We start from the raw sequence: 52,641 nt of genomic DNA, 5'->3' as shown, positions 1-52,641 counted from the left end.
GACCGGCCGCTCCCCGTGCCCGCCCGCCACCCCGGCAGGACCGCCGCGGCGATCGCCTGCGTCGTCCTCGGCCTCGGACTGATCGGCGGCGCCGTCACCGGCAGCTGGCTGACCGGCGACTCGTCCGCCGACGCCGCGTCGGGCGGCGGCTACGCACCGCTGCGGACGCTCTGGCACAGCACCCCCGTCGACACCTTCTTCCCGCGCACGCTCAAGGGCGACGGCGCGGGCCCCGGCGGTGCCGACCGCACCTGGACCAGGGTCGCCGTGTCACCGGACACCGGCTGCGCGGACGCCCTCGACCCGCTCCTCCTGAAGACGCTGCGCCCGGTCGGCTGCGAACGGGTCCTGCGCGCGACCTACGCCGACGTCACGAGCAGCACCGTCACCACCGTCGGCCTGGTCTTCACCGAAGGCGAACCGTCGGCCATGGAGGAGCTGGGCACCCGCTTCACCGACGAGAAGCTCGCCGAACGCTCCGATCTGATGCCCCGCACCTACCCGGTGAAGGGCACCGTGGCGGCCGGCTTCGGCGACAGCCAGCGCGCGAGCTGGACGGTGAACGTCCTCACCGAGGCCCCCGTCGTCGTGTACGCCGTCTCCGGCTTCGCCGACGGCCGCCGGATCCCCTACCCGCAGCCCGTCGCCAAGGCCACCGCCGACGGCGCGAAGACCGCCGCCGCCCAGTCCGGGCTCGGCCACGACGCCAAGGGCATCGCCGACCGGGTGGAGCGCGGTCTGCGTACGACAGTCAGCACGGCAACGGAGAAACCCCGATGACGACGCCCCCGGCAGCGGGACCGGCTCCGGCAGCACGGACGACGCGGCTCTTCCGGTGCTGTCGCCACCCCCTCGCGGCCACGCTCGCCGCCGCCTCCTTCCTGCTCGCCGTCCCGGCCACACCCGCGCACGCGGACGTCATCCGCGCCCAGCAGTGGGCCCTGGAAGCCATGCACACCGACGACGCCTGGCGCACCACCAAGGGCGAGGGCATCACCGTCGCCGTCCTGGACACCGGCGTCGACCCCACCCACCCCGACCTCGCCGGACAGGTCCTGTCCGGCAAGGACCTCATCGGCTTCGGCGCCAAGAGCGGCGACCGCGCCTGGGCCCGCCACGGCACCGCCATGGCGGGCATCATCGCGGGCCGGGGACACGGCCCCGGCCGGGAGGACGGTGTCCTCGGCATCGCCCCCGAGGCGAAGATCCTGCCGGTCCGCGTCATCCTCGAAGGCACCGACCCGGACCGGGCCAAGGCCCGCAAGTCACGCGGCGGTTCACTCGCCGACGGCATCCGCTGGGCCGCCGACAACGGCGCCGACGTCATCAACCTCTCCCTCGGCGACGACAGCGAGTCCGCCCACCCGGAGCCCGGCGAGGACGCCGCCGTCCAGTACGCCCTGGCCAAGGGCGCCGCTGTCGTCGCGTCGGCCGGCAACGGCGGCGAGAAGGGCGACCGCATCTCGTATCCGGCCGCGTACCCCGGAGTGATCGCCGTGACGGCCGTCGACCGCTACGGCACGCACGCCGCCTTCTCCACCCGGCGCTGGTACGCCACCGTCAGCGCGCCCGGTGTCGACGTCGTGATAGCGGATCCCGACCGCCGCTACTACGAAGGCTGGGGCACCAGCGCCGCCTCCGCGTTCGTCTCCGGCGCCGTCGCCCTCGTACGCGCGGCCCACCCCGACCTCCGCCCGGCGCAGATAAAGAAGCTGCTCGCCGACACCGCGCGCGACGCCCCCGACGACGGGCGCGACGACGCCACCGGGTACGGCATCGTCGATCCGGCCGCCGCGATCGAGGCGGGCGGAAAGCTGAACACCGCCAAGGCCGGTACGAAGGGCGCGGCGACCGGCTACACGAAGCAGTACTTCGGCCGCGGCCCCGACAACACCCGGGGCGCGTCGGAACCGGCCGGCTGGCTCGCCCCGGTCGCGGGCGGCCTCGGCGCGCTGCTGCTGGCCGGTGCGGTGGTGCTCTGGCGCGGCGGACCGGTCACCGGCCGCCGGCCGCGCTGACGGCCGCCCGGGCCACCCTCTCGACCAGGGCGACGCCCGCGTCCTTCGCAGGATGACCGCCCGAGAGGACGGCCACCAGGACCGCGCGGCCCCCGGCCGAGACGCGGCCGACCGAGTTGACCACCCAGAGCCCCGTGGCGCTCAACGGCATCCACCCGTTCTTGAGCGCCGGCGCGCTCCCCGCCGCCGAGACGCCCCACGCCTGGTCCGCCACCACATGTGTCATCAGGTCCACCGCGAAGGCACGCGAGCGCTCGCCCAGAGGTGTCGCCCCGTCGCCGAACACGGCTTCCAGCAGGGTCAGTTGGTCCGTCGCGGTGGTGCGCGAGAGACCCCACTCCCGCGCCGCGGCCGACTCGCACAGACCGAGCCGCCGATGGGCCGCGTCCAGCCCGTCGGCGCCGCCGATCACGTGCCACAGCGCGGTCGCGGCGTCGTTGTCGCTGCGCTCGATCATCGCGGCGGCCGACCGGCGCTCCTGGGCGGTCGGCTCGCGGCCGGTGTCCTGGCAGCGCAGCAGCAGCGCGAGGAGAATGCCGAGCTTGACGACGCTGGCGGAGGGGTGGGCGGGCGTCGGACCGCGGTGGTGGGCCGTGATGCGGCCGGTGGCGGTGTCGCGCACGGCGACGCTGTACGTGACGTGCTCGCCGGTGCCGGTGCCGGTGCCGGTGCCGGTGCCCGTGTCGCTGTCGAGCGGTTCCCTGCGAGAGTCCATGGTGTCCGTCCCCCTCGGTTCGCGGCTGATTCTGCCCGTACGGGATCACGGGAGCCGCCCGGCGGGCGGGGCCGGCCCGCCCACTAGGCTCGCCCCGTGGCTCTCAAGAACATTCCCGATTCCGGCTTCTCCGACGACAACGGCACCGCCGACCCCGTCCTCGTGGACGCCCTCGCCGCCTGGTCCGCCGACCGGTCCGCCGAGCCGCGCGTCCTCGCCGCGCTCAAGGGTGCCCGGCTGCTCGTCCCCGTCGTCGCCGTGCTCGGTGAGACCGAGGAGGACGAGCGCGGGCTGCGGCGTGAGAAGAACAGCGACATGGCCGTGCCCACCCTCCAGGCCGGCGGCCGGCGCGCGCTGCCCGCCTTCACCTCGACCGCCTCGCTGGCCCGCTGGGACCCCGCCGCGCGCCCCGTCGCCGTACCGCTGCACCAGGCACTGAGCGCGGCGGCGCACGAGAAGGCCGACACGGTCGTCATCGACCTGGCGGGGCCGGTGCCGTACGAACTCGCCGGACCGGCCCTGTTCGCGCTCGCCGAGGGCCGCACCAGCACGGACCCGCTCGACGACCCGGCCGTCGTCGCGGCGGTGAAAGAGGTGGCCGCCGCCGAGCCCTCCGTACTGAGGGCCCATCTCGGTCCCGGCGAGGCCGACGGCATCCTCGCGCTCGTCCTGCTGCCGGACGCGGCTCCACCGGACGCCGTGCGCCGGATCGCGGGCGCGCTGGCGGCGCACGACGTGCTGAGGGCCCGCCTGGTGCGCGGCCTCGACCTGGCACTGCTGCCGGCCGGCGCCTCACCTCCGGGCGAGCCCCTGTTCGTACGCGATCAGCCGTAGACCGGCCGTGGACCGGCGCGGGGGCCGGCCGGGACCGGCCGCCGGTCAGCCGTAGACCGGTCCCGTGTACTTCTCGCCGGGGCCCTGGCCCGGCCCGTCCGGGACCAGCGACGCCTCGCGGAAGGCCAGCTGGAGCGACTTCAGCCCGTCGCGCAGGGGAGCCGCGTGGAAGGAGCTGATCTCCGTCGCGCTCGCGTCCATCAGCCCGGCCAGCGCGTGCACCAGCTTGCGGGCCTCGTCCAGGTCCTTGTGCGCGTCGCCGTCCTCCGTGAGACCGAGCTTCACCGCGGCGGCGCTCATCAGATTGACGGCGACCGTGACGATCACCTCGACGGCCGGCACCTCGGCGATGTCGCGGGTCATGGCGTCGAAGTCGGCTGGTTCCTGGGGGGAGGTCGTGTCGCTCATTCCGCACACGATATGCCCAGCCGAGGGGGAGAGGAGACACGAAGTTAGCTCACCCGGGCCGGAGCTGCTAACCTTGTGTAACGACCGGTCGGACACGTGTGTGTCCGGCCCACAAGTGGAGGCTCCGTTCTCCCACCTGGCCGCCCCTCGGGGTGGCGGGTCACCGGTCAGGTGGTCCCCATCGTTCCGTACGGACGATGGAGCCGCCCGATTCGCCCCGCGGTTCGACGCGGCGGTGTTCCGGTATTCATGGAGCTCCCGCCTGTGTCCCGTCCGGGGCATTTTTCGATTCTCCGCGCGGTTGGTCTGACGAAACAGACGTTACGCGGCTGCCTGCCAGACAGTCGTGTGGTGCTACCGAGGAGGATCCATCAGCGCTGAGCCCCGCATTAACGACCGGATTCGTGTTCCCGAGGTCCGCCTTGTCGGCCCCAGCGGCGAGCAGGTGGGCATCGTGCCGCTTGCGAAGGCCCTGGAGCTCGCGCAGGAGTACGACCTGGACCTGGTCGAGGTCGCGGCGACCGCCCGTCCGCCCGTGTGCAAGCTCATGGATTACGGGAAGTTCAAGTACGAGTCGGCCATGAAGGCCCGTGAGGCGCGCAAGAACCAGGCGCACACGGTCATCAAGGAGATGAAACTCCGGCCGAAGATCGACCCGCATGACTACGACACCAAAAAGGGTCACGTCGTCCGGTTCCTCAAGCAGGGTGACAAGGTCAAGATCACGATCATGTTCCGTGGTCGTGAGCAGTCCCGCCCCGAACTGGGCTTCAGGCTGCTCCAGCGTCTGGCTTCGGACGTCGAGGAGCTCGGCTTCATCGAGTCGAACCCGAAGCAGGACGGCCGGAACATGATCATGGTGCTCGGCCCGCACAAGAAGAAGACCGAAGCCATGGCAGAGGCCCGCGAGGCCCAGGCGGCCCGCAAGGCGGAGCGTCAGGGTCACGCGACCGACGGCAGCGCGAACACGTCCACGGACGCCGCGAACCGTAACGACGCCGACGCCGAGGCTCCGGCCGAATCGCCCTCCGAGGCGTGATCCTCGGGCCGCCGGCCAGGCGCCCCCGGAATCCCGCCCGGATTTCATACATAGCAATCTGACGCTCCCATGAGCCGGTTCCGGCCGGCCGGGGAGTGCCACTGATGAGGAGAACGGCGTTATGCCGAAGAACAAGACGCACAGCGGTGCGAAGAAGCGCTTTCGCGTGACCGGCTCCGGCAAGATCCTTCGCCAGCGTGCGGGCCGTCGCCACTACCTGGAGCACAAGCCGTCCACCCTGACGCGCCGCCTCGCCGGCACGGTGGAGCTGGCTCCCGGTGACGCCGCGAAGGCCAAGAAGCTTCTCGGCCTGTAGGCGCGAGCCCCGCGGGGCGGGGCCCAGCCGCCATACCGACCACGCCGTTCTCGGGTCACGTCAACGCCCGTGACCCAGCTACAAGGAGTTAACAAGTGGCACGCGTCAAGCGGGCAGTCAATGCCCACAAGAAGCGCCGGGCGATCCTCGAGCAGGCCAAGGGATACCGCGGCCAGCGTTCGCGCCTGTACCGCAAGGCCAAGGAGCAGGTAACCCACTCCCTGGTCTACAACTACAACGACCGCAAGAAGCGCAAGGGCGACTTCCGCCGGCTGTGGATCCAGCGGATCAACGCCGCCGCCCGCCAGAACGGCATGACGTACAACCGCCTCATCCAGGGTCTCAACGCCGCCAACGTCGAGGTGGACCGCAAGATCCTGGCCGAGCTCGCGGTCAACGACGCCAACGCGTTCGCCGCGCTCGTCGAGGTCGCCCAGAAGGCGCTCCCGAGCGACGTCAACGCCCCGAAGGCCGCCGCCTGATCCCCAGCCGGATCACGGATCGCGACACTTCCCGCCGGACCCGCAGGCACACCGCCTGCGGGTCCGGCGCGTTCCACCCCGTACACGCACGTACGTCACCGCGCGCGGCACCCACCCCACGCGCCCACGTCCGCACGAGAAGCGAGCCGCCGCCCATGGGCACCCCCGAGCTGATCTCTCCGCGTTCCCCGCGAGTCGTCGCCGCCCGGCGGCTCGCCAGACGGGCCTTCCGCGGCAAGGAACGCCGGTTCATCGCCGAGGGACCGCAGGCCGTGCGCGAGGCGGTCGAGCACCGGGGCGAGGACGGTGCCCCCACGCTGGTCGAACTGTTCACCACCGTCGAGGCAGCCGAGCGGTACGCCGACATCGTGGCGGCCGCCCGCGCGGCCGGGGTACGGGTGCACTACGCCGACGCCGAGGTCGTCGCCGACGTCTCGCAGACCGTCACCCCGCAGGGCCTGCTCGGCGTCTGCCGCTTCCTGGACTCGCCCTTCGAGTCCATCCTGCGGGCGCGCCCCCGGCTCGTCGCCGTCCTGGCGCACGTACGCGACCCCGGCAACGCGGGCACCGTGCTGCGCTGCGCCGACGCAGCGGGCGCCGACGCCGTCGTCCTCACCGACGCGTCCGTCGACCTCTACAACCCCAAATCCGTCCGCGCTTCGGTCGGTTCGCTCTTCCATCTGCCGGTCGCCGTCGGTGTCCCCGTCGAAGAGGCCGTGGCGGGCCTGCGGGGAGCGGGGGTCCGGGTGCTGGCCGCCGACGGGGCGGGCGAGGACGACCTCGACGACGAACTCGACGCGGGCACCATGGGCGGTCCGACCGCCTGGATCTTCGGCAACGAGGCATGGGGGCTGCCGGCCGGGACACGGGCGCTGGCGGACGCCGTCGTGCGCGTGCCGATCCACGGCAGGGCCGAGAGTCTGAACCTCGCGACCGCCGCGGCCGTATGTCTCTACGCCTCCGCTCGGGCGCAGCGTGTCCGCACCGCGAGCTGAGGGGGTCCGCGCAGTCACCTTGAGCGATGAGAGCGAGTAGGGTGACCGGAAACTCGGGGGCCCACTGTGCTCTTCGGAAGAGGTGGGATGCGGGCATGACGGTCGGGGCGAGCGGGTCGGCCACCACACGGGGACCCGTCAGGCCCGATCCCGGCGAATCCGTCCCCCACGGCCCCGAAGGCCCCGCGCGTAACCCCGGACAGGACCTCGGAGAGGACTTCGGGATCCATCCCGACGATCTCCCCGACGGTCTCGTCGTCGCCGACGAGACGGGCCGCGTCATCTGCTTCAACGCCGCCGCCGCCCGGATCACGGCCGTCGCCGCCACCGAGGCCGTCGGCAGCCCGCTGGAGCGCGCGCTGCCCCTGGAAGACCTCGAAGGCCGCCGCTGGTGGGCCCTCACCGACCCGTACGGGGGGCTGCGCACCCGCTTCGGCCAGCCCGAGCGCAACCTGCTGCTGCCCGGCGGCCGTGAGGTCCTCGTCTCCGCCCGCTATGTGCGCGCGTTCCCCCAGGGGCCCGTACGCAGGCTCGTCATCAGCATCCGCGGCACCGAGGCCCGTCGCCGTACCGAACGCAGCCACGCCGAGCTGATCGCGACGGTCGCGCACGAGCTGCGCTCCCCGCTCACCTCGGTGAAGGGATTCACCGCGACGCTGCTCGCCAAGTGGGAACGCTTCACCGACGACCAGAAGCGGCTCATGCTGGAGACCGTCGACGCCGACGCCAACCGCGTGACCCGGCTGATCGCCGAACTGCTCGACATCTCCCGGATCGACTCCGGACGTCTCGAAGTACGCCGCCAGCCGGTCGACATCCCCGTCGCCGTCGGACGGCACATCCAGTCCTTCACCGCCTCCGGGCAGTCGCCCGACCGTTTCCTCGTACGGATCCAGCAGCCGCTGCCCGCGCTCTGGGCCGACCCCGACAAGATCGACCAGATACTCGGCAACCTGCTGGAAAACGCGGTGCGCCACGGCGAGGGAACCGTCACCATCGAAGTGGCACCCGCCCGGGTCAAACATGGCGACCTCGGGCACGCGGAGCACGCCAACGCGGAGCACACCCACGCCGACGGCGGCGCGACAGGAACGGCGGTCACCGTGAGCGACGAAGGCCCCGGCATCCCCGAGGAGTCGATGGGCCGTGTCTTCACCCGCTTCTGGCGGGGGAGCAAGCGCGGCGGGACCGGCCTCGGGCTGTACATCGTCAAGGGCATCGTCGAGGCGCACGGCGGGACCATCACCGTCGGCCGCGGACCCGGCGGCGGGGCCCAGTTCCGATTTATCCTGCCCGTCGGCGCCCCGGCCTACCTGGCCTGACCGCCCACGGGCTTCTTCGCTCCGTACGGCCTTTAGACTCGACCCTTGGCGCCTTTGCGTCCTCGGCCATCGAGCGGGGTCGTTTTCGCCCGGACAGGACCCAGCCAACCGGAAGTACGGGAACAGATGTCGGCACCCAACAAGTCGTACGACCCAGTCGAGGTCGAGGCGCTGAAACCGGAAGAGATCGAGCGCATGCGGGACGAGGCGCTCGCCGCCTTCGCCGCCGCCGGCGACCTCGACGCGCTCGCTCACGCGAAGACGGCGCACGCCGGCGGCACCTCGCCCCTGTCGCTCGCCAACCGCGAGATCGGCGCGCTGCCGCCGCAGGCCAAGGCCGAGGCGGGCAAGCGTGTGGGCCAGGCCCGCGGCGCCGTGAACAAGGCGCTCGCCGCCCGGCAGACCGAGCTGGAGGCCGAGCGGGACACCCGCGTGCTGGTCGAGGAGGCGGTGGACGTCACACTGCCCTACGACCGCACCCCCGCCGGCGCCCGGCACCCGCTCACCACGCTCTCGGAGCGCATCGAGGACATCTTCGTGGCCATGGGCTACGAGGTGGCCGAGGGCCCCGAGATCGAGACCGAGTGGTTCAACTTCGACGCGCTCAACATGGGCCCGGACCACCCGGCCCGCGGCGAGCACGACACCTTCTTCGTCCGGACCGGCGACGGCGCCGACGGCGCGGACGACGGCTCCGGCCTCGTCCTGCGTACGCACACCTCGCCGGTGCAGGCCCGCGCCCTGCTCGGCCGTGAGCTGCCCGTCTACGTGATCTGCCCCGGCCGGGTCTACCGCACGGACGAGCTGGACGCCACGCACACCCCCGTCTTCCACCAGGTCGAGCTGCTCGCCGTCGACGAGGGCCTCACCATGGCCGACCTCAAGGGCACCCTGGACCACATGGTCCAGGCGCTGTTCGGCGGCGAGGGTATGAAGACCCGGCTGCGGCCGAACTTCTTCCCCTTCACCGAGCCGTCCGCCGAGATGGACATGGTCTGCTACGTGTGCCGCGGTGAGTCCGTCGGCAACCCCGACCGGCCCTGCCGCACCTGTGGCAGCGAGGGCTGGATCGAGCTGGGCGGCTGCGGCATGGTCAACCCGAAGGTGCTCGTCGCCTGCGGTGTGGACCCGGAGAAGTACAGCGGATTCGCCTTCGGCTTCGGTATCGAGCGGATGCTGATGTTCCGGCACAACGTCGAGGACATGCGAGACATGGTCGAGGGTGACGTCCGGTTCACCCGGCCGTTCGGGATGGAGATCTGATGCGCGCCCCGCTTTCCTGGCTGCGCGAGTACGTCGAGCTGCCGGCCACCGAGACCGGTCGCGACGTCCAGGCCAGACTCATCTCGGCCGGTCTGGAGGTCGAGACCGTCGAACAGGTCGGGGCGGGCCTCAAGGGCCCCCTCGTCGTCGGCAAGGTCCTCACCATCGAGGAGCTGACCGAGTTCAAGAAGCCCATCCGCTTCTGCACACTCGACGTCGGCGACGCCAACGGGACCGGCGAGCCGCAGGAGGTCATCTGCGGTGCCCGGAACTTCTCCGTCGGCGACAAGGTCGTCGTGGTCCTCCCCGGCGCGGTGCTGGCCGGCGGGTTCGAGATCTCCGCGCGCAAGACGTACGGCAGGACCTCGCACGGCATGATCTGCTCCAGCGCCGAGCTGGGCATGGGCGACGACGGCAGCGGCGGCATCGTCGTGCTGCCACCCGAGTACGAGGTCGGCACCGACGCCGTGGAGCTGCTCCAGCTCGTCGACGAGGTCCTCGACATCGCCGTCACGCCGGACCGCGGGTACTGCCTCTCCATGCGCGGCATCGCGCGCGAGACGGCCATCTCGTACGGGCTCCCGCTCCGCGACCCGGCGCTGCTCGACGTCCCGGCGCCGAACTCCTACGGCCACCGCGTGGAGGTGGCGGACCCGGTCGGCTGCGACCACTTCACCATGCGCACCGTCACCGGGCTCGACCCCGAGGCGCGCTCCCCGATCTGGCTGAAGCGCAGGCTCCAGAAGGCCGGGATGCGCCCCATCTCGCTGGCCGTCGACATCACCAACTACGTGATGCTGGAGATCGGCCAGCCGCTGCACGCGTACGACCGCAAGCTCGTCGACGGCGCCATCGGCGTGCGGCGTGCCGAGCAGGGCGAGGAGCTGACCACCCTCGACGGCGTCAAGCGCGTCCTGGACGCGGCCGACCTCGTCATCACCGACGAGCGCGGGCCGATCGGTCTCGCCGGTGTCATGGGCGGCGCCGACACCGAGATCGCCGACGGCGAGATCGTGGCGAGCCCGCTGGCCCCGTCCGCCGCCGAACGCGCGGCGCGCGGCACCACCGAGGTCGTCGTCGAGGCGGCGCACTTCGACCCGGTCAGCGTGGCGCGCACGGCACGCAGGCACAAGCTGTCGTCCGAGGCGTCCCGGCGCTTCGAGCGCGGCGTCGACCCGCACGCGGCCGCCGCCGCCGCGCAGCGCACCGTCGACCTGCTGGTGCTGCTCGCGGGCGGATCCGCGGAGGCCGGAGTCACCGAGGTCGTCGCGCCGTCCGGACCGCACACCATCACCATGGCCGCCGACCACCCCGACAGGGTGGCCGGGGTCGGATACGGCAGGGAGACCGTCGTACGCCGGCTCCAGGAGATCGGCTGCGACGTCTCCGGACAGGACGAGCTGATCGTCACCGTCCCGAGCTGGCGTCCCGACCTGCGCGAGATCAACGATCTCGCCGAAGAGGTCATCCGGCTCGAAGGCTACGAGAACCTGCCGTCCACGCTGCCCCGGCCGTCGTCGGGTCGTGGGCTCACCGGACGGCAGCGGCTGCACCGCAGGGCCGGCCGCGCGCTGGCCGGCGCGGGCTATGTCGAGGCGCCGAACTACCCGTTCATCGGCGTGGCGCAGCTCGACCAGCTCGGGCTGCCCGCCGACGACGAACGGCGCCGTACGGTCACGCTCGTCAACCCGCTCGCGGACACCGAGCCCGCGATGCGCACGACGCTGCTGCCGGGCCTCTTCGGCGCGCTGCGCCGTAACGACGGCCGGGGATCGCACGATCTGGCGCTGTTCGAGACGGGGCTGGTCTTCCGGCCCACGGGCGAGGAGAGCGCACCGGTCAGGCTGCCCGTCGACCGCCGGCCCACCGACGAGGAGATCGCCACGCTCGACGCGGCGCTGCCCCGGCAGCCGCGCCGTGCCGCCGTCGTTCTCGCCGGTGCGCGCGAGCAGGCCGGCTGGTGGGGCAAGGGCCGTCCGGCCGACTGGGCGGACGCCGTCGAGGCGGCCCGTACGGTCGCCGCCGAGGCGGGCGTCGAGCTGACGGTCGAGGCCGATCAGCACGCGCCGTGGCACCCGGGCCGCTGTGCGGCGCTGTACGCCGCGGTGGAGGGCGAACGGACGCTCGTCGGCCACGCGGGTGAGCTGCACCCGCGCGTCATCAAGGCGTACGGCCTGCCGGAGCGCACCTGCGCCATGGAGATCGACCTGGATCTCGTGGAGCGGGCGGGCACCGGCGCGCTGACGGCGCCGCGGATCTCGACCTTCCCCGTCGCCACACAGGACGTGGCGCTGGTCGTCGGTCAGGACGTCCCGGCCGCCGACGTGGAGCGGGCGCTGCACGAGGGCGCGGGTGAACTGCTGGAATCCATCCGGCTGTTCGACGTCTTCACCGGGGAGCAGCTCGGCGAGGGCAGGAAGTCGCTGGCGTACGCCCTGCGGTTCCGCGCCACGGACCGGACGCTGACCGTCGAGGAGGCGTCCGCCGCGCGCGACGCCGCGGTGTCGCTGGCCGCCGAGCGCACCGGGGCGGTGCTGCGCGGGGCGTGAACCCCGCGGGGCCCGCCGAACGGCCGGGACGCTGAACGACGGAGAAGCTGAACGACGGAGAAGCTGACAGGCCGAAGAGCTGAGAGACCGAGGGGCGCGTCCGGATTCAGGTCCGGACGCGCCCCTCGGCCGTGCCCGTACGCCGGTGCTCGTCGGCTCGCGTCGAGTCGCGTAGGGGGAAAACGCGGATACGGCGCAGGCCGGGGGGCGAACACTGCGCCGTATATCCGCCTCGCAACCTCCTGTTCGCCGCTTCCGGCATCGGGTCGTGCGGCCGAGTCGTCCGTCCCGCCCGCGGAGTGTCTGGCAGGTGGGCGGGACGGACGACGGGGTGTGGGCCGCCGTACCGCACGAGGGGGAGTGCGACGGCCCGGCCGCTCCTTGCGAGATGACCAAGTCAACCGGCGGGGCGCCCGGCGCGGCAGGGCGCACAACGGACCGATCCGGGCATTACGTTCACACCCCGTGCGATGCCCCACTACCCTGAGGCTGCCTAACCCCGGAGGGGCACATGCAGCCCAATACCCTGCTGGATTCACTGATCGACGAGGCGGGCATGTCCCACGCCGGATTCGCCGCCCGGGTCAACAGGGCCGGACAGGCGCGCGGACTCGGCCTGCGGTACGAACACACCTCCGTGCTGCGGTGGTTGAGGGGCCAGCGGCCGCGCGGCCCGGTGCCCGAGCTGATCTGCCAGGTGCTCGGCGACCGGCTGGGGCGCACGCTCACGCTGGACGACATCGGCCTCGGCGCGGCCCCCGGGGCGCCGAGCCGTGACGCCACCCTGGCGGTCTTCGTGGAGCGTGCCACCGCGCTCTGGCGCTCCGACCAGCAGCAGCGGGGCCATGTCGTGGCGGCGCCCGCCGTGACCGGTACGCACGCCGTGATGCCGGTCTGGGAGTGGGAGAACCCGCCGCAGGACGCGGACGTCTCGCGCGCCGGCCACAGCCGCGTCGGCCCGGCCGACATCGAACTGCTGCGGACGGCCAGGACGCACTACGAGCTGATGTACCGCCGGGCGGGCGGTCTCGCCACCCACGCCAGGGTCGTCGGCTTCCTGAACGCCGAGACCGCGCCCATGCTGCGCGGCGGCTACAGCGACGCGACGGGCCGCCGGCTGCACCGCGCCACGGGTGGACTGGTCGCGGTGGCCGGTATCTGCGCGTACGACTCCGACGCGCAGGGTCTCGCCCAGCGCTACTTCCACCAGGCGCTGCGGCTGGCGAAGGCCAGCGGGGACACGGGGCTGGGCGCGTACGCCATCGCGCTGCTCGTCAACCAGTCACTGTTCATGGGGGAGTACCGGCAGGCGGTGGCCTTCGCCGAGGCGGCGCTGCGTACGGCGGGGCGGGCGATCACCCCGGCGCTGGCCGCGGATCTGTACGCGATGCAGGCCAAGTCGTACGCGCTGCTCGGCGACGGGGGCGCGGCGCGGGTGTGCATCGGACGGGCGGAGGCCGAGGCGGGCCGGATCAGACCGGGCCAGGAGCCCGAGGAGACCGGCTATGTGGAGCCGGGTCTGGTCAATGTGCAGGTGGCGGAGGCGCTGCTCTGTCTGGGTGATCTGGCGGCCGCGCGGACGCACGCCGCCGAGGCGGTGGGCGCCCCGGCGCACGAGCGGGGGCGGGTGCACCGGCTCGCGATGCTGACCCAGATCGAGCTGCGGCAGGGTGAGCCGGACCGGGCGGCGGGTACGGCCCGGGAGATGGCCGAGCGGGCCCGGGGGATGGAGTCGCTGCGGCTCAGGGACCGGATGGGCGCGGTGCGGCTGGGGCTGCTGGAGAGCGGCAGCGCGGAGGCGACGGAAGCGGCGGGATACGTCGCACGGTCCCTGCGCGTTCCCCTGTGAGGAGGCGCCTGCTGCCATATTGCCAACTCCCAACCGGAAGGTGGCAAAACCGTGCAGTGGGCGAACTTAAGCGAACAGACTGTGTATGAGAATCGCTGGTTCCAGGTGAATCTGGCGGACGTCGAACTCCCCGACGGCAGGCATCTGGACCACTTCCTCATCCGGCTCCGTCCGGTGGCCGTGGCGACCGCGGTCAACGAGGCCAACGAGGTGCTGATGCTGTGGAGGCACCGCTTCATCACCGACAGCTGGGGCTGGGAACTGGCCGCGGGTGTCGTCGAGGACGGTGAGTCCGTCGAGAGCGCGGCGGCGCGGGAGATGGAGGAGGAGACCGGCTGGCGCCCCGGACCCCTCCGGCATCTGCTCACCGTCGAGCCGTCCAACGGTCTGACCGACTCCCGCCACCATCTCTACTGGTCGGACGCCGCCACCTACACCGGCCATCCCGAGGACGACTTCGAGTCCTCACGCCGGGAGTGGGTACCGCTGGAGCGCGTCCCCGAGATGATCGCGCGCGGCCAGGTGCCGGCCGCCAACATGGCGGCCGGACTGCTGATGCTCCATCACCTGAGGCTGGGCGGCGGCGCGCGGCGCCGGTAGGAGCCCGGCCTTGAAGGCTCAGCCGTACGGGTAGAAGCCCGAGCCCGACTTACGGCCGAGGCGCCCCGCGTCCACCATGCGCTGGAGCAACGGGGGAGCGGCGTACAGGGGCTCCTTGTATTCGGCGTACATCGAATCGGCGACCGAGGCCACGGTGTCCAGACCGATCAGATCGGCGAGCTTGAGCGGGCCCATCGGGTGGGCGCAGCCCATCTCCATGCCGTTGTCGATGTCCTCACGGCTGGCGATGCCGGACTCGAACATCCGGATCGCCGAGAGCAGATAGGGGATGAGCAGGGCGTTCACCACGAAACCGGACCGGTCCTGGGCGCGGATCGCGTGCTTGCCCAGCACGTCCCGGACGACGGCCTCGGCGCGCTTGACCGTGTCGTCCGACGTGGTCAGCGCCGGGATCAGTTCGACGAGCTGCTGGACCGGTGCCGGGTTGAAGAAGTGGATGCCGATGACCTGGTCGGGACGGGACGTCGCGACGGCCAGCTTCACCAGCGGAATGGAGGAGGTGTTGGAGGACAGGATCGCGTCGGTGCGCGTCACGACCTGGTCGAGGACCTGGAAGATCTCCGTCTTGACCTGCTCGTTCTCCACGACTGCCTCGATCACCAGATCGCGGTCGGCGAACTCCCCGAGGTCGGTGGTGAAACTGAGCCTGCCGAGCGTCGCGTCGCGGTCCTCCTCGGTGATCTTGCCGCGTTCGGCGGCCTTCGAGAGGGAGTTGTAGAGGCGGGTACGCCCTATCTCCAGTGCCTCGCCGGTGGTCTCCGCGACCATCACTTCGAGGCCGCTTCGGGCGCACACCTCCGCGATGCCTGCGCCCATCTGGCCGCAGCCCACCACTCCGACGCGTTCGATGTCGGTCACATCGTGCCTTTCGCTGGTCCCGGTTCTGCGGGGCGCCGTGTGATTCCGGTGCCCGCTTCGGCCCTCGACGTTACTCCGCGCACGTGTGTGCACCGTGGGCCGGGGCGGGCATGCTCTGCGGCAGGTTCAGTCCGAGTTCACCTATGAGGGGTCGGTAAATGCGGCAAATCGGTAGAAGATCGTTCGTGGCGGTCACGACGGGCGCACTCACGTCACTGGCGATGGCGGGCGACGCCGTCGCGGCGACGGGAGCGGCGCGGGCGACCGCCACGACCGGCGGGACCGGAGCGGCGGCGGGTGCGGGGGCCGCCGGGGGCTCCGGAGGCCGGCACAGCACGCGCACCGAGCATCGCGGCATGTGGCTCGCCACGGTCGTCAACCGCGACTGGCCGTCCAGGCCCGGACTGCCCGTCGCCGAACAGCGGGCCGAGCTGCTGAAGTTCCTGGACACCGCGGTCGACCGGAAGCTGAACACCGTCGTCTTCCAGGTGCGGCCGACCGCCGACGCCCTGTGGCCCTCGCCGTTCGAGCCGTGGGCCGAGTGCCTGACCGGCGTACAGGGCAAGGACCCGGGCTGGGACCCGCTGGGTACGGCCGTGAAGGAGGCCCACAAGCGCGGTCTCGAACTGCACGCCTGGTTCAACCCGTACCGCGTGGCCAACCACACGGACCCCTCCAGGCTGATCCCGAGCCACCCGGCCCGCAAGCACCCGGAGTGGATCCTCCCGTACGGCGGGAAGCTGTACTACAACCCGGGCATCCCGGAGGTCAGGAAGTTCGTCCAGGACGCGATGCTGGACGCCGTGCGCCGCTACGACATCGACGCCGTGCACTGGGACGACTACTTCTACCCGTACCCGGTCGCCGGCCAGGTCTTCGACGACGACGCGCAGTACGAGCGGTACGGGGCCGGCTTCCCGGACAAGGCGGCCTGGCGGCGCGACAACACCGACCGGCTGGTGCGCGAGACGTCGGAGCGGATCAAGAAGATCAAGAAGCATGTCGCCTTCGGCATCAGCCCGTTCGGGGTGTGGCGCAACATCGCCACCGACCCGACAGGCTCCGACACCAAGGCCGGTGTGCAGACCTACGACGACCTGTACGCCGACACCAGGAAGTGGGTCAAGGAGGGCTGGATCGACTACATCACCCCGCAGGTCTACTGGAACATCGGCTTCGCCGCCGCCGACTACGCGAAGCTCGTGCCCTGGTGGAGCGAGGTGGTGAAGGGCACCGGCGTCGACCTCTACATCGGCGAGGCCCTCTACAAGGCGGGCGACCCCGCCCAGCCCGCGCCGTGGCAGGACGTGGCGGAGGTCTCCCGGCACCTGACCTTCGCGAAGCAGTACCCGGAGGTACGGGGGCACTGCTACTTCTCCGCGCTGGAGTGCGTGAACGACAAGAACGGCGCCTTCGCGAGGGCGGTGGCCGACCACTACAAGTCCCGGGTACGCCCGCCACGCCAGGGCTGAAGCCCGCTCCGCGACGGTCGCCCGGTCCACGAGTCGGCCCGCCTCGCGGCGGTCCCGGCCCGGGCCCACGGCATGCGTGCCGGGCGTCGTGAGCCGGACGGGACTTCCACCACACGCCCTACGCGCGGGCGCGCTGGGTGACCGCGATGCACAGCAGTACGGCGACGGCCGCCAGCGGCGCGGCCGTCGCCAGGTGCTCCCCGAGCAGCAGCACCGACCAGACCAGCGTCAGCAGCGGCTGGGCGAGCTGGAGCTGGCTGGCCCGCTCGACGCCGATCGACGCCATGCCCCGGTACCAGACGTAGAGCCCGAAGAACGTCGACCCCGCCGCCACCCACACCAGGCCGGTCACCCCCTGGGCCGTCAGCCGTACCGGCTCGACGGACAGGGCTACCGCCGACACGGCCAGGTTGAGCGGCAGGCACGCGACCAGCGCCCAGCCGATCACCTGCCAGCCCGGCATCAGCCGCGCCAGCCTGCCGCCCTCCGTGTAGCCGGCCGCGCAGACCAGCAGCGCGCCGAACAGATACAGATCACCGGTCGAGACGGCCCCGCCGCTCTGCTGGAGCGTGAAGACGATCACCACGGCCGCGCCCGCGACGGCGGCGCACCAGAACGTGCGCGACGGTCGCCTGCCGGTACGCAGCGCCGAGAACGCGGCCGTGCTCAGCGGCAGCAGACCCACCACGACGGCGGCGTGCGCCGTGGTCGACGTCTCCAGGGCCAGCGTCGTGAGCATCGGGAAGCCGAGCACCACACCGGCCGCCACCACCGCGACGGCGCCCCAGTGCCGGCGCTCGGGGAGCGGTACGCGCACGGCCAGCAGGAAGCCGCCCGCGATCAGCGCGGCGAGCACGCTGCGCACCGCGACCAGGGACCAGGGGCCGAAACTCTCCAGCCCCCAGACCGTCGCCGGGAAGGTGAGGGAGAAGGCGAGGACACCCGCCGACGCGAGGAGGGTGCCACCGGTGACCGCTACCGGTGCCGGGCGGGTAGCGCTATCCTGTGCTGTCATGCAAGAGCGTAGCAGCGTGGCCGAGTTGGCGAAATCTCTGCGAGCGGAGCTGAACCGCTACTCACCCGGTGGAAAGCTGCCGTCCAGCAGGGAGCTGGTCGAGCGCCACCGGGTCTCCCCGGTGACCGTCTCCCGGGCGCTGGCCCAGCTCTCCGCCGAGGGCCTGGTCGTCACCCGCCCCGGCGCCGGAGCCTTCCGCGCACCGGCCCGGCCCGGCACCCCGCGAGCCGGCGACACCTCCTGGCAGGAGGTCGCGCTCAGCGCCGACGCCGCCACCGAACTCGTCCCGCGCAGTGTCGACTCGTCCGCCGTACTGACTACCCTCGCCGCGCCCGCCCCCGGGGTGATCGAGTTCAACGGCGGCTACCTCCACTCCTCCCTCCAGCCCGAACGGGCCATGGCCGCCGCCCTCGCCCGCGCCGGCCGACGGCCCGGCGCCTGGAGCCGCCCGCCCACCGACGGGCTGCCCGAACTCCGCGAGTGGTTCGCCCGCGGCATCGGCGACACCTGGACGGCCGCCGACGTGCTCGTCACCTCCGGCGGCCAGAGCGCCCTGACCACCGCGCTGCGCGCCCTCGCACCGCCCGGCGCACCCGTCCTCGTCGAATCACCCACCTACCCCGGCATGCTCGCCATCGCACGGGCCTCCGGACTGCGGCCCGTCCCCGTCCCCGTCGACCCCGACGGCGTACGACCCGAACTCCTCGCCTCCGCCTTCCGCGCCACCGGAGCACGGGTGTTCGTCTGCCAGCCCCTCATCCAGAACCCCACCGGAGCCATCCTTTCCGCCGCCCGTCGGCCCGAGGTGCTGCGGATCGCCCGCGAGGCGGGGGCCTTCGTCGTCGAGGACGACTTCGTGCGCCGCCTCGTCCACGAGGACGCCGGTCCGCTGCCGGGACCCCTCGCCGCCGACGACGCCGACGGAGTCGTCGTCCATGTCTGCTCCCTCACCAAGGCCACCTCACCCAGCCTCCGGGTGGGGGTGCTGGCCGCCCGGGGCCCCGTGCTCGAACGGCTCCGCGCCATCCATGTCGTGGACTGCTTCTTCGTCGCCCGGCCCCTCCAGGAAGCCGCGCTCGAACTGGTCGGATCGTCCGCCTGGAACCGCCATCTGCGGTCCCTCTCAAGGGAGCTGAAGAACCGCAGGGACGTCATGGCGGCCGCCGTCCGCCGGGACATCCCCGAACTGGCCCTCCCCTACATCCCGCCCGGCGGCTATCACCTGTGGCTGCGCCTGCCCGACGGCACGGACGAACAGATGCTCGCCTCCGCCGCGCTGCGCGCGGGCGTCGCCGTCACCCCCGGCCGCCCCTATTTCTGCGCCGAACCCTCCGCCGGCCATCTGCGGCTGGGCTACGCGGCCGTCGCGGGACCGCAGGAGATCGCCGACGGCGTGCGGCGGCTGCGTACCGCCTGCGACGAAGTGCTGGGCTGACCACATGAATCGATCGTGGCATCCACCACTGACAACCGGCCCCCCGGCTGGCAGCCTTCCGCCATGACCGAGACGACGACCTCCGCCGCGTACGAGATCTCCACCGACCCCGCGCGCCTCGACGCGGAGCGGATCCACCGCTGGCTGTCGACGGACGCGTACTGGGCGCTCGGCCGGGGCCGCGACGTCCAGGACAGGGCCATCGCCGGGTCGCTCAACTTCGGCGTCTACGACAGCGCGTCGGGCGAACAGGTCGCCTACGCCCGCGTCGTCACCGACCACGCCACCTTCGCCTGGCTCTGCGACGTGTACGTCGCCCCCGCCGCCCGTGGCGAGGGACTCGGCACCGAGCTGGTCACCGCCGCGCGCGACCACCTCGCCCCGCTGGGGCTGCGACGCATGATGCTGGCCACGGAGGACGCCCACGGCGTCTACGAGAAGGTGGGGTTCACGCCGCTCGAACACCCCGCGATGTGGATGACCCTGGACCTTCAGCCCCCCTCTTGACCTGTGGGGCTTTCGGGCTCACGATCCCGGCATGAGTGTTCGGGTCACGTTGGTCGCCGCCGCGCGCAGCTCAGCCCCACTTGCCGAACGTTTCGACGACGACCGTCCCCTCGACCAGGCCGGCTGGCACGAGGTGCAACTCCTCGCGCACGCGCTCGTGCCGCTGGCCGCCGCCGATCTGCGCTACTGCTCGCCCACCGCGCGCAGCCGCGCCACCGGCGAGGCCCTCGGCTACGCGCCCCTCGTCCAGCCCGCACTCCGGGACTGCGACATGGGCCGCTGGCGCGGCTGCACCTTCGCGGACGTCGCCGCGCGTGAACCGGCCGCCGTGGACGCCTGGCTCGCCGACCCGCGCTCGGCCCCGCACGGCGGCGAACCGCTGCTGGCGTTCATCTCCCGTATAGGCGGCTGGCTGGACACCCGCCCGGCCGACGACATCGCCGCCATCGTCGCCGTCGCCGAACCGGCGGTCATCCGGGCCGCGCTCGTCTACGCCCTGCACGCCCCCGCCCCGAGCTTCTGGAGCGTGGACGTCCGCCCCCTGTCCACCGTCACCCTCATGGGCGGCCCCGGCCGCTGGAGCCTGCGCCTCGACGCCCGGGCGTCGTGACCCGTGACCGCGGTGCGAGATTGCCGGGCCGCTGGAGCGGCGGGAGCCGGGCCGGGCGGATTCGCCGCCCCGCTGATGCTTCACCTGACGGACCGACCTGTCGTGATCGCCGATAGGCTTCCCGGGCAGGGAGAAGCGCGTCGGCACGCACCTCGCTTCACGAGACCGTGCGGGCGACGCTGCCGGAGATCCGGCCGATGGCGCGGATGACCGGCCCGGGGGTGGGGAGCGTCAACGGGCCCTACGCGGGCGAGGAGTACAGCGCACGATCACGGGAGACGCTCGTGGTTCTGGAGGGCAGGTGACCGTGGTTCCGGCGATCGCGGCAGACGGTGCGACGGTCACGCTCGGCGACACCACACTGCTCGCGCCCACGACGTTCACGGTGATGCCGGGCGAGTTCTGGTGCGTCACCGGCGGCAACGGCTCGGGCAAGACCACGCTGCTCCGTGCCTTCCTGGGCAGCCGGCGCCTGACGGCCGGTTCGTGCTCAGTGAGAGGCGAACCCGCCGACGTCGCGAAGCCCTCGCACCGACGGCTCGTGGCGTCGCTGGTCGACCCGATCCCGTTCGCCCGCGACATGACGCTGCGCGAGCAGGTGACACTGGTCGCCGCTTCCTGGTACGGCAACACCCCGGAGACCGCCGAACGCGCGGAAGAGATCGTCGAGCGTCTGGGACTCTCCCCGCTGGGGCATCGTTTTCCCCATCAGGTCTCCTCCGGGCAGCTGCAACTCCTCAGCCTCGCACTGGCGTTGGTCCGGCCCGCCGAAGTCGTGCTGCTCGACGAGCCCGAGCGGCACCTCGACAGCGACCGTGTCGACCTGGTGGCCGCGCTGATCACCGAGCGGGCGCAGGAGGGCACGGCGTTCCTGGTCGCCACCCACGAGGCGGCTCTGGTGGCAGCGCGCGACGGCCGCGTGGAGTTGGGATGACGACGGACACCGTCGTGGAGAACGAACCCGACGCCGGGTCCCGCGTCCACGCCGTACGCCAGCGGTACGCCCGGCGCGGCGACCGCACCACGGTGCGTGGCCGCGCGTACACCGCCTATCTCGTCGCCCTGTTCGGCGTCTTCTACCTGGTGCCGGTCGTGCACGCCCGCAGCACCTCGCCGGCGCCCGTCCCGGTGGGACCGCTCGCCGACGCGACGCCCCTGGTCTGCCTGTTCGCGGCGGCGGCGTGCTGGGGGGCCCAACTCGCCGGCCGGTTCTGGGGACCGCTCGTGATCCAGCCCTTCCTGCTGCACGTGTTCATGTCCACGGACATCACCCCCACCCGCTACCTCGGCACGATCGCCCGGCGCCGGACGGTGTACGCGAGCACGATCACCCTGCTGTCGGCCTGCGCGACGGCGTACCTCGCGACCGACCTGTTCGACCACCTCGACACCGCGCTCCAGGGTCTCGCTGTCGGGGCGGGGCTCGCCGCCGTCGCCGCGGTGGCCTGGCTGTGGGGCCAGGTCCGCACCGTGCGCGACAACCTCGTGCTCGCCGCGGGCGCGGTCGCCCTCGTCGCGGCCGCGGTGAGCGGCGCGGCCCGGGACACCGGGGCAGGTCTGTGGCTCGTCGCCGCTGTACTGGCGGCCACCGCCCCGGCCCTCGGACGGGCCGCCTTCCGGTCGATCCGCACGGTCGACCTCGCCCGGCTCGCACGCGAGGCGGCACGCGCCTCCCAGGCCCAGGCGTACGCGTGGACGGGCACGCTCCACCACGCGCTGGACCTCTACCGCCCGGAGCCGCGCGGGTTCACCTCGGCCCTGATCCGGCCGGACGGACGCCTCCGCGGTCATCTCGCCCAGGGCGCGGTCCGGGCACTTCGCACACCCGGCCGCGCGAGCGCGGCCCTGACGCTCCTCCCGATCGGCGGCGCCCTGCTGACGCACGGGGCGGCCGGCCCGCGGGGCGGCCCGGCACTGCTGTGGTGGGTGACGGGATCGATATGTCTCTACCTGGGCTCCGGCTGGGTGAGCGAGACATGGCGCGGCCTGCGCGACGAGTTGACGCTGGCGCCGCTGTTCGGCGAGTGGTGGGGCGGCATGCCCGCCCGCACGCTGGCATGGCCCGTCGTCGCCGTGACAGCGGGAACGTGCCTGGGAGGCGGCCTCGCGATCGCGACCGGGTGGTCACCGCACAGCGGACGCCTCGGCGACACGATTCCGCTCGTCGCGGGGTCGGTGGTGCTGGTGCTCGGTGCCCGGTTCCTGCGTGAGATGAAACTGCACCTGCCGCTCGAACTGCTGCTGCCGATCATCACACCGCTCGGAGATCTCTCCGGACTGCGCGTCGTGGCCTGGCAGTTCGACGGACTCGTCGCCGTGGTGATCGGCGTTCTCGTGATGGACGCCGTCCCGTCCGCCCCCCTCGCGACGACACTCGCCATCACCGGCGCCGCGTGCTGCGTCTGGACGGGCCTGCGCCGCACGGGATGGGCGCACCGCGGCTTTTTCTCCCGCCTCCGCCGGGCGTGACCGGGGGAGGCGACGGTACGCCGACCTCCCACCGGCCGTACGAACGGCCACCGCCCGGATCGCCCGGTGAAAGGTATTCCCCCTCCCGACTCCCGGTCCCGCGCGACGCCCGCCCACCGTCTACGGCCGGTGCTCCACCGTCGCCGGCACACCGGCCCGGTCCAGGAGCGCCACCATCTCCGCCACCGGCAGCGCCGGATGGGTGGCAGCGGCCGAACCCGCCTCCGGATCCTCCAGCAGCTCCACCACCCTGCGCACCGGCAGCCGCGGATCCCGGGCGGCAGCCTCCCGTACCCCCGTGTCCGGGTCCCGGCTCAGCCGTTCCACGAGTTCGGGCGTCGCCTCCGGATCGCGTACCGCCAGCGCGCGGGCACGCGGGTCCGGCGCCCCGGCGAAACGGGCGGCGAGGCCGGCCGCCGGGAACCGCTCCTTGACGATCAGCATGGCGACGGCCCGGTGCGAGCCGTGCAGATACAGATCGAGCAGCAGCTCCGGCGGTGCCTGCGGGTGGAACTCGGCGAGCAGCAGCCGCACGGCGAAGTCCCCGTCGCCCGCGAGCAGTCGCACGCAGTCCTCCGGAAGTTCCGGACATACGGCGGCGCTGCGCCGCAGCCAGGTGTGCGCGGACGTCGCGCACCGGCGCAGGACCTCGGTGTCCGTACGCGCGTCCCACACCCAGCGCAGGGTGCCCAGACGGTCCTCGGGGCCGACCTCCCAGTCGATCGCGGCGCGTTCCTCCTCCGACAGCTCCGGGCGCGCGGAGACCGCGAGGCGTACCGCCGGATCGTCGTGACCGGCGAGCCGGGACGCGAGATCGGCGGGAAAGGCCGGGTTGCGTGCGAGCGGCGCGAGCGCCTTCCCCTCGGCGAGCAGCCGCTCTGCCACGGCGCGTCCGAGCCGGCCGCGCTCCACGACCTCCTGGAACTGCCGGCTGTCCGCGAGCGCTTCGAGCAGTTCGGTGGTGCGCCCCTCGTCGTCCGCCATCACATGCAGCGCCGCCGCCCTGCGCACCGCGGGGTCCTCGTCGCCGAGCAGTGCGGCCCGCACGTCGTCGGTGAGCGCGTGCCAGACACGGCGACAGGCTATTTCCCGGAACGGCGGGTGCGTATGACCGGCGAACGGAACCAGCACGTGCTCCGGCACGCTCGGTGAGTGGAGGGTCTCGTAGCGGACGGTGGAGCGCTCGTGGTTCAGCAGCCGCTCGTAGGCCCAGTCGGGCAGCGGCGGCACCACCGTCCGGTACGGCTGCGGGCCGTGGGCGACCACGAGGGCGTCGGACGCCGGGCCGTCGAGGAGCCGTGCGCGTAGCTCGGGGTCGGCGTTCGCGCTCTCGGCGAGCCTCTGGCGCACCCGGCGGTCGGGATGCGTGAGCATGGCCTCGGCCACCTCGTCGGGCAGGCTCGCGCGCCACGAGAGCCGGTACGCGATCCATTCGTCGTTCAGCGCCAGCAGCCGCAGCAGTACGCCGGCGGGCGCCGCCGGATTGCTCGCCAGCCCGTGCACCGCGTGGTGCGTCGTCACAGTCCCGTCCCCGTTCCATCCGTCCCCGTCCCCTCGCCGATCCGCGCCGCCCGGCCCTTCAGGTGCTTCGGCTCGGTGTGGTGCGGCCCCCGGCCGCGTTCACCGATGAGCGGCCAGCACGGCCGCGAGGCCCTCTCGCAGATCCTCGACGAAGTACCCGGGAACCTCCAGCGACGGGAAGTGCCCGCCGTTCTCGGGCGCGTTCCACCGGACGATGCGCCGGTACCGCTCCTGTGCCCAGGGGCGCGGACACTTCTCGATGTCGCGGGGGTACATGCTGATCGCCGCCGGGACGTCGACCCGGAGCTCCGGGTCGAGCGAGTTGTGGCTCTCGTAGTAGATGCGGGCCGCCGACGCGCCGGTCCGCGTCAGCCAGTACAGGGTGACGTCGTCGAGAACGCGGTCCAGGGACATCGTCTCGAACGGGCTGTCCCCGGTGTCCGACCACTCGGCGAACTTGTCGAGGATCCAGGCGAGAAGCCCGACCGGTGAGTCGACGAGCGAGTAGCCGATGGTCTGCGGCCGGGTCGCCTGCTGCTTCGCGTACGCCGCGCGGTGGCGCCAGAAATGGCGGGTCTCCTCGGCCCACTCGCGCTCGGCCGCCGTCAGCCCGTCCGTCGTCGACCCGGGCAGGGCCTGCGCGAACGTGGTGTGGATGCCGAGAACGTGCGCCGGGAACCTGCCGCCGAGGACCGTGGTGATGTTGCCTCCCCAGTCGCCGCCGTGGGCCGCGAACTCGCTGTACCCGAGCCTGCCCATCAGTTCCACCCACGCGGCCGCGATCCTCTCGGTTCCCCACCCGGTGGTGGCCGGCTTGTCGCTGTAACCGAAGCCCGGCAGCGACGGGACCACGACGTGGAACGCCGGCGCGTCCGGGTCCTGCGGATCCGCCAGCTCGTCGACCACGTCGATGAACTCGGCGATGCTGCCCGGCCAGCCGTGCGTCAGGACCAGGGGAGTGGCGTCCGCGCGCGCGGACCGGCGGTGCAGGAAGTGGATTGCCAGACCGTCGATGGTCGTGCGGAACTGACCGGTCCGGTCGAGGCGCGCCTCGAAGGACCGCCAGTCGTATCCGGTGCGCCAGTAGTCCACGACATCGACGAGGTCGGCGAGGGGAACGCCCTGCTCCCACCGGCCGGGACCGGGTGCGGCGCGGTGGACCGTCTCGGCCTCCGGCAGTCGCGCCGCGGCCAGCCGCGCGCGCAGGTCGTCGAGGTCGGCGTCTGCCGCGCGGGCTTCGAACGCTCGCACGTCGCTGGTCGGACGGGGCATGGGACCTCCTGGCCATCGCGGAACCGGCCACGGCCAATGTGAACCGGCTAAGACGGTTCTAACAGTTCTTCGAGCCGCGCCGCAACCGGCTAAGGTGGTTCCATGTCTGCCGCGTTCCCTGACTTCCGCCTCGGCAATGTGCTGGCGACCAGCTTCACGGGGACCCTGTCGGAGCGTCACGGCAACGCCGTCGAGCGCATTCCCGTCCCGCACCGACTCGTCGACTGGCTGACGGTGAGCGGCCTCGCCGTGGATTCCTGCACGGCCGCCCAGCTCGACCTCGCCCGGGAGTTGCGGGAGGCGATCCACGCCGCCGCGACGGCTGCCGCGATCCAGGACGCTCTCCCCGCGTCCGCCGTCCAGGTCATCAACGACCGCAGCGCCCAGGGCCGGGCCGCGGCGATCCTGACGCCCGACGGTGAGCGGCGGTGGCGGCTCGGCCCGGCTTCCCCCGTCGAGGACGCCCTCGGTGTGATCGCCGCCGACGCGATCGGCGTCATAGCGGGCGAACGGGACGGAAAGCTGGCCCTGTGCGCGTCGCCGACCTGCCGGGCCGCCTTCTTCGACACCAGCCGGAGCCGCACGCGCCGATGGTGTGACATGAACACGTGCGGGAATCGCCAGAAGAAGGCGCGCTTCAACGCCGGCCGGCGCAGAGGCCCCGGACCGGCGGAGTGATCCCGCGTTGCCTCACGGAGGCGCCCCCAGATATCGCCATTGCATAAAGCTGCGAAGCTACGTATAGTCATGCCATCGACGAGGAGGGCTTCGATGGCAGTACGCGCAGCGGTGGCGGGAGCCAGTGGATACGCCGGCGGGGAGTTGCTCCGGCTGCTCCTGGGGCACCCCGGAGTCGGGATCGGCGCCCTGACCGGCAACTCCAACGCCGGCCAGCGCCTCGGCGCCCTCCAGCCGCACCTCGGGCCGCTGGCCGATCGTGTGCTGGAGCCCACCACCACCGAGGTGCTCGCCGGGCACGACGTGGTCTTCCTCGCGTTGCCGCACGGGCAGTCCGCCGCTGTCGCCGAGCGGCTCGGCGACGATGTGCTCGTCGTCGACATGGGCGCGGACTTCCGGCTGAGCGACGCCGCCGACTGGGAGGCGTTCTACGGCTCCGCCCATGCCGGCACCTGGCCCTACGGCCTTCCCGAACTGCCGGGCGCCCGCGCCGCGCTGGAGGGGTCCGGGCGCGTCGCGGTGCCCGGCTGCTACCCGACGGCCGTCTCGCTCGCGCTCTTCCCCGCGTACGGCGCGGGGCTCGTCGAGCCCGAGGCCGTCGTCACCGCCGCCACCGGTACCTCCGGCGCGGGCAAGGCGGTCAAGCCGCATCTGCTCGGCTCCGAGGTCATGGGCTCGATGACCCCGTACGGCGTCGGCGGCGGACACCGGCACACCCCCGAGATGATCCAGAACCTCAGCGCGGTGGCGGGGGAGCGCGTCGGTGTCTCGTTCACGCCCACCCTCGCCCCCATGTCACGCGGCATCCTCGCCACCTGCTCCGCCAAGGCGAGGCCGGACGTCACCGCGGCGGACGTACGCGGCGCGTACGAGAAAGCCTTCGCCGACGAACCCTTCGTCCGGCTCCTGCCCGAGGGGCAGTGGCCGGCGACCGCGTCCGTGTACGGCTCCAACGCCGTTCACGTCCAGGTCGTCCTCGACGAGAGCGCCCGCCGCGTCATCGCCATCAGCGCCATCGACAATCTCACCAAGGGCACCGCGGGCGGCGCCGTCCAGAGCATGAACATCGCGCTCGGGCTGCCCGAGGAGACCGGGCTCCCGGCCACCGGCGTCGCGCCGTGAACCGGGCCCACCACCGACCAGTCACGACCAAGGAGATGCAGTGAGCGTCACCGCAGCAGGCGGATTCACGGCGGCGGGCATCACCGCCGGGATCAAGGACAGCGGCACCCCGGACCTGGCCCTCGTGGTCAACACCGGCCCGCGCCGCGCCGCCGCCGGCGTCTTCACCTCCAACCGGGTCAAGGCCGCCCCCGTCCTCTGGTCGGAGCAGGTCGTCAAGGGCGGCCGGATCTCCGCCGTCGTCCTCAACTCCGGTGGAGCCAACGCCTGTACGGGCCCCAAGGGCTTCCAGGACACCCACGCCACCGCCGAGAAGGTCGCCGAGGTCCTGAACCAGGCCGACCCCGACAGCCACAGCCCCGGCGAGATCGCCGTCGCCTCCACCGGGCTCATCGGCATCAACCTCCCGATGGACAAGCTCCTGCCCGGTGTCGAGAAGGCGGCTGCCGAACTCTCCGCGCACGGCGGCGAGAAGGCCGCCATCGCCATCAAGACCACCGACAGCGTGCACAAGACGGCCGTCGTGAGCGGCGACGGCTGGACCGTCGGCGGCATGGCCAAGGGCGCGGGCATGCTCGCGCCCGGCCTCGCCACGATGCTCGTCGTGCTCACCACCGACGCCGACGTCGACAGCCCCGCGCTCGACGCGGCCCTGCGCGCCGCCACCCGGACCACCTTCGACCGGGTCGACTCCGACGGCTGCATGTCCACCAACGACACCGTCCTGCTGCTCGCCTCCGGCGCCTCTCATGTGACGCCCGGCCAGGAGGAGTTCGCGGAAGCGGTCCGCGCGGTCTGCGACGACCTGGGCCGCCAGCTCATCGGCGACGCCGAGGGCGCCAGCAAGGACATCCGGATCGAGGTGATCAACGCGGCGACCGAGGACGACGCCGTCGAGGTGGGCCGCTCCGTCGCCCGCAACAACCTCCTCAAGTGCGCGCTGCACGGCGAGGACCCCAACTGGGGCCGGGTGCTGTCCGCGATCGGTACGACCTCCGCCGCCTTCGACCCCGACGACCTCAACGTCGCCATCAACGACGTCTGGGTCTGCAGGAAGGGCTCCGTGGGCGACGACCGTGACCTCGTCGACATGCGCTTCCGGGAGGTGCGGATCACCGCCGACCTCGCGGCCGGCACGGAGTCGGCGGTCGTCTGGACCAACGACCTCACCGCCGACTACGTCCACGAGAACAGCGCGTACAGCTCATGACCGCCCGCAAGCACACCGCGCTGCCCAAGGCGCAGATCCTCATCGAGGCGCTGCCCTGGCTCACCCGCCACAACGGCAAGGTCGTCGTCATCAAGTTCGGCGGCAACGCCATGGTGGACGAGGACCTCAAGGCCGCCTTCGCCCAGGACGTCGTCTTCCTGCGGCAGGCCGGCCTCAAGCCGGTCGTCGTGCACGGCGGCGGCCCCCAGATCAGCGCGCAGCTCGACCGGCACGGGCTGGTCAGCGAGTTCAAGGCCGGACTGCGGGTCACCACGCCCGAGGCGATGGACGTCGTACGGATGGTGCTCGCCGGCCAGGTCCAGCGTGAACTCGTCGGACTGCTCAACCAGCACGGCCCGCTCGCCGTCGGTATGACCGGCGAGGACGCGCACACCATCTCGGCGACCCGGCACCGGCCCCGCATCGACGGCGAGCTCGTCGACATCGGCCGAGTCGGGGAGATCACCGCCATCGACCCCGGCGCCATCGAGGCACTGCTCGCCGACGGCCGTATCCCCGTCATCTCCTCCATCGCGCGCAGCGCCGACGACGGACACGTCTACAACGTCAACGCCGACACGGCCGCCGCCGCGCTCGCGGCGGCGCTCGGCGCCGAGACGCTGATGGTCCTCACCGACGTCGAGGGTCTGTACGAGGACTGGCCGAACAACGACGACGTCATCAGCAGGCTCACGGCGACCGAGCTGGAGAAGCTGCTGCCCGAGCTGTCCAGCGGCATGGTGCCCAAGATGGAGGGCTGTCTGTTCGCCGTACGCAACGGCGTCAACACCGCCCGCGTGCTCGACGGCCGGGTACCGCACTCGATCCTGCTGGAGATCTTCACCGACGAAGGCATCGGCACGATGGTCGTCCCCGACGGCCAGGAGCGGACCGGACCGACAGTGACCGCGGCGCGCACAGAAGGGGGAGCGTCATGACCGACGACAGCAACCAGGAGCTCGCACGGCGCTGGCGGCACGTCATGGCCGACAACTACGGCACCCCGCCGCTCTCCCTCGTACGGGGCGAGGGGGCCACCGTCTGGGACGCCGACGGCACCGCGTACACCGACTTCGTCGCCGGTATCGCCGTGAACGCCCTCGGACACGCGCACCCCGCGGTCGTCGACGCGGTCTCCCGGCAGATCGCCTCCCTCGGGCACGTGTCGAACCTGTACGTCGCCGCGCCGCCCGTCGCCCTCGCCGAACGGCTCATCGACCTCGCCGACCGCCCCGGCCGCGTCTTCTTCTGCAACTCCGGCGCCGAGGCGAACGAAGCCGCGTTCAAGATCGGCCGGCTCACCGGCCGCCGCCACATGGTCGCCACCGACGGTGGCTTCCACGGCCGCACGATGGGCGCGCTCGCGCTCACCGGACAGCCGGGCAAGCGGGAGCCGTTCCTGCCCCTGCCCGGTGAGGTCACGCACGTTCCGTACGGGGACGCCGACGCGCTCAGGGCCGCCGTCACCGAGGAGACCGCGCTGCTGATCGTCGAGCCCGTCCAGGGGGAGAACGGCGTCGTCGTCCCGCCCAAGGGCTACCTCGAAGCGGCGCGGGAGATCACCCGTGCCACCGGCACCCTGCTGGTGCTCGACGAGGTCCAGACGGGAATCGGGCGGACCGGGCACTGGTTCGAGTACCAGGCCCACCAGAGCGTGGAGCCCGATGTCGTCACGCTCGCCAAGGGACTCGGCGGCGGCCTGCCGCTCGGCGCGACCCTGGCGTTCGGCCCGGCGGCCGACCTGCTCAAGCCCGGCCAGCACGGGACGACCTTCGGCGGCAACCCCGTCGCGTGCGCCGCCGGACTCGCGGTGCTGGACACGCTCGGCGCCGACGGCGCGCTCGACCAGGTGAAGCGTCTCGGCGAGCGGCTGCGGGACGGGATCGAGGGGCTCGGACACCCGCTGGTCTCGCATGTCCGTGGCTCGGGGCTGCTGCTGGGTATCGTGCTCACCGGGTCCCTCGCGCCGCGGGTGCAGCAGGCGGCTCAGGATGCCGGTCTCCTGGTGAACGCGCCAGCTCCCGATGTCGTACGGCTCATGCCACCGCTGATCATCGGCGACGACGAGGTGGACACGTTCCTCCGGGCCCTGCCGGGCATCCTCGACACCGCCCAGGGGACCGACGGGGACGGACGATTCGGGGAATGAGACGACGATGACCGAGGCGCAGGCGCCCGAGCACAACGGGATCGACACGAACGGCACCAACGGCAACGGAAACGGCACGCACGGCGGGAACGGCGCCGACGGCGGGAACGGCGCGGCCGAGCACATCGGCCCGTCCGTCCCGCAGACCCGCACGGCGCGCCACCGCCGGATCGTGGACATCCTCAACCGGCAGCCGGTCCGCAGCCAGAGCCAGCTCGCCAAGCTCCTCGCCGACGACGGTCTGAGCGTCACCCAGGCGACGCTCTCGCGCGACCTGGACGAGCTGGGCGCCGTGAAGATCCGCAACACCGGTGGCGAGCTGATCTACGCGGTCCCCAGCGAGGGCGGCTACCGCACCCCGCACGCCCCGCTCGGCGAGTCCGCGAAGGAGGAGCGGATGCGCCGCCTCTCCGGCGAACTGCTCATCTCCGCCGAGGCATCCGCCAATCTCGTGGTGCTCCGTACGCCGCCGGGCGCCGCCCAGTTCCTCGCCTCGGCCATCGACCAGGCCGAACTCCGGCCGATCCTCGGCACCATCGCGGGCGACGACACGCTGCTGCTGATCAGCCGCGACCCGGCGGGCGGACAGGCGCTCGCGGACCATCTGCTGCGGCTGGCCCAGAAGGACGGCTGACCCGGCTGGGCCCTGTCCGGCGCGGGCTCAGTAGTTCGTGATCGCCGTACGCCCCGACTCCGTGCCCACCGCGATGTGCGGTGAGCGCCCGGGGTCGGCCCAGGTCAGGATGCGGCTCATCGCCTCGGCGGGCACCGAGACACAACCGGCCGTCGCGCCCTTGCCGTTCACGTGCAGGAAGATCGCGGCGCCCCGGCCGCGCACGGGCCGGTCGTAGTTGAAGCCGATCACCAGGGCGTGGGCGTACTGGGTGCCGTACTCGGTCAGCTTCTCGGCCTCACCGGCGCGGCAGTCGGCCGGCAGGCCCTCGACCCAGCGGTTGTACGCGCGCGAGTCGTTGTCCTGGCACCACCAGGACCGGTCGGTCACCGGGCGGTACGGGTAACGCGTCCCCTTCGGCGCGGGCCGGATGCCGAAGGCGTACGGCAGGTCGTAGAGCCCGGTGGGTGTGGTCGAGGTGCCCTGCCGCCGTTCGGTGCCCCGGACCAGTCCGCCGGCGCCGAACCGCGCGTCCGCCGACCCAGCCGCCACCCACCGGCCGCCGCGCCGGTCCCACCAGGTGACGCGGCCCGTGGTCGCTCCGGTGGTCGCGGCCTCGGCAGTGATCAGCTGGCTGCCGCCGCCGGTGTCCGCCATCCGCTCGGGGAGCGGCACGGAGATGCCGGCGGGCGCGACGGGGCCCGCCGCGACCGTGGCGACGACGGCGAGCAGGACGGAGCCGAGCGAGAGAAGGACGCGCATGCTCGGACCGTATGCCTGTCGCGGCGTGACGGCCTCTCAGGTCGGGGTCTGATGAGCCGTACGGGTTTCAAGGGCCTCGCCGGGGAGGTCCGAGCGCGCGGGAAGGGGCAGCGGCAGCGCGGGCAGGCCGTCCAGGCTCACCCCTACGTACTCCTTCTTCTCGCAGTACGCCGCGAACTCGTCGTCCGTCTTCCTGCCGAAGTGCTCCGCGTGCTGGGTGCGCTCCTCCCGGTAGTCCAGGAAGGGGACGGCGAATCCGCAGGAGTCGCTGATCCGTACCGCACTGACCAGGATGATCGCCCGCGCGCTCGGCCCGTCCGCGTCCCCGAACCGTGCCATGTACCCGCCCCAGCGCGGGTCGTCCCGGAAGACGGGCTCGCCGCGCCCGTGCACCCGAAGGATCTTCGGCGGTCCGGTGAAGGCGCACCACATCAGCGTGATGCGGCCGTTCTCCCGCAGGTGGGCGATGGTCTCGGCGCCGCTGCCGCCGAAGTCGAGATACGCGAGCGTCGACTCGTCCAGTACGACGAGGCTGCCGGCGCGGCCCTTGGGCGAGAGGTTGACGTGACCGTCGTCCGCGCGCGGGGCCGTTGCGGTGAAGAAGAGGGGCTGTTCCTCGATGAAGGTGCGAATGCGGCCATCGATCCGTTCGTAGTGCTTTCCCATGACATCTATTGTCGGCGCCGAATATCGCGCGCGTCGAGACCATTCCCAGCGAGTGAACCGGACGGGACGGGACGCATGACCGAGAAGAAGCCAGCACAGGGGGTACGGATCCGGCGGGTCTACGAGGCGGCGGAGCCGGGCGACGGCACGCGGGTGCTCGTCGACCGCCTCTGGCCGCGCGGGCTCGCCAAGACCGACGCCGTGTTCGACGACTGGCTGAAAACGGCGGCCCCGTCCGCCGAACTGCGGAAGTGGTACGGCCACGATCCGGAGCGGTTTCCGGAGTTCGCCGACCGCTACCGCGCGGAACTGGCCGAAGCCGGTTCCGCCGCCTCGCAGGCCCTCGAACGGCTCGTGGAGCTGGCCGCCGAAGGCACGCTCACCCTTCTCACTGCCACCAAGGACCTGGAGCACAGCCACCCACGGGTACTGGCGGCGGAGATCACGGAGAGCGACGCCTGATACGGGGAGCGTGTTCCGGCCGACCTGTCGGGGCCGCGTTGACAAAACATACGGTGCACTGCATAGTTATACCCATCAGCGTATGCACCGTAAGGAGAAACCCGTGACCGAGCGCGTCGTACTCGCCTACTCGGGGGGCCTGGACACCTCCGTCGCCATCGGCTGGATCGCCGAGGAGACGGGCGCCGAGGTCATCGCCGTCGCCGTGGACGTCGGCCAGGGCGGCGAGGACCTGGACGTCATCCGCAAGCGCGCGCTCGCCTGCGGTGCCGTCGAGGCCGAGGTCGCCGACGCCAAGGACGAGTTCGCCGAGGAGTACTGCCTCCCGGCGATCAAGGCCAACGCGCTCTACATGGACCGCTACCCGCTGGTCTCGGCGCTCTCCCGGCCGACGATCGTCAAGCACCTCGTGGCCGCCGCCAAGAAGCACGGTGCCGACACCGTCGCCCACGGCTGCACCGGCAAGGGCAACGACCAGGTCCGCTTCGAGGCCGGCATCGTCGCCCTCGCCCCCGAGCTGAAGTGCATCGCCCCGGTCCGTGACTACGCGATGACCCGGGACAAGGCGATCGCCTTCTGTGAGCAGAAGAACCTCCCGATCGCGACCACCAAGAAGTCCCCGTACTCCATCGACCAGAACGTCTTCGGACGGGCCGTCGAGACGGGCTTCCTGGAGGACATCTGGAACGGCCCGATCGAGGACATCTACGAGTACACCTCCAACCCGGCCGAGCACCGCGACGCCGACGAGGTCGTCATCTCCTTCAAGGAGGGCGTCCCGGTCGCCGTCGACGGCAAGCCGGTCACGGTCCTCCAGGCGATCCAGCAGCTCAACGAGCGGGCGGGCGCCCAGGGCATCGGCCGGATCGACATGGTCGAGGACCGGCTCGTCGGCATCAAGTCCCGTGAGGTGTACGAGGCCCCGGGTGCGATCGCGCTGATCACCGCGCACCAGGAGCTGGAGAACGTCACCGTCGAGCGCGAGCTGGCCCGCTACAAGCGGCAGGTCGAGCAGCGGTGGGGCGAGATGGTCTACGACGGCCTGTGGTTCTCCCCGCTCAAGCGGGCCCTGGACGGCTTCATCAACGAGGCCAACCAGCACGTCACCGGCGACATCCGGATGACCATGCACGGCGGCCGGGCCGTCGTCACGGGCCGGCGCTCGGAGGAGTCGCTGTACGACTTCAACCTGGCGACGTACGACTCGGGCGACACCTTCGACCAGTCCAAGGCGCAGGGCTTCATCGAGCTGTTCGGCCTCTCGGCCAAGATCGCCGCCAAGCGCGACCAGGTCTGATCCGGCCCGTCCGGCGATCGAGGACCGAGGTCCGGGGCGGCGCCCCGGTTTCGGGAAGGGGCGGGGTAGGGGACAGACTCCCTCACCCCGCCCATCAGTATGACCGCACGCAAGGAGCAACCCAGCAGTGAGCAGCAACACCGGTGACGTCAGGCTCTGGGGCGGCCGTTTCGCCGACGGCCCCGCCGAGGCCCTGGCCAGGCTGTCGGCCTCCGTGCACTTCGACTGGCGCCTCGCGCCGTACGACATCGCGGGCTCCCGCGCGCACGCGCGTGTGCTCTGCAAGGCCGGCCTCCTCACGGAGGAGGAGCTGGACCGGATGCTCGCCGGGCTCGACCGGCTGGAGGCCTCCGTCGCCGACGGCTCCTTCACCGGCACGATCGCCGACGAGGACGTCCACACCGCGCTCGAACGCGGCCTCCTCGAACAGCTCGGCGCGGACCTCGGTGGCAAGCTGCGCGCCGGCCGGTCCCGTAACGACCAGGTCGCCACCCTCTTCAAGATGTATCTGCGCGACCACGCGCGGATCATCGGCTCGCTGATCGCCGAGCTCCAGGACGCGCTCGTCGCGCTCGCCGAGGCGCACCCGGACGTGGCCATGCCGGGCCGTACGCATCTCCAGCACGCCCAGCCGGTGCTCTTCGCCCACCATGTGCTGGCGCACGTGCAGTCCCTGTCGCGCGACGCGGAGCGGCTGCGGCAGTGGGACGAGCGGACGGCGGTCTCCCCGTACGGCTCCGGCGCGCTCGCGGGCTCGTCGCTCGGTCTCGACCCGGAGGCGGTCGCCGCCGACCTCGGCTTCGAGCACGGTTCGGCAGCCAACTCGATCGACGGCACGGCCTCGCGGGACTTCGCCGCCGAGTTCGCCTTCATCACCGCGATGATCGGCGTGAACCTCTCGCGGATCGCCGAAGAGGTCATCATCTGGAACACGAAGGAGTTCTCCTTCGTCACGCTGCACGACGCGTTCTCCACGGGCTCCTCGATCATGCCGCAGAAGAAGAACCCGGACATCGCCGAGCTGGCGCGCGGCAAGTCGGGGCGGCTCATCGGCAATCTCACCGGGCTGCTGGCCACGCTCAAGGCGCTGCCGCTCGCGTACAACCGCGATCTCCAGGAGGACAAGGAGCCGGTCTTCGACTCCTGCGACCAGCTGGAGGTCCTGCTCCCCGCGTTCACCGGCATGATGGCGACGCTCACGGTCAACCGCGAGCGGATGGCCGAGCTGGCGCCCGCCGGCTTCTCCCTCGCCACCGACATCGCCGAGTGGCTGGTCAGGCAGGGTGTGCCGTTCCGCGTCGCGCACGAGGTCGCGGGCGAGTGCGTCAAGGTGTGCGAGAAGCGGGGGATCGAGCTGGACGAGCTGACGGACGAGCAGTTCGCCGCGATCTCCCCGCATCTGACGCCGGAGGTCCGTACGGTCCTCAACGTCTCCGGCGCGCTGGCGTCCCGTGACGGGCGCGGTGGTACGGCGCCTTCGGCGGTCGCCGTCCAGCTCGCCGAGGTGAAGACCGACCTGGCGCTCCAGCACGCGTGGGCGACGGCGAAGAAGTAACCGCGCAAGCGGCCGGAGACGAGAAGCGCCGGACGGGCTCGCATCGAGCCCGTCCGGCGCCTCACGTCGCGCGGTCGGATCAACCCAGCGTCGAGATCGCCTGGTTGAACGTCTTCGACGGCCGCATCACGGCCTCCGCCTTGGCCGGGTCCGGCTGGTAGTAACCGCCGATGTCGACGGGCGAGCCCTGCACGGCGAGCAGCTCGTCCACGATCGTCCCCTCCTGCTCGGACAGCGTCTTGGCGAGCGGCGCGAACGCGCCGGCGAGCCGCTCGTCCTCGGTCTGCTTCGCCAGCTCCTGCGCCCAGTACAGCGCGAGGTAGAAGTGGCTGCCGCGGTTGTCGATGCCGCCGACCTTGCGGCTGGGCGACTTGTTCTCGCTCAGGAACGAGCCGGTGGCGCGGTCGAGCGTGTCGGCCAGCACCTGGGCCCGCGCGTTGCCCGTCGTCGTCGCGAGGTGCTCGAAGCTGACGGCCAGCGCGAGGAACTCGCCGAGGCTGTCCCAGCGCAGGTAGTCCTCCTTGACCAGCTGCTGCACGTGCTTCGGCGCCGAGCCGCCCGCGCCGGTCTCGAAGAGCCCGCCGCCGTTGATGAGCGGCACGACCGAGAGCATCTTGGCGCTCGTACCGAGCTCCAGGATCGGGAAGAGGTCGGTCAGGTAGTCACGCAGGACGTTGCCGGTGACCGAGATGGTGTCCTCGCCGCGCCGGATGCGCTCCAGCGAGAACGCGATCGCCTCGACCGGCGTCATGATCTCGATGCGCAGTCCGTCGGTGTCGTGCTCGGGCAGGTACGCGTTGACCTTGGCGATCAGGTTGGCGTCGTGCGCGCGGCCCTCGTCCAGCCAGAACACGGCCGGGTTCCCGGTGGCGCGGGCGCGGGTGACGGCGAGCTTGACCCAGTCCTGGATCGGCACGTCCTTGGTCTGGCACATGCGGAAGACGTCGCCGGCGCTGACCGTCTGCTCCAGTACGGCGTTGCCCGCGGCGTCCACGACGCGCACCGTGCCGGTGGCGGGGATCTCGAACGTCTTGTCGTGGCTGCCGTACTCCTCGGCCGCCCGCGCCATCAGACCGACGTTGGAGACCGAGCCCATGGTCGACGGGTCGTAGGCGCCGTTGGCGCGGCAGTCGTCGATGACGACCTGGTAGATGCCCGCGTAGCTGCTGTCGGGGATGACCGCGAGCGTGTCGGCCTCGCCGCCGTCCGGGCCCCACATGTGGCCGGAGGTGCGGATCATGGCCGGCATGGAGGCGTCGACGATGACATCGCTCGGCACGTGCAGGTTGGTGATGCCCTTGTCGGAGTCGACCATCGCCAGCGCCGGGCCCTCGGCCAGCTCGGCCGTGAAGGACTCCGCGATCGCCGGGCCCTCGGGCAGCGACTCGATGCCCTTGAGGATGCCGCCGAGGCCGTCGTTCGGGCTCAGACCGGCCGCCGCGAGGGTGTGGCCGTGCTCCGCGAACGTCTTGGGGAAGAAGGCGCGCACCGTGTGACCGAAGATGATCGGGTCGGAGACCTTCATCATCGTGGCCTTCAGGTGCACCGAGAACAGCACGTCCTCGGCCTTGGCCCGGGCGATCTGCGCCGTGAGGAACTCACGCAGCGCGGCCACGCGCATCGCGGAGGCGTCCACGACCTCGCCGGCCAGCACGGGCACCGACTCGCGCAGGACGGTGGTGTTCCCGTCGTCGCCCACCAGCTCGATCCGCAGCGTGCCGTCCTCGGCGATCACGGCGGACTTCTCGGTGGAGCGGAAGTCGTCGGCGTCCATGTGCGCGACGTTCGTCTTCGACTCGGGCGTCCAGGCGCCCATCCGGTGCGGGTGCGCCTTGGCGTAGTTCTTGACCGAGGCGGGGGCGCGGCGGTCCGAGTTGCCCTCGCGCAGCACCGGGTTCACGGCGCTGCCCTTGACCTTGTCGTAGCGCGCCCGCACGTCCTTGTCCTCGTCCGACTTCGGGTCGTCCGGGTAGTCGGGAAGCGCGTAACCCTGCTGCTGGAGCTCCGCGATCGCCGCCTTCAGCTGCGGGATCGACGCCGAGATGTTCGGCAGCTTGATGATGTTGGCCGCGGGGGTCTTGGCCAGGGCGCCGAGCTCCGCGAGCGCGTCGTCGATCCGCTGTCCCTCTTCGAGACGGTCGGCGAAACCGGCGATGATCCGCCCGGCCAGGGAGATGTCACGGCGCTCCACCGTGACCCCGGCCGTCGAGGCATAGGCCTCGACCACAGGCAGGAATGAGTACGTGGCCAAGGCCGGGGCCTCGTCGGTGTGCGTGTAAATGATGGTCGAGTCTGTCACCGGGTGCTCCGCTCAACGTCTGCAACATTGCTCGACATCAAGATATCTCGTGGAGGCCTCCTGTTCGACAGGGCCCTGTACTGAGCAACGTTCGTATTGGATGAGACAGTGGTGTCTCATTTGGTCTATGATTGTCTCATGACAGTCGATCGTGACCAGGTGCTGCGCACCGCCGCCGCCCTCCTCACCCGCAAGGCCACCGCCACCATGGACGAGGTCGCGCGGGCCTCCGGCATCGGGCGGGCCACCCTGCACCGGCACTTCGCGGGACGCGACGCCCTGGTCAAGGCGCTGGAAGAGCTGGGCATCCGCGAGTGCGAGGCGGCGCTCGACGCGGCCCGGACCGACGAGGGCCCCGCGGCCGACGCGGTCCGCCGGCTCGTCGCCGAGGTCGAGCCCGCCGCCGGACTGCTGGCCTTCCTCGTCACCGAGAACCAGCTCTTCGAGGGCGAGGTGAACGAGGGGTGGGACCGGCTCGACGCCCGGGTCTCCGCGCTCTTCCGGCGCGGGCAGGAGCGGGGCGAGTTCCGTATCGACCTGCCCCCCGCCTGGCTCACCGAGGCCTTCTACGGACTCGTGGGCAGCTGCGCGTGGGCCGTCCAGGACGGACGGGTCGCCCCCAAGGACTTCCGGTACATGATCGCCGAGCTGCTGCTCGGCGGAGCACGACGGAGCGTGGAGCAATGATCATCACCGACCGGCCGGCGGCGGGAACGGACCCCCGGCGCCACCCGGGGCGCTGGCTCGCCCTGTCGGTGCTCGTCCTGGCCGTACTGCTGGTGGCCGTCGACGCCACGGTGCTCGGCCTCGCCACGCCGTTCCTCAGCGAGGACCTGAAGCCCTCAGGCACCCAGCTGCTCTGGATCGGCGACATCTACTCGTTCGTCATCGCCGGACTGCTCGTCTCCATGGGCAGCCTCGGCGACCGGATCGGCCGCAAGAAGCTTCTCCTGACCGGCGCGGTCGCCTTCGGCGCCGTCTCCGTCCTCAACGCCTACGCCACCACCCCGGAGATGATGATCGTCGCGCGGGCGCTGCTGGGCGTCGCCGGCGCGACACTGATGCCGTCCACGCTGGCCCTGATCCGCAACATCTTCCACGACCCGAGGGAGCGCAGTCTCGCCATCGGCATCTGGGGCGCCGCGGCCTCGGCGGGCGCCGCCGTCGGCCCGGTCGTCGGCGGATTCCTGCTGGAGCACTTCTGGTGGGGCTCGGTCTTCCTGATCAACCTGCCCGTCATGGCGGTCCTCGTCGTCGTCGGCGTCAAGCTGCTGCCGGAGTCGAGGAACCCGGCACCGGGCCCCTGGGACGTGCCCAGCGTGCTGCTGTCCCTCGTCGGGATCGTCGGTGTCGTGTACGCCATCAAGGAAGCCGCCGCGTACGGGCCGCGCTGGGACGTCGCCGCGGCGGCGGTGGCCGGCGCAGGCGCGCTCGTCTGGTTCGTACGGCGACAGCTCTCGATCCGCTTCCCGCTGCTCGACATGCGGCTGTTCAGGAACCGGGGTTTCTCCGGGGCCGTACTGGCCGATCTGCTGACCATCCTCGGCCTGTCGGGGCTCGTCTTCTTCCTGTCGCAGTATCTGCAACTCGTCCAGGGACGCGGCCCGCTGGAGGCGGGCGTCGCCGAACTGCCCGCCGCCGTCGGTGCCGTGACGGCCGGCCTGCTCGCGGGCCGGGCCGCCCGCCGCTTCTCCGTACGGCTGGTGGTGGCCGGCGGTCTCGCCGCCGTGGGCCTCGCGACCGCCATGCTCGTCCTGCTGACGGAGGACACCGGCTACCCGCTGCTCGGCGGCGTCCTGCTGGTCGTGGGCGTCGGCGCGGGGTTCTCCTTCACAGTGACGGCCGACGTGATCCTCTCCGGCGTCCCCAAGGAGCAGGCGGGGTCGGCGTCGGCGGTGTCGGAGACGGCGTACGAACTGGGCGCCGCGCTCGGTATCGCGCTCCTCGGCTCGATCGTCACGGGCGTCTACCGGGGCTTCCCCACCCCGGCGGGCGTTCCGGCCGAGACGGCATCGGCCGCCCACGAGTCCCTGGGCGGCGCGGTCGAGGCGGCCCGCGCCGTCCCCGGCCACCAGGCCGCGGACCTGGTCGCCGCGGCCCAGGAGGCGTTCGTCCACGGCCTGCGCATCGCGGCGGGCGCGGGTGCGGCGGTGCTGCTCGCGGCCTCGGTGGTGGCGTGGTTCCTGCTGCGCGGGCAGAAGCTGGAGGAGGAACCGGAGAAGACGTCGGCGTGACGGTCACCGGGTGCGGTGACCGTCATGCCCCCCCGGAACGGACGCGGGGTCAGGCGGCCTTCGCCTTGGTGGCGTACATGTCCACGTACTCCTGGCCGCCGAGGCGCATGACCTCCGTCATCACGGAGTCGGTCACCGCCCGCAGCACGTAGCGGTCGCGGTCCATGCCGTCGTACCGCGAGAACTCCATCGGCGCGCCGAAACGGACCGTCACCCTGCTCGGCCGCGGCATCCCCGACCCGTTCGGCTGGATCTTGTCCGTGCCGATCATCGCGAAGGGCACCACCGGCGCGCCGGTCATCAGCGTGAGCCGCGCGATGCCCGTACGGCCCCGGTACAGCCGGCCGTCGGGGGAGCGCGTGCCCTCCGGGTAGATGCCGAACATATGGCCGTCCTCCAGCACCCGGCGGCCGGTCATCAGCGCGGCGACGCCGCCGCGTCCGCCGTCACGGTCCACCGGGATCATGCCGCAGCCGGTGAAGAACCAGGCCATCAGCCGGCCCTTGAGCCCCTTGCCGGTGACGTACTCGTCCTTGCCGATGAAGAAGACCTGGCGGCTGCCGCAGACGAGCGGCAGGATCATCGAGTCGATGAAGGTCAGGTGGTTGCCGGCCAGGATCACCGGACCCGTCCCCGGAATGTTCTCGGCACCCTCCACCCGTGGCCGGAACATCAGACGCAAGATCGGTCCGAGCACTGCCTTGACGAGCGCAAAGCGGGACAACGGGGTCCTCCGGTTGGTGAGCGGTCGTGTCGAGCCGTCAGGGCCCGTTTCCCTGGATCCCGGCGGCTGATCCAGGAGAGGGGTCCCAACTCTCTGCAGGTGAGGACGATACTCGCGGGTCGGGCCCCCGCGCACATCGGGTTCATCGAACGGATACCCGGTGTTGACACGAGTTCGGGGTGTGTTCGCGCCGGGTCTGCCCTCTGTAGGGCCTGGCTGCCTACGATCAAGCCCTCGCTTGACAGGTGCGGGACAGCACATGGACATCACATGAAGGAGCGTTCATGACACAGGGTGCGGGAAACATCCCGGGACGAAGGACAGTGCTGGGAGCGGCGGTGCTCGGCTCGGCGGCACTCGGTCTCTCCGCCGGCGCGGCCGGTACGGCGCAGGCCGCGCAGACCGGCGCGCGCGGCGGCCGGACCCGCCCGCAGCGGGGGCGGCTGCCCGTGCCCACGATCATCGGGCACCGCGGCGCCAGTGGCTACCGGCCTGAGCACACCCTCGGTTCGTACCAGCTCGCGCTCGACCTCGGCGCACATGTGATCGAGCAGGACCTCGTGCCGACCAAGGACGGACATCTCGTCTGCCGTCACGAGAACGACATCACGGGGACCACGGACGTCGCCGACCACCCCGAGTTCGCGGGCCGCAGGACGACCAAGAGTGTCGACGGGGTCAGCCTCACCGGCTGGTTCACCGAGGACTTCACCCTCGCCGAGCTGAAGAAGCTGCGCGCCAAGGAGCGCATCCCGGCCAGCCGCCCGCACAGCACCCTCTACAACGGCCGCTGGGAGATCCCCACCTTCGAGGAAGTGCTGCGCTGGGCGGACGAGGAGGGCCGCCGCCGGGGTGAGCCCGTATGGCTGTACGTCGAGACGAAGCACCCCACCTACTTCCGCGGACTCGGCCTCGGCCTGGAGGAGCGGCTCGCGAAGCTGCTGCGCCGTTACGGCAGGGACCGCCGCGACTCCCCGGTCTTCCTCCAGTCGTTCGAGCCCACCAGCATGCAGCGCATGGCCAAGCTCGTCTCGACCCCGCGTGTCGTGCTGTTCGACGCGGCGGACACCCAGCCGTGGGACTTCAAGCAGTCCGGTGACCCGCGTTTCGTCTCCGACCTCATCACGCCCGCGGGCCTGAAGTGGATCGCGTCGTTCGCGCAGGGCGTCGGCCCGTGGGTCGACCTGATCATCCCGAAGGACAAGGACGGCAAGCTGGGCAAGCCGACCACCCTGGTGCGCGACGCCCACGCGAAGGGCCTGATCCTGCACCCGTACACGATGCGCAACGAGAACAGCTTCCTCCCCGCCGACTTCCGGGTGGGTACGGATCCCAACGCGTACGGCGACGCCTTCGGGGCCTTCAAGGTCTACTTCGAGCAGGGCATCGACGGCATCTTCACCGACAACCCGGACACGGGTCTGCTGGCCGCCGCCGACTTCAACAAGGACTGAGTCCGGCACGAACGGGCCCGACCGCGCCCCGGCCGGCTTCCGCCGGCCGGGGCAAGCGGTGCCCGTGGGGGCCGAGTTGGGCGTGGGACCGCAGAACGTACACCTGGCCGCCGTCCGCCCCCACCGTCTGGGATGTTGTCGCCCGACGGCTCCAGCACCCGCTGAATCACAGGAGAGTTGGGTATCTCACAGGGGAGATTGAGGCCGGCGCATTCCCGTTGCCTGTGATGCCTGCGCAGAATGCTCACCACAGAGGTTGCAGCTCCTGAACTCCGGGGAAAGGAGCGGTAGACAACCGGCGGCAGCAGGTGAGCGGGAGGCATGCACACATGGGCATGAGCGTGACCATCTCAGCGGCGAGTGCGCAGGACGCGGAGCACATTCTCAAGCTGCAGTACCTGTGTTACCAGAGCGAGGCCGAGCTCTACGGTGACTACACCATCGAACCGCTGACCCAGACCCTCGACGACCTCAGGGACGAGATCGCCCGCGGCCACGCGCTGGTGGCCAGGCTCGGCGGCGAAGTCGTCGCCTCCGTGCGGGGCGTCATCGACACCGAGGGCACGGCCAGGATCGGCAAGCTCATCGTCCATCCGCGGATGCGGCACCACGGCCTCGGCGGCCGGCTGCTCGACGCGATCGAGGGGAGCTTCGCCGGTGACGAGGCGGCCAAGCGCTTCCAGCTCTTCACCGGCAATCGCAGCGAGGGCAATCTGCGGCTGTACCGGAGCAAGGGGTACGCGCCGGTGGCCAGCGAGGCGGCGGGCCCCGGAATCACGCTCGTCACCCTGGAGAAGGAGGCGGCCACCGGAGCCTTCGTCGCCAGCGCCTGACCTTCGAAAGCGCGGCGGCGTACGCCCCGTCAGCCCGCCCGGCCCCGTCGGGACCTGCGCAGCCACAGCATCCCCGTGACCGGCAGCAGCACGGGAATGAACACATAGCCCCAGCCGAACCCCGACCAGACCGTCGCCTCGGGGAAGGCGGAGGGGTCCACGACCGTCCAGGTCCCGACGGTCAGCACGCCGACGAGTTCGGCCGCGCAGCACACCAGCGCGGCCTTGCGGGCCGTCTCGCCGCCCCGTACGAGCGTGTACGTGATGAACACGTACACGACGGCGGCGATGCCCGACAGCGTGTACGCAAGCGGTGCGCGGTCGAACTTGGTCGAGATCTCGAAGGCCGTCCGCGACACCGCGCCGACCGACATCACCCCGTAGAGCCAGACCAGCAGCAGCCCGGGCCCCTGGACCAGCCGGGTCCGCCCGGCCGGCCGTTCGTCCGCCGTGTCCGCCCCGGCCCCTGCCCCGGTCTCCACCGTCAGCCTCCCCAGATGTCGTACAGGCGCACTTCGAGCACGGCGAGGACGACGGCGCCCGCGGAGACCGTCACCGAACCCCACCGCGTCCGCTCCGACAAGGAGAGGAGTCCCGCGGCCGGTACCGCGGCGAACGCGCCCAGCAGATACGAGACGAAGATCACCGAACTCTCCGCCGGGTCCTCGCCGCGTGCCAACTGAACGATTCCGACGACCAGTTGCGCCAACGCCAGCACCGTCACCACGGCCATGCCGATGAAGTGCCAGTCCTTCGTGGGCTGGTCCCGGTACGCGGCGAAACCACACCAGGCGGCGAGGAGGAGGGCGGCCACGGAGATCGTGACCGTCAGGGCGACAAGCATGACGCGAGAGTATTACGGCCCGAAAAGCCCGGTGCGATCGCCCCCGCCGGGCGGTCCGGAAGCCGCCGGGGACCGACGGGAACGGTGTCGTAGGGTCGATTCCCATGAAGATCCACGCCGACGCCCTCCTCTTCGACAACGACGGAACGCTCATCTCCTCCATGGCCTCGGTGTACCGGTGCTGGACCCGCTGGGCCGGCGAGTTCGGCATATCGGCGGACGACTTCGCCCGTGTGGAACTGCACGGCCGCCCCGCCGCCGAGATCGTCGCCGACCTGCTGCCCGCCGCGACCGTGCCCGCGGCCGTGGCGCGTATCGAGCAGCTTGAGGTCGAGGACGTGGCCGGCGGGGTCGTCCTGCTGCCCGGCGCCGCCGACCTGGTCGCCGCGCTGCCCGCCGACCGCTGGGCCGTGGTCACCTCCGCCTCCCGGCGGCTCGCCGGGGCACGGCTCGCCGAGGTCGGCATCCGGCCCGGGACGCTGATCGCCGCCGACGACATCACGCGCGGCAAGCCCGACCCCGAGCCGTTCCTCCTCGCGGCGGACCGCCTCGGCGTGGACCCGGCGCGCTGCGTGGTCTTCGAGGACGCCCCCGCCGGACTGCGCTCCGGTGCCGCCGCCGGCATGAGGACCGTGGCCTTGACCACAACGCACGACCGCTCCGAACTGACCGCCGATGCCGTCGTCGGCGATCTCACCGCCGTATCCGTGCAGGTCAGAGGCGTGGAGCTGGAGATTGGCCTGGCCGTCTGAGCGGGCCGCCACACCGCGGACAGGGTCTGGAGGGCGTATCCGGTATGCGGACAGCCGTCCGGTGGCCGGACCTGTGTCTGCTTTACTTGCGCCATGACCACGACGAGCAGCCGCACCCTTGCGACCGAGGCGATCACGACGCCCGGTGCTCGCTGTCTGTGTCGAATGTGCGCCCACTGAGGGCCCCTGCCTGAGCCTCGCGCCCCGAAGCGAGACCCGACAGAAGCGACGCGGTGTCCGTCGCGGTGTGCCGTGACCGAGTACGTCACCCACCTGGACCACGCCCGCCCTCGCACAGCGCCGCACGGTCACCCGTCACAGCACGTGTGACCGGCCGCGGGCCGCCGTGAGCCGACGGGCCGTGCCGCGCCGCGTCCTGTCGGACCCCCGCCCCTCTTCTCCTCAACTCCCCATGCCCGGCGGCCGTCGCGCCGCGCACCCGACAGTGACGGAAACCCCTGTGATCACCACTACGGGCCTGACGAAGGTCTACCGGGCCGGCCGGACCGGCCGGTCGCGCGGCCATGAGGTCACCGCCCTGGACGGCGTCGACCTGCACGTACGCGAGGGCGAGGTCTTCGGAGTCGTCGGCCGCAGCGGCGCCGGTAAGTCCTCGCTCATCCGCTGCGTCAACCTCCTCGAACGTCCCACGGCGGGCACCGTGACCGTCGACGGGACCGATCTGACCGCGCTCGCCGGACGCGGCCGGCGGGCGGGCAAGGAACTCCGCCGCGCGCGCAGCTCCATCGGCATGGTCTTCCAGCACTTCAACCTGCTGTCGTCGCGCACCGTCAAGGACAACATCGAACTGCCGCTGGAGATCCTCGGCCACTCCGGGCAGGAACGTTCCCGCAGGGCACTGGAGCTGCTCGACCTCGTCGGTCTCGCCGACAAGGCCAAGGTCCACCCCGCCCAGCTCTCCGGCGGCCAGAAACAGCGCGTCGGCATCGCGCGCGCCCTGGCCGGAAACCCGAAGGTGCTGCTCTCCGACGAGGCGACCAGCGCGCTCGACCCGGAGACGACACGCTCCATCCTGCGCCTGCTGCGCGACATCAACCGGCAACTGGGCCTCACCGTCCTGCTGATCACGCACGAGATGGAGGTCGTGAAGACGATCTGCGACTCGGCCGCACTCATGGAGAACGGCCGGATCACCGAGTCCGGCACGGTCGGCGAACTCCTCGCCACCCCCGGATCCCGGCTGGCGCACGAGCTGTTCCCGGTGGACGGTGCCGGAACCGGACCCGGCGGCACGGTCATCGACGTCACCTTCCACGGCGACGCGGCCACCCGGCCGGTCATCTCCCAGCTCTCGCGCACCTACAACATCGACATCTCGATCCTCGGCGCGGCGATGGACACCGTCGGGGGCCGCCAGATCGGCCGGATGCGCATCGAACTGCCCGGCCCCTTCGAGGAGAACGTCGTACCCCTCGGCTTCCTGCGCGAACAGGGCCTCCAGGTCGACGTCGTCGGCGAGCACGCCGCCGGAGCCGTGACCGACCCGGTGGCCGACGCCCCGGCCGGGCCCGCCGAACAGTCCGCCGCGCTCACCGAGGACGGTGCCAAGTGACCTGGTCCGAAATGCAGCCACTGCTCAGCCAGGGGACTCTCGACACCCTCTACATGGTGCTGTGGTCGGCGCTGGTCACCGTCGCCGGCGGACTGCCGCTCGGCGTCCTGCTCGTCCTCACCGACAAGGGCGGCCTGCTCCAGAACACGGCCGTCAACAAGGTCGTCGGCGTGATCGTGAACATCGGCCGCTCACTGCCCTTCATCATCCTGCTGATCGCGCTGATCCCCTTCACCACCTTCGTCGTCGGCACCTTCATCGGCCCCACCGCGATGATCGTGCCGCTCGCCATCGGCGCGATCCCGTTCTTCGCCCGGCTGGTCGAGACGGCGATACGGGAGGTCGACCACGGTCTCGTCGAAGCCGTCCAGGCCATGGGCGGCTCGATCCCCACCATCGTCCGCAAGGTGCTGCTGCCGCAGGCACTGCCTTCGATCGTCTCCGGCACGACCACCACCGTCATCGCGCTCATCGGCTACTCGGCCATGGCCGGCGCGGTCGGCGGCGAAGGGCTCGGCTCCAAGGCCGTCACCTACGGATTCCAGCGGTTCGAGAACGGCTTCATGATCGCCACGGTCGTCGTGCTGATCGTGATCGTCACCGTGATCCAGCTGATCGGCGACCTCGCGGTACGGCTGCTGACCCGTAAGACCCGTACGGCGTAGGGCCCCGTGGCCCGCCGTCCCGGTCGGGCCCCGCCCCCCCCAGATGTCCCACCGGTCCCGCACTCCTTGTCCGGGACCGACCACCCACACAGGAAAGAGGCACTCTTCGTGCGCACTCACCTCAAGATCGCGGCCGCCGCGGCCACCACCGCACTCGCCATCGGCCTGAGCGGCTGCGGCACCTCGTCCGACCCCGCGGAGAAGACCGCGGACGGAGCGAAGGCCGACGAGTCCAAGCCCCTGACCGTCGCCGCGTCCCCGACGCCGCACGCCGACATCCTGAACTTCATCAAGGACGAGCTGGCGGCGGACGCCGGACTCAAGCTCGACGTCAGGGAGTTCACGGACTACGTCCTGCCGAACACCGCCACCGAGAGCGGCGAGGTCGACGCCAACTACTTCCAGAACAAGCCGTACCTCGACGACTTCAACAAGAAGAACGACACCCACATCGTGCCGGTCGTCAACGTCCACCTGGAGCCGCTGGCCCTCTACTCCAAGACGGTCAAGGACCTGAGCGGCCTCAAGTCCGGCCAGACCGTGGCGATCCCCAACGACACCGTCAACGAGGGCCGCGCGCTGAAGCTCCTCGCCGACAACGACGTGATCACACTCGCGGACGGTGTGGAGGGCAACGGCACCCTCGCCGACATCAAGGACGACAAGGGCCTGAAGTTCAAGGAGCTGGAGGCCGCCACGCTGCCCCGCGCCCTGAACGACGTCGACGCCGCCGTCATCAACGGCAACTACGCCATCGAGGCCGACCTCAACCCGGCCGAGGACTCGCTGGCCCTGGAGAAGACCGAGGACAACCCGTACGCCAACTTCCTCGCCGTCAAGGAGGGCAGCGAGAAGGATCCGCGCGTGCTGAAGCTCGCGAAGCTCCTCAACTCGCCCGAGGCGGAGAAGTACATCAAGGACACCTACGAGAACGGCGCGGTCCTGCCCGCCTTCGGCCCGCCGGCGTAACCCGCCCGCGTAACCCCGCGCGCGGCCAACTGGCCCGAGCCGTACGTCAATCCGGTACGAGCCCCGCACACCCCGCCCGTGTGCGGGGCTCCCCCGATGCTGCATGCTGTGCATTTACGACGGACTGAGGCATGGAGCTGCGCATGACTACCACCTTTCCGGACGTCTCCATCAGCACCGAGCGGCTGGTGCTGCGTCCGTTCGAGGCCGCGGACATCCCGGCGCACATCGAGATGATGAACGACGAACCGGTCATCGCGTGGACGTCGACGCCGCATCCGTACCGCACCCGGGACGCCGAGGAGTGGGTGAGCCGGATCGCCCCGGCGGAACGCACCGGGGGGCGCGGACTGGTCCTCGCCGTCACCGAGTTCCTCACCCAGCGCCTCGTCGGCCTCGCCCGCCTCCAGAACACCGACTGGCGCACCCGGGCGACCGAGATCTCCTACATCACCGCACCCTGGGCGCGCGGCGAGGGCTACGCCACCGAGTCCGTGCTCGCGGTCGCGCAGTGGCTCTTCCGCGACCAGACCTTCGAGCGCCTCGAACTGCGCACCCCCGCCGACAACACCGCCGCCCAGCAGGTCGCGCAGAAGGCCGGCTGCATCAGTGAGGGTGTCCTGCGCAACGCGTGGATAGCGCGTACCCGGACGGAGGCCGGGGGCTGGATCGACATCCGCACCGATCTCATCGTCTGGAGCCTGCTGCCCGAAGACCTCGAAGGCGTGGCCGAGCAGATGGCGGACGCGGGCGGCTACGCGTCCTTCACCGACTGGAACTGAGCGCGGGCCGCACACATCCCCCCGCCCCCGGGCAGACGGTGCGACGGACGGCGGGTACCCTCACACGCACCGCCCCGGTGCGGACCCCCTCGAACTCACGACACACCTGATCCGCGGCAACTCCGGCCTGCGACAACACCACCTCACGACCCCTGGGGAGACTGACGACGATGGCCGACCGCGTCACGGTGATCGGCTGGGACGGCTCACCCCTCGCGCCCGCGGCCACGTCCGCGCTCGCCGCCGCCACACTGGTGGCGGGTGCCGCCCACCATCTCGCCCTGCCGGAAGTCCCGCGGGACGCCGAACGCATCCGCCTCGGCAGCGTCGACCTCGCGGCCCGCAGAATCGCCGGACACCGCGGCGGCGCCGTCGTACTCGCCGACGGTGACCCCGGGTTCTTCGGTGTCGTACGCACCCTGCGCGCCCCCGAGCACGGCCTCGAAGTCGAAGTCGTACCCGCCGTCTCCGCCGTGGCCACCGCCTTCGCCCGCGCCGGAATGCCCTGGGACGACGCACAGGTGGTGGTCGCCCAGCAGCGCACGCTCCGGCGCGCCGTCAACGTGTGCCGGGCGCACACCAAGGTCGCCGTCCTCACCTCCCCGGGCGCCGGGCCCGCCGAACTCGCCCTGCTCCTCCAGGGAGTCCACCGCACCTTCGTGATCTGCGAGGAGCTGGGCACCGACCGCGAACAGGTCACCGTCCTCACCTCCGACAAGGCCGCCGACCACGTCTGGCGCGACCCCAACGTGGTGATCGTCGTCGGCGGCATCGGCACCGCGCCCGTCCGGACCGGTGGCTGGATCGCCGGCCGAGACGCGGAGTACCCGCCCGCCGAACGGGGTTGGGCGCTGCCCTCCGACGAGTACGGCATCGACCTCGACGAGGGCGAGTCGACCTGGCTGCGCGCGGCCCAGCTCGCCCGGCTCGGAGCCCGTACCGGCGACCTGGTCTGGGACATCGGGTCCGGCAGCGGCGCGCTCGCCGCGGAGGCGGGGCGCTTCGGCGCCGCCGTGATCGCCGTGGACGCGGAACCGGGGGCGTGCGCCAGCACCGCCGCCGCTGCCCGTCGCGCCGGCGTACAACTGGAAGTCGTGGAAGGCCGCGCGCCCCACGTCCTGGAGAGCCTGCCCGAGCCCGACGTGGTGCGCATCGGCGGCGGGGGAGTGGACGTCGTCGTCGCCTGCGCCGACCGCAGGCCCGCGCGCATCGTGACCCACGCGGCCACGCGGGACGAGGCCGAGGCCGTCTGCACCGCCCTCCGTGGAGGGGGATACACGGTGGAATGCGTTCTCCTCCAGTCCGTCGACATGGACACCGCTGCATGGTCGGAGCGTGAACGCTCCGTCGTTTTCCTGGTGTCCGGGAAGCGCCCGGATCGCGCCCCCTGACCCCGTTGTCAGAGGCGCGAGGTAGGCTGACCGATCGTTGTACCGCAGCCGGTCGTTCGTCGCTTCGTTCGTCAATGTCCGGAAAAGTGGGTCGTTTTGGACCCTCGTGTGGTACGGCTGCACCGGGGGACGCGCGACGTGGCGCAGCCCACAGCAAGCCGCCGCGGATCACCGTGTGTCGGCGCCGCGAGGCCGCGAGAATAGTGCGGGCCGCGGCTCGACTCGTGCCGCGCGGCGCCCACGCTCGTTGACACTGACGGGCGCCGGACGCGCCGCCGGATCGGGCGCCCCGGTCGAGGGGCCGAAGGAGCACAACCAATGGGCGAGGGGTACGCATGACTGACACCGGCCAGGTCCCGGGCGAGGGGCAGCCGGAGAACGCAGGCATGGTGGAGCAGCCGGGCGACCCCGCTGCCGGCTCCTACGCCTACCTGGGCCCCTCCGACGGTGCTCCCGAGGACGACGACCTTCTGCTGATGCCGAGTTCGCAGGGTGCCTGGGGCGATCCGCAGCCGGCGCCCCCGGCCGATCCCCTCGCGTCCGCGGGCTATGCCGTGCCCGAACCGGAGCCCGTTCCCGTGGGGCATGTCCCGCAGCCGATGGGACAGGACGCGTTCGCACCGCAGGCGCATCCGCAGTCGCAACTCGCCACCTATGCGGAGCCCGAGTACCAGGCCGCTTATCAGACCGACCCCGCGGGGCACGGACAGGTGTCGTACCAGGCGCCGCCCGAGTACCCGGCGGCCGACATGGCCCACACGCAGCCGCCGTCCGCGCAGGCCCCCCAGCCCGCACCGTCCGTCCAACCCGTCGCGCAGCAGGCCGAGTTCGCGGGTACGACGCCTGAGACCTACGCGCAGGCGGACGCCCCCGTGGAGACCCCGCTCCCGGACGCCGTACCGCAACCGGCGCCGGAGCCGGCCCCGGAGGCCGTGCTGACGGCCCCGCAGGAAGTCGCCGGGGCCCCCGCGCCCGAGCCGCTTCAGGAAGCCCCCGCACCGGTGGTTCAGGAAGCGGCGCCGCCCGTGGCCCAGGAGGCGGCGGCGCCCGTGCCCGAGCCGGGCGCGCACGAGGCCGGCGGCCGCGACTCGGGCTCGGTCGACCTCGGGGCCGTACGGGCCCCGACGGCCACGTCCGCGCCGACTCCGCCGCCCGCGCGCCGCCCGCTCCACATGGGTCCGCCGATTCCCGACTCGACCGGTGGTGTGGTCCGTTCGCTCGCGGACCGCGGTCCGAGGAGCGCGCCGCCCCAGCCCGTGCGCGTACGGACACAGGGGCCGCCCACGGCCGGCCCCGAGTATCTGGACATCCCGCGTGAGGAGGCCGCCGCGCTGCCGGGCCCGCAGCTCGGCGCGATTCCGGTGCAGGGCGCGGACCCGTGGGCCTCGCTCCCGCCGCAGTCCGAGACACCGGTGGCCCAGACAGCGGTCGCGGTCGCCGAGCCGCAGGTGGTGGCGGAGCCGGCCGTGCCCGAGGCTCCCGCGGAAACGGTCGTCCCTGAGGGAGGACCGACGTTCGCCCCCCAGCAGGTCCAGGTACCGGAGCCGGCGGCGGTACCGGAGCCCGCGCCCGCGCCTGTGCGGGAAATGGCGGCGGAGCCCGAACCCGCGCCCGTGCCCGAGGTGGTGGCCGAAGAGGCGCCCGAGCCCGAGCCGATTCCTGAGGTCCGGCCCGAGCCGGAGCCCGCGCCCGAGCCCACGCCCGCGCCGGAGCCCGTGCCCGAGGTGGTGGCGGAGGAGCCGGCGGCGGAGCCCGCCCCCGCGCCTCTCCCCGCGCCCGAGGCGGTGGTCGTGGCCGAGTCCCCCGCCGTCGAGCCCGTCGAGCCCGTCGAGCCCGCCGAACCGGCCCAACTGGTCGAGCCGGCCGAACCGGTGGAGCCGGTCGAGGCCGAGGAGACGCGCGAGCCGATAGCGCTGCCCGTCGCGGAGGCTGTGGCCCCCGCGCCGGCCGAGTCCGCCGAGCCGGAGCCCGTACAGGCGGACCCCGAGCCCGAGCCGAACCCCGAGCCCGTACCGGTCGCGGAGCCGGAGCCCGCCC

Annotated in this window: 49 protein-coding genes and 1 pseudogene; 38 read left to right on the top strand and 12 right to left on the bottom strand. The window is 71.8% G+C overall.

Features of this window, described 5'->3' with window-relative positions; translation table 11 throughout:
* Positions 1-15 precede the first annotated feature (15 nt).
* Positions 16-780, top strand: coding sequence for a hypothetical protein (locus GXP76_RS09965; protein WP_242571091.1), 765 nt, complete (start codon positions 16-18; stop codon positions 778-780).
* Positions 777-2,018 (top strand): type VII secretion-associated serine protease mycosin, encoded by a 1,242-nt coding sequence (mycP, locus tag GXP76_RS09960; RefSeq protein ID WP_242571089.1) that lies wholly within the window; start codon positions 777-779, stop codon positions 2,016-2,018. The genes GXP76_RS09965 and mycP overlap by 4 nt, the downstream gene beginning before the upstream one ends.
* Here the strand turns inward: mycP and GXP76_RS09955 are convergent.
* A complete protein-coding gene (locus GXP76_RS09955) occupies positions 1,996-2,733 on the bottom strand; it encodes a serine hydrolase (protein ID WP_242571088.1) in 738 nt (245 codons plus the stop codon). The genes mycP and GXP76_RS09955 overlap by 23 nt on opposite strands.
* 96 nt (positions 2,734-2,829) lie before the next feature.
* Here GXP76_RS09955 and GXP76_RS09950 point away from each other — a divergent pair, with 96 nt between their 5' ends.
* Positions 2,830-3,567 carry an SseB family protein gene (locus GXP76_RS09950; RefSeq protein WP_242571087.1) on the top strand — a complete coding sequence of 246 codons (738 nt, stop codon included), beginning with the start codon at positions 2,830-2,832 and terminating at the stop codon, positions 3,565-3,567.
* Between the two features lie 45 nt (positions 3,568-3,612).
* Here the strand turns inward: GXP76_RS09950 and GXP76_RS09945 are convergent, their stop codons facing one another.
* Positions 3,613-3,975, bottom strand: a complete 363-nt coding sequence (locus GXP76_RS09945) for a DUF1844 domain-containing protein (protein WP_242571086.1) — start codon at positions 3,973-3,975, stop codon at positions 3,613-3,615.
* A gap of 346 nt (positions 3,976-4,321) precedes the next feature.
* Between GXP76_RS09945 and infC the strand changes: the two genes are divergently transcribed.
* From infC to GXP76_RS09900, 9 genes are all read left to right on the top strand, one after another.
* A complete protein-coding gene (gene infC / locus GXP76_RS09940) occupies positions 4,322-5,014 on the top strand; it encodes a translation initiation factor IF-3 (protein WP_242571085.1) in 693 nt (230 codons plus the stop codon).
* Between the two features lie 121 nt (positions 5,015-5,135).
* Positions 5,136-5,330, top strand: a complete 195-nt coding sequence (gene rpmI / locus GXP76_RS09935) for a 50S ribosomal protein L35 (protein WP_078078233.1) — start codon at positions 5,136-5,138, stop codon at positions 5,328-5,330.
* A 95-nt stretch (positions 5,331-5,425) separates the two neighbouring features.
* Complete coding sequence (gene rplT, locus GXP76_RS09930) at positions 5,426-5,812, top strand: 50S ribosomal protein L20 (RefSeq protein ID WP_242571084.1); 387 nt, start codon at positions 5,426-5,428, stop codon at positions 5,810-5,812.
* Positions 5,813-5,967: 155 nt separating this feature from the next.
* Positions 5,968-6,807, top strand: a complete 840-nt coding sequence (locus GXP76_RS09925) for an RNA methyltransferase (RefSeq protein ID WP_242571083.1) — start codon at positions 5,968-5,970, stop codon at positions 6,805-6,807.
* 95 nt (positions 6,808-6,902) lie between these two features.
* Positions 6,903-8,129 (top strand): sensor histidine kinase KdpD, encoded by a 1,227-nt coding sequence (locus GXP76_RS09920; RefSeq protein WP_242571082.1) that lies wholly within the window; start codon positions 6,903-6,905, stop codon positions 8,127-8,129.
* A gap of 126 nt (positions 8,130-8,255) precedes the next feature.
* The gene (pheS, locus tag GXP76_RS09915; protein ID WP_242571081.1) at positions 8,256-9,392 is read left to right on the top strand and encodes a phenylalanine--tRNA ligase subunit alpha; all 1,137 of its coding nucleotides are present in this window, start codon (positions 8,256-8,258) and stop codon (positions 9,390-9,392) included.
* Positions 9,392-11,941 (top strand): phenylalanine--tRNA ligase subunit beta, encoded by a 2,550-nt coding sequence (gene pheT / locus GXP76_RS09910; RefSeq protein ID WP_242571080.1) that lies wholly within the window; start codon positions 9,392-9,394, stop codon positions 11,939-11,941. The genes pheS and pheT overlap by 1 nt, the downstream gene beginning before the upstream one ends.
* A 511-nt stretch (positions 11,942-12,452) precedes the next feature.
* A complete protein-coding gene (locus tag GXP76_RS09905; protein WP_242571079.1) occupies positions 12,453-13,790 on the top strand; it encodes a transcriptional regulator in 1,338 nt (445 codons plus the stop codon).
* Between the two features lie 51 nt (positions 13,791-13,841).
* Entirely contained in the window at positions 13,842-14,390 is a 549-nt protein-coding gene (locus GXP76_RS09900; RefSeq protein WP_242571078.1) for an NUDIX hydrolase, read from the top strand.
* Positions 14,391-14,408: 18 nt separating this feature from the next.
* Here GXP76_RS09900 and GXP76_RS09895 read toward each other — a convergent pair whose 3' ends face one another.
* Positions 14,409-15,269 carry a 3-hydroxybutyryl-CoA dehydrogenase gene (locus GXP76_RS09895; RefSeq protein ID WP_147877320.1) on the bottom strand — a complete coding sequence of 287 codons (861 nt, stop codon included), beginning with the start codon at positions 15,267-15,269 and terminating at the stop codon, positions 14,409-14,411.
* A 221-nt stretch (positions 15,270-15,490) separates the two neighbouring features.
* Here GXP76_RS09895 and GXP76_RS09890 point away from each other — a divergent pair, with 221 nt between their 5' ends.
* The gene (locus GXP76_RS09890) at positions 15,491-16,741 is read left to right on the top strand and encodes a glycoside hydrolase family 10 protein (RefSeq protein WP_374360417.1); all 1,251 of its coding nucleotides are present in this window, start codon (positions 15,491-15,493) and stop codon (positions 16,739-16,741) included.
* Between the two features lie 118 nt (positions 16,742-16,859).
* On the opposite strand, the gene GXP76_RS09885 is transcribed toward GXP76_RS09890, so the two are convergent.
* Complete coding sequence (locus GXP76_RS09885; RefSeq protein WP_242571076.1) at positions 16,860-17,756, bottom strand: DMT family transporter; 897 nt, start codon at positions 17,754-17,756, stop codon at positions 16,860-16,862.
* Here GXP76_RS09885 and GXP76_RS09880 point away from each other — a divergent pair.
* From GXP76_RS09880 to GXP76_RS09860, 5 genes are all read left to right on the top strand, one after another.
* Complete coding sequence (locus GXP76_RS09880; RefSeq protein ID WP_242571075.1) at positions 17,755-19,191, top strand: PLP-dependent aminotransferase family protein; 1,437 nt, start codon at positions 17,755-17,757, stop codon at positions 19,189-19,191. The two genes, GXP76_RS09885 and GXP76_RS09880, sit on opposite strands and share 2 nt — an antisense overlap.
* A 63-nt stretch (positions 19,192-19,254) precedes the next feature.
* Positions 19,255-19,698: a GNAT family N-acetyltransferase gene (locus GXP76_RS09875; RefSeq protein ID WP_242571074.1), complete on the top strand. Its 444-nt coding sequence runs from the start codon at positions 19,255-19,257 to the stop codon at positions 19,696-19,698.
* Positions 19,699-19,729: 31 nt separating this feature from the next.
* On the top strand, positions 19,730-20,308 hold the full coding sequence (locus GXP76_RS09870) for a histidine phosphatase family protein (protein ID WP_242571073.1): 579 nt from the start codon (positions 19,730-19,732) through the stop codon (positions 20,306-20,308).
* A gap of 301 nt (positions 20,309-20,609) precedes the next feature.
* Entirely contained in the window at positions 20,610-21,242 is a 633-nt protein-coding gene (locus GXP76_RS09865; RefSeq protein ID WP_242571072.1) for an ATP-binding cassette domain-containing protein, read from the top strand.
* The gene (locus tag GXP76_RS09860) at positions 21,239-22,777 is read left to right on the top strand and encodes a hypothetical protein (RefSeq protein WP_242571071.1); all 1,539 of its coding nucleotides are present in this window, start codon (positions 21,239-21,241) and stop codon (positions 22,775-22,777) included. The genes GXP76_RS09865 and GXP76_RS09860 overlap by 4 nt, the downstream gene beginning before the upstream one ends.
* A 120-nt stretch (positions 22,778-22,897) precedes the next feature.
* Here the strand turns inward: GXP76_RS09860 and GXP76_RS09855 are convergent, their stop codons facing one another.
* Entirely contained in the window at positions 22,898-24,298 is a 1,401-nt protein-coding gene (locus GXP76_RS09855; RefSeq protein WP_242571070.1) for a hypothetical protein, read from the bottom strand.
* 99 nt (positions 24,299-24,397) lie between these two features.
* Complete coding sequence (locus GXP76_RS09850; RefSeq protein ID WP_242571069.1) at positions 24,398-25,570, bottom strand: epoxide hydrolase family protein; 1,173 nt, start codon at positions 25,568-25,570, stop codon at positions 24,398-24,400.
* Positions 25,571-25,672: 102 nt separating this feature from the next.
* On the opposite strand from GXP76_RS09850, the gene GXP76_RS09845 reads away from it, so the two are divergent.
* From GXP76_RS09845 to GXP76_RS09820, 6 genes are all read left to right on the top strand, one after another.
* Positions 25,673-26,248 carry an ABATE domain-containing protein gene (locus GXP76_RS09845; protein WP_242571068.1) on the top strand — a complete coding sequence of 192 codons (576 nt, stop codon included), beginning with the start codon at positions 25,673-25,675 and terminating at the stop codon, positions 26,246-26,248.
* A gap of 93 nt (positions 26,249-26,341) precedes the next feature.
* Positions 26,342-27,370, top strand: coding sequence for an N-acetyl-gamma-glutamyl-phosphate reductase (gene argC / locus GXP76_RS09840; protein ID WP_242571067.1), 1,029 nt, complete (start codon positions 26,342-26,344; stop codon positions 27,368-27,370).
* Positions 27,371-27,410: 40 nt separating this feature from the next.
* A complete protein-coding gene (gene argJ, locus GXP76_RS09835) occupies positions 27,411-28,580 on the top strand; it encodes a bifunctional glutamate N-acetyltransferase/amino-acid acetyltransferase ArgJ (RefSeq protein WP_242571066.1) in 1,170 nt (389 codons plus the stop codon).
* Positions 28,577-29,518 (top strand): acetylglutamate kinase, encoded by a 942-nt coding sequence (argB, locus tag GXP76_RS09830; protein WP_242571065.1) that lies wholly within the window; start codon positions 28,577-28,579, stop codon positions 29,516-29,518. The genes argJ and argB overlap by 4 nt, the downstream gene beginning before the upstream one ends.
* Positions 29,515-30,729 carry an acetylornithine transaminase gene (locus tag GXP76_RS09825; protein ID WP_242571064.1) on the top strand — a complete coding sequence of 405 codons (1,215 nt, stop codon included), beginning with the start codon at positions 29,515-29,517 and terminating at the stop codon, positions 30,727-30,729. Before argB ends, GXP76_RS09825 begins: the two co-directional genes overlap by 4 nt.
* A 7-nt stretch (positions 30,730-30,736) precedes the next feature.
* Complete coding sequence (locus GXP76_RS09820; protein WP_242571063.1) at positions 30,737-31,363, top strand: arginine repressor; 627 nt, start codon at positions 30,737-30,739, stop codon at positions 31,361-31,363.
* 27 nt (positions 31,364-31,390) lie between these two features.
* On the opposite strand, the gene GXP76_RS09815 is transcribed toward GXP76_RS09820, so the two are convergent.
* Both GXP76_RS09815 and GXP76_RS09810 read right to left on the bottom strand, forming a co-directional pair.
* Entirely contained in the window at positions 31,391-32,104 is a 714-nt protein-coding gene (locus GXP76_RS09815) for a L,D-transpeptidase (protein WP_242571062.1), read from the bottom strand.
* Between the two features lie 36 nt (positions 32,105-32,140).
* Positions 32,141-32,770, bottom strand: coding sequence for a pyridoxamine 5'-phosphate oxidase family protein (locus GXP76_RS09810; protein ID WP_242571061.1), 630 nt, complete (start codon positions 32,768-32,770; stop codon positions 32,141-32,143).
* 75 nt (positions 32,771-32,845) lie between these two features.
* Between GXP76_RS09810 and GXP76_RS09805 the strand changes: the two genes are divergently transcribed.
* The 3 genes from GXP76_RS09805 to argH all read left to right on the top strand — a co-directional run bounded on the left by GXP76_RS09805 (position 32,846) and on the right by argH (position 36,084).
* Positions 32,846-33,232 (top strand): DUF488 domain-containing protein, encoded by a 387-nt coding sequence (locus tag GXP76_RS09805; protein ID WP_242571060.1) that lies wholly within the window; start codon positions 32,846-32,848, stop codon positions 33,230-33,232.
* Positions 33,233-33,335: 103 nt separating this feature from the next.
* Positions 33,336-34,529: an argininosuccinate synthase gene (locus GXP76_RS09800; RefSeq protein ID WP_242571059.1), complete on the top strand. Its 1,194-nt coding sequence runs from the start codon at positions 33,336-33,338 to the stop codon at positions 34,527-34,529.
* 127 nt (positions 34,530-34,656) lie between these two features.
* Complete coding sequence (gene argH / locus GXP76_RS09795) at positions 34,657-36,084, top strand: argininosuccinate lyase (RefSeq protein ID WP_242571058.1); 1,428 nt, start codon at positions 34,657-34,659, stop codon at positions 36,082-36,084.
* Between the two features lie 79 nt (positions 36,085-36,163).
* On the opposite strand, the gene GXP76_RS09790 is transcribed toward argH, so the two are convergent.
* Positions 36,164-38,383, bottom strand: coding sequence for an NADP-dependent isocitrate dehydrogenase (locus tag GXP76_RS09790; RefSeq protein WP_242571057.1), 2,220 nt, complete (start codon positions 38,381-38,383; stop codon positions 36,164-36,166).
* A 138-nt stretch (positions 38,384-38,521) separates the two neighbouring features.
* Between GXP76_RS09790 and GXP76_RS09785 the strand changes: the two genes are divergently transcribed.
* Positions 38,522-39,070, top strand: a complete 549-nt coding sequence (locus tag GXP76_RS09785; RefSeq protein WP_242571056.1) for a TetR/AcrR family transcriptional regulator — start codon at positions 38,522-38,524, stop codon at positions 39,068-39,070.
* The gene (locus GXP76_RS09780) at positions 39,067-40,617 is read left to right on the top strand and encodes an MFS transporter (protein ID WP_242571055.1); all 1,551 of its coding nucleotides are present in this window, start codon (positions 39,067-39,069) and stop codon (positions 40,615-40,617) included. Before GXP76_RS09785 ends, GXP76_RS09780 begins: the two co-directional genes overlap by 4 nt.
* A gap of 49 nt (positions 40,618-40,666) precedes the next feature.
* Here the strand turns inward: GXP76_RS09780 and GXP76_RS09775 are convergent, their stop codons facing one another.
* Entirely contained in the window at positions 40,667-41,341 is a 675-nt protein-coding gene (locus tag GXP76_RS09775) for a 1-acyl-sn-glycerol-3-phosphate acyltransferase (RefSeq protein WP_242571054.1), read from the bottom strand.
* A 284-nt stretch (positions 41,342-41,625) separates the two neighbouring features.
* On the opposite strand from GXP76_RS09775, the gene GXP76_RS09770 reads away from it, so the two are divergent.
* Together GXP76_RS09770 and GXP76_RS09765 are read left to right on the top strand one after the other, a co-directional pair.
* Complete coding sequence (locus GXP76_RS09770; protein WP_242571053.1) at positions 41,626-42,795, top strand: glycerophosphodiester phosphodiesterase; 1,170 nt, start codon at positions 41,626-41,628, stop codon at positions 42,793-42,795.
* Positions 42,796-43,124: 329 nt separating this feature from the next.
* Complete coding sequence (locus GXP76_RS09765; protein ID WP_242571052.1) at positions 43,125-43,628, top strand: GNAT family N-acetyltransferase; 504 nt, start codon at positions 43,125-43,127, stop codon at positions 43,626-43,628.
* A 29-nt stretch (positions 43,629-43,657) separates the two neighbouring features.
* Here GXP76_RS09765 and GXP76_RS09760 read toward each other — a convergent pair whose 3' ends face one another.
* Together GXP76_RS09760 and GXP76_RS09755 are read right to left on the bottom strand one after the other, a co-directional pair.
* Positions 43,658-44,002, bottom strand: coding sequence for a hypothetical protein (locus tag GXP76_RS09760; RefSeq protein WP_242571090.1), 345 nt, complete (start codon positions 44,000-44,002; stop codon positions 43,658-43,660).
* A gap of 110 nt (positions 44,003-44,112) precedes the next feature.
* Positions 44,113-44,472 carry a hypothetical protein gene (locus GXP76_RS09755; RefSeq protein ID WP_242571051.1) on the bottom strand — a complete coding sequence of 120 codons (360 nt, stop codon included), beginning with the start codon at positions 44,470-44,472 and terminating at the stop codon, positions 44,113-44,115.
* Positions 44,473-44,576: 104 nt separating this feature from the next.
* Here GXP76_RS09755 and GXP76_RS09750 point away from each other — a divergent pair, with 104 nt between their 5' ends.
* The 7 genes and pseudogenes from GXP76_RS09750 to GXP76_RS09720 all read left to right on the top strand — a co-directional run.
* Positions 44,577-45,224, top strand: coding sequence for an HAD family hydrolase (locus tag GXP76_RS09750; RefSeq protein WP_242571050.1), 648 nt, complete (start codon positions 44,577-44,579; stop codon positions 45,222-45,224).
* Positions 45,225-45,684: 460 nt separating this feature from the next.
* Positions 45,685-46,797 carry a methionine ABC transporter ATP-binding protein gene (locus tag GXP76_RS09745; RefSeq protein WP_242571049.1) on the top strand — a complete coding sequence of 371 codons (1,113 nt, stop codon included), beginning with the start codon at positions 45,685-45,687 and terminating at the stop codon, positions 46,795-46,797.
* On the top strand, positions 46,794-47,462 hold the full coding sequence (locus tag GXP76_RS09740) for a methionine ABC transporter permease (protein ID WP_242571048.1): 669 nt from the start codon (positions 46,794-46,796) through the stop codon (positions 47,460-47,462). The genes GXP76_RS09745 and GXP76_RS09740 overlap by 4 nt, the downstream gene beginning before the upstream one ends.
* A 108-nt stretch (positions 47,463-47,570) precedes the next feature.
* On the top strand, positions 47,571-48,431 hold the full coding sequence (locus tag GXP76_RS09735) for a MetQ/NlpA family ABC transporter substrate-binding protein (protein WP_242571047.1): 861 nt from the start codon (positions 47,571-47,573) through the stop codon (positions 48,429-48,431).
* A gap of 143 nt (positions 48,432-48,574) precedes the next feature.
* Positions 48,575-49,213, top strand: a complete 639-nt coding sequence (locus GXP76_RS09730) for a GNAT family N-acetyltransferase (protein ID WP_242571046.1) — start codon at positions 48,575-48,577, stop codon at positions 49,211-49,213.
* Positions 49,214-49,383: 170 nt separating this feature from the next.
* Positions 49,384-50,604, top strand: coding sequence for a precorrin-6y C5,15-methyltransferase (decarboxylating) subunit CbiE (gene cbiE / locus GXP76_RS09725; RefSeq protein ID WP_242571045.1), 1,221 nt, complete (start codon positions 49,384-49,386; stop codon positions 50,602-50,604).
* Between the two features lie 335 nt (positions 50,605-50,939).
* A pseudogene (locus tag GXP76_RS09720) lies at positions 50,940-52,641 on the top strand (5,6-dimethylbenzimidazole synthase); the annotation flags it as partial.

The sequence above is a fragment of the Streptomyces sp. NP-1717 genome (assembly GCF_022695985.1).
Lineage (GTDB): Bacteria > Actinomycetota > Actinomycetes > Streptomycetales > Streptomycetaceae > Streptomyces.
The sequence above is the reverse complement of the archived record's forward strand: the minus strand, read 5'-3'. Positions and strand labels throughout refer to the sequence as shown.

Excerpts from the sequence above, each read along its gene's own strand:
- GXP76_RS09815 (WP_242571062.1), bottom strand. The coding sequence starts at position 32,104 with ATGCGCGTCCTTCTCTCGCTCGGCTCCGTCCTGCTCGCCGTCGTCGCC.
- GXP76_RS09875 (WP_242571074.1), top strand. The coding sequence starts at position 19,255 with ATGACCGAGACGACGACCTCCGCCGCGTACGAGATCTCCACCGACCCC.
- GXP76_RS09925 (WP_242571083.1), top strand. The coding sequence starts at position 5,968 with ATGGGCACCCCCGAGCTGATCTCTCCGCGTTCCCCGCGAGTCGTCGCC.
- GXP76_RS09810 (WP_242571061.1), bottom strand. The coding sequence starts at position 32,770 with ATGGGAAAGCACTACGAACGGATCGATGGCCGCATTCGCACCTTCATC.
- cbiE (WP_242571045.1), top strand. The coding sequence starts at position 49,384 with ATGGCCGACCGCGTCACGGTGATCGGCTGGGACGGCTCACCCCTCGCG.
- GXP76_RS09955 (WP_242571088.1), bottom strand. The coding sequence starts at position 2,733 with ATGGACTCTCGCAGGGAACCGCTCGACAGCGACACGGGCACCGGCACC.
- GXP76_RS09890 (WP_374360417.1), top strand. The coding sequence starts at position 15,491 with ATGGCGGGCGACGCCGTCGCGGCGACGGGAGCGGCGCGGGCGACCGCC.
- GXP76_RS09750 (WP_242571050.1), top strand. The coding sequence starts at position 44,577 with ATGAAGATCCACGCCGACGCCCTCCTCTTCGACAACGACGGAACGCTC.
- GXP76_RS09770 (WP_242571053.1), top strand. The coding sequence starts at position 41,626 with ATGACACAGGGTGCGGGAAACATCCCGGGACGAAGGACAGTGCTGGGA.
- GXP76_RS09730 (WP_242571046.1), top strand. The coding sequence starts at position 48,575 with ATGACTACCACCTTTCCGGACGTCTCCATCAGCACCGAGCGGCTGGTG.
- GXP76_RS09905 (WP_242571079.1), top strand. The coding sequence starts at position 12,453 with ATGCAGCCCAATACCCTGCTGGATTCACTGATCGACGAGGCGGGCATG.
- GXP76_RS09780 (WP_242571055.1), top strand. The coding sequence starts at position 39,067 with ATGATCATCACCGACCGGCCGGCGGCGGGAACGGACCCCCGGCGCCAC.
- GXP76_RS09825 (WP_242571064.1), top strand. The coding sequence starts at position 29,515 with ATGACCGACGACAGCAACCAGGAGCTCGCACGGCGCTGGCGGCACGTC.
- GXP76_RS09920 (WP_242571082.1), top strand. The coding sequence starts at position 6,903 with ATGACGGTCGGGGCGAGCGGGTCGGCCACCACACGGGGACCCGTCAGG.
- GXP76_RS09860 (WP_242571071.1), top strand. The coding sequence starts at position 21,239 with ATGACGACGGACACCGTCGTGGAGAACGAACCCGACGCCGGGTCCCGC.
- GXP76_RS09845 (WP_242571068.1), top strand. The coding sequence starts at position 25,673 with ATGTCTGCCGCGTTCCCTGACTTCCGCCTCGGCAATGTGCTGGCGACC.
- pheT (WP_242571080.1), top strand. The coding sequence starts at position 9,392 with ATGCGCGCCCCGCTTTCCTGGCTGCGCGAGTACGTCGAGCTGCCGGCC.
- mycP (WP_242571089.1), top strand. The coding sequence starts at position 777 with ATGACGACGCCCCCGGCAGCGGGACCGGCTCCGGCAGCACGGACGACG.
- GXP76_RS09870 (WP_242571073.1), top strand. The coding sequence starts at position 19,730 with ATGAGTGTTCGGGTCACGTTGGTCGCCGCCGCGCGCAGCTCAGCCCCA.
- argB (WP_242571065.1), top strand. The coding sequence starts at position 28,577 with ATGACCGCCCGCAAGCACACCGCGCTGCCCAAGGCGCAGATCCTCATC.
- GXP76_RS09805 (WP_242571060.1), top strand. The coding sequence starts at position 32,846 with ATGACCGAGAAGAAGCCAGCACAGGGGGTACGGATCCGGCGGGTCTAC.
- argC (WP_242571067.1), top strand. The coding sequence starts at position 26,342 with ATGGCAGTACGCGCAGCGGTGGCGGGAGCCAGTGGATACGCCGGCGGG.
- pheS (WP_242571081.1), top strand. The coding sequence starts at position 8,256 with ATGTCGGCACCCAACAAGTCGTACGACCCAGTCGAGGTCGAGGCGCTG.
- GXP76_RS09820 (WP_242571063.1), top strand. The coding sequence starts at position 30,737 with ATGACCGAGGCGCAGGCGCCCGAGCACAACGGGATCGACACGAACGGC.
- GXP76_RS09885 (WP_242571076.1), bottom strand. The coding sequence starts at position 17,756 with ATGACAGCACAGGATAGCGCTACCCGCCCGGCACCGGTAGCGGTCACC.
- GXP76_RS09880 (WP_242571075.1), top strand. The coding sequence starts at position 17,755 with ATGCAAGAGCGTAGCAGCGTGGCCGAGTTGGCGAAATCTCTGCGAGCG.
- GXP76_RS09785 (WP_242571056.1), top strand. The coding sequence starts at position 38,522 with ATGACAGTCGATCGTGACCAGGTGCTGCGCACCGCCGCCGCCCTCCTC.
- GXP76_RS09850 (WP_242571069.1), bottom strand. The coding sequence starts at position 25,570 with ATGCCCCGTCCGACCAGCGACGTGCGAGCGTTCGAAGCCCGCGCGGCA.
- GXP76_RS09765 (WP_242571052.1), top strand. The coding sequence starts at position 43,125 with ATGGGCATGAGCGTGACCATCTCAGCGGCGAGTGCGCAGGACGCGGAG.
- rpmI (WP_078078233.1), top strand. The coding sequence starts at position 5,136 with ATGCCGAAGAACAAGACGCACAGCGGTGCGAAGAAGCGCTTTCGCGTG.
- GXP76_RS09945 (WP_242571086.1), bottom strand. The coding sequence starts at position 3,975 with ATGAGCGACACGACCTCCCCCCAGGAACCAGCCGACTTCGACGCCATG.
- GXP76_RS09755 (WP_242571051.1), bottom strand. The coding sequence starts at position 44,472 with ATGCTTGTCGCCCTGACGGTCACGATCTCCGTGGCCGCCCTCCTCCTC.
- GXP76_RS09760 (WP_242571090.1), bottom strand. The coding sequence starts at position 44,002 with ATGTCGGTCGGCGCGGTGTCGCGGACGGCCTTCGAGATCTCGACCAAG.